This window comes from Rhizobium oryzicola (genome assembly GCF_030504645.1).
Classification (GTDB): Bacteria; Pseudomonadota; Alphaproteobacteria; order Rhizobiales; family Rhizobiaceae; genus Neorhizobium; species Neorhizobium oryzicola.
Genome location: NZ_JAUKWQ010000010.1, coordinates 114,519 through 172,189, shown reverse-complemented (window position 1 = coordinate 172,189; position 57,671 = coordinate 114,519). Strand labels below are relative to the sequence as shown.

52 protein-coding genes (1 of these 52 only partly in view) are annotated in these 57,671 nt (G+C 59.1%); 24 read left to right on the top strand and 28 right to left on the bottom strand.

Annotated elements, in window-relative coordinates:
* Window positions 1-408, top strand: the end of a protein-coding gene (locus tag Q2T52_RS22315; RefSeq protein WP_302079088.1) for an efflux RND transporter permease subunit. Its footprint begins 2,697 nt before the window's first position; only the last 408 of its 3,105 coding nucleotides appear in the window; its start codon lies beyond the left edge, outside the window; its stop codon occupies window positions 406-408.
* Between the two features lie 116 nt (window positions 409-524).
* The gene (locus Q2T52_RS22310; RefSeq protein ID WP_302079087.1) at window positions 525-1,967 is read left to right on the top strand and encodes an efflux transporter outer membrane subunit; all 1,443 of its coding nucleotides are present in this window, start codon (window positions 525-527) and stop codon (window positions 1,965-1,967) included.
* A 176-nt stretch (window positions 1,968-2,143) separates the two neighbouring features.
* Here Q2T52_RS22310 and efp read toward each other — a convergent pair whose 3' ends face one another.
* A complete protein-coding gene (gene efp, locus Q2T52_RS22305; protein ID WP_302079086.1) occupies window positions 2,144-2,713 on the bottom strand; it encodes an elongation factor P in 570 nt (189 codons plus the stop codon).
* A 167-nt stretch (window positions 2,714-2,880) separates the two neighbouring features.
* Here efp and epmA point away from each other — a divergent pair, with 167 nt between their 5' ends.
* The 9 genes from epmA (at window position 2,881) to Q2T52_RS22260 (ending at window position 14,353) form a co-directional block, all read left to right on the top strand.
* On the top strand, window positions 2,881-3,951 hold the full coding sequence (gene epmA, locus Q2T52_RS22300) for an EF-P lysine aminoacylase EpmA (protein ID WP_302079085.1): 1,071 nt from the start codon (window positions 2,881-2,883) through the stop codon (window positions 3,949-3,951).
* Window positions 3,948-5,015 carry a lysine-2,3-aminomutase-like protein gene (locus Q2T52_RS22295; RefSeq protein WP_302079084.1) on the top strand — a complete coding sequence of 356 codons (1,068 nt, stop codon included), beginning with the start codon at window positions 3,948-3,950 and terminating at the stop codon, window positions 5,013-5,015. The genes epmA and Q2T52_RS22295 overlap by 4 nt, the downstream gene beginning before the upstream one ends.
* Before the next feature lie 298 nt (window positions 5,016-5,313).
* On the top strand, window positions 5,314-5,565 hold the full coding sequence (locus Q2T52_RS22290; protein ID WP_302079083.1) for an acyl carrier protein: 252 nt from the start codon (window positions 5,314-5,316) through the stop codon (window positions 5,563-5,565).
* Entirely contained in the window at window positions 5,565-6,749 is a 1,185-nt protein-coding gene (locus Q2T52_RS22285) for an acyl-CoA dehydrogenase family protein (protein WP_302079082.1), read from the top strand. Before Q2T52_RS22290 ends, Q2T52_RS22285 begins: the two co-directional genes overlap by 1 nt.
* Before the next feature lie 4 nt (window positions 6,750-6,753).
* Complete coding sequence (locus Q2T52_RS22280) at window positions 6,754-7,662, top strand: amino acid--[acyl-carrier-protein] ligase (protein WP_302079081.1); 909 nt, start codon at window positions 6,754-6,756, stop codon at window positions 7,660-7,662.
* A 4-nt stretch (window positions 7,663-7,666) separates the two neighbouring features.
* A complete protein-coding gene (locus tag Q2T52_RS22275) occupies window positions 7,667-8,653 on the top strand; it encodes a DUF1839 family protein (RefSeq protein WP_302079080.1) in 987 nt (328 codons plus the stop codon).
* Window positions 8,650-11,121, top strand: coding sequence for a glycosyl hydrolase 2 galactose-binding domain-containing protein (locus tag Q2T52_RS22270; protein WP_436799574.1), 2,472 nt, complete (start codon window positions 8,650-8,652; stop codon window positions 11,119-11,121). The genes Q2T52_RS22275 and Q2T52_RS22270 overlap by 4 nt, the downstream gene beginning before the upstream one ends.
* Window positions 11,122-11,266: 145 nt before the next feature.
* Window positions 11,267-13,789, top strand: a complete 2,523-nt coding sequence (locus Q2T52_RS22265) for an aminotransferase class III-fold pyridoxal phosphate-dependent enzyme (protein ID WP_302079079.1) — start codon at window positions 11,267-11,269, stop codon at window positions 13,787-13,789.
* Window positions 13,790-14,152: 363 nt separating this feature from the next.
* On the top strand, window positions 14,153-14,353 hold the full coding sequence (locus tag Q2T52_RS22260) for a hypothetical protein (protein ID WP_302079078.1): 201 nt from the start codon (window positions 14,153-14,155) through the stop codon (window positions 14,351-14,353).
* Window positions 14,354-14,419: 66 nt separating this feature from the next.
* Here Q2T52_RS22260 and Q2T52_RS22255 read toward each other — a convergent pair whose 3' ends face one another.
* Window positions 14,420-14,656, bottom strand: coding sequence for an Lrp/AsnC ligand binding domain-containing protein (locus Q2T52_RS22255; RefSeq protein WP_215569816.1), 237 nt, complete (start codon window positions 14,654-14,656; stop codon window positions 14,420-14,422).
* A gap of 241 nt (window positions 14,657-14,897) precedes the next feature.
* On the opposite strand from Q2T52_RS22255, the gene Q2T52_RS22250 reads away from it, so the two are divergent.
* From Q2T52_RS22250 to Q2T52_RS22240, 3 genes are all read left to right on the top strand, one after another.
* Window positions 14,898-16,181, top strand: coding sequence for an NAD(P)/FAD-dependent oxidoreductase (locus Q2T52_RS22250; RefSeq protein WP_302079077.1), 1,284 nt, complete (start codon window positions 14,898-14,900; stop codon window positions 16,179-16,181).
* Window positions 16,182-16,206: 25 nt separating this feature from the next.
* Complete coding sequence (locus Q2T52_RS22245; RefSeq protein WP_302079076.1) at window positions 16,207-17,202, top strand: P1 family peptidase; 996 nt, start codon at window positions 16,207-16,209, stop codon at window positions 17,200-17,202.
* Window positions 17,203-17,317: 115 nt separating this feature from the next.
* Window positions 17,318-19,033, top strand: a complete 1,716-nt coding sequence (locus Q2T52_RS22240) for a catalase (protein ID WP_302079075.1) — start codon at window positions 17,318-17,320, stop codon at window positions 19,031-19,033.
* On the opposite strand, the gene arsK is transcribed toward Q2T52_RS22240, so the two are convergent.
* The 13 genes from arsK to Q2T52_RS22175 all read right to left on the bottom strand — a co-directional run bounded on the left by arsK (window position 19,034) and on the right by Q2T52_RS22175 (window position 30,421).
* Window positions 19,034-20,260 carry an arsenite efflux MFS transporter ArsK gene (arsK, locus tag Q2T52_RS22235; RefSeq protein ID WP_302079074.1) on the bottom strand — a complete coding sequence of 409 codons (1,227 nt, stop codon included), beginning with the start codon at window positions 20,258-20,260 and terminating at the stop codon, window positions 19,034-19,036.
* Window positions 20,257-20,994, bottom strand: coding sequence for an arsenical resistance protein ArsH (gene arsH / locus Q2T52_RS22230; RefSeq protein WP_302079073.1), 738 nt, complete (start codon window positions 20,992-20,994; stop codon window positions 20,257-20,259). The genes arsK and arsH overlap by 4 nt, the downstream gene beginning before the upstream one ends.
* A complete protein-coding gene (arsC, locus tag Q2T52_RS22225) occupies window positions 20,969-21,391 on the bottom strand; it encodes an arsenate reductase (glutaredoxin) (RefSeq protein ID WP_302079072.1) in 423 nt (140 codons plus the stop codon). The genes arsH and arsC overlap by 26 nt, the downstream gene beginning before the upstream one ends.
* A gap of 2 nt (window positions 21,392-21,393) precedes the next feature.
* On the bottom strand, window positions 21,394-22,092 hold the full coding sequence (locus Q2T52_RS22220; protein ID WP_302079071.1) for an aquaporin: 699 nt from the start codon (window positions 22,090-22,092) through the stop codon (window positions 21,394-21,396).
* 1 nt (window position 22,093) lies between these two features.
* Window positions 22,094-22,450 carry an ArsR/SmtB family transcription factor gene (locus Q2T52_RS22215; RefSeq protein ID WP_302079070.1) on the bottom strand — a complete coding sequence of 119 codons (357 nt, stop codon included), beginning with the start codon at window positions 22,448-22,450 and terminating at the stop codon, window positions 22,094-22,096.
* A 123-nt stretch (window positions 22,451-22,573) separates the two neighbouring features.
* Entirely contained in the window at window positions 22,574-23,089 is a 516-nt protein-coding gene (locus Q2T52_RS22210) for a ferritin-like domain-containing protein (RefSeq protein WP_302079069.1), read from the bottom strand.
* A gap of 68 nt (window positions 23,090-23,157) precedes the next feature.
* On the bottom strand, window positions 23,158-24,537 hold the full coding sequence (locus Q2T52_RS22205) for an FGGY-family carbohydrate kinase (RefSeq protein WP_302079068.1): 1,380 nt from the start codon (window positions 24,535-24,537) through the stop codon (window positions 23,158-23,160).
* Complete coding sequence (gene rhaM / locus Q2T52_RS22200) at window positions 24,534-24,854, bottom strand: L-rhamnose mutarotase (RefSeq protein ID WP_302079067.1); 321 nt, start codon at window positions 24,852-24,854, stop codon at window positions 24,534-24,536. The genes Q2T52_RS22205 and rhaM overlap by 4 nt, the downstream gene beginning before the upstream one ends.
* Entirely contained in the window at window positions 24,851-25,861 is a 1,011-nt protein-coding gene (locus Q2T52_RS22195; RefSeq protein ID WP_302079066.1) for an ABC transporter permease, read from the bottom strand. The genes rhaM and Q2T52_RS22195 overlap by 4 nt, the downstream gene beginning before the upstream one ends.
* Complete coding sequence (locus tag Q2T52_RS22190) at window positions 25,858-26,847, bottom strand: ABC transporter permease (protein ID WP_302079065.1); 990 nt, start codon at window positions 26,845-26,847, stop codon at window positions 25,858-25,860. Before Q2T52_RS22190 ends, Q2T52_RS22195 begins: the two co-directional genes overlap by 4 nt.
* A gap of 9 nt (window positions 26,848-26,856) precedes the next feature.
* Window positions 26,857-28,389 carry a sugar ABC transporter ATP-binding protein gene (locus Q2T52_RS22185; RefSeq protein ID WP_302079064.1) on the bottom strand — a complete coding sequence of 511 codons (1,533 nt, stop codon included), beginning with the start codon at window positions 28,387-28,389 and terminating at the stop codon, window positions 26,857-26,859.
* 161 nt (window positions 28,390-28,550) lie between these two features.
* Window positions 28,551-29,555, bottom strand: coding sequence for a rhamnose ABC transporter substrate-binding protein (rhaS, locus tag Q2T52_RS22180; protein ID WP_302079063.1), 1,005 nt, complete (start codon window positions 29,553-29,555; stop codon window positions 28,551-28,553).
* Between the two features lie 53 nt (window positions 29,556-29,608).
* Window positions 29,609-30,421, bottom strand: coding sequence for a DeoR/GlpR family DNA-binding transcription regulator (locus tag Q2T52_RS22175; protein WP_302079062.1), 813 nt, complete (start codon window positions 30,419-30,421; stop codon window positions 29,609-29,611).
* A gap of 201 nt (window positions 30,422-30,622) precedes the next feature.
* On the opposite strand from Q2T52_RS22175, the gene Q2T52_RS22170 reads away from it, so the two are divergent.
* The 3 genes from Q2T52_RS22170 to Q2T52_RS22160 all read left to right on the top strand — a co-directional run bounded on the left by Q2T52_RS22170 (window position 30,623) and on the right by Q2T52_RS22160 (window position 35,439).
* Window positions 30,623-32,719, top strand: coding sequence for a bifunctional rhamnulose-1-phosphate aldolase/short-chain dehydrogenase (locus Q2T52_RS22170; RefSeq protein WP_302079061.1), 2,097 nt, complete (start codon window positions 30,623-30,625; stop codon window positions 32,717-32,719).
* Window positions 32,720-33,001: 282 nt separating this feature from the next.
* Window positions 33,002-34,294 (top strand): L-rhamnose catabolism isomerase, encoded by a 1,293-nt coding sequence (gene rhaI, locus Q2T52_RS22165; RefSeq protein WP_302079060.1) that lies wholly within the window; start codon window positions 33,002-33,004, stop codon window positions 34,292-34,294.
* A 149-nt stretch (window positions 34,295-34,443) separates the two neighbouring features.
* A complete protein-coding gene (locus Q2T52_RS22160; RefSeq protein ID WP_302079059.1) occupies window positions 34,444-35,439 on the top strand; it encodes a crotonase/enoyl-CoA hydratase family protein in 996 nt (331 codons plus the stop codon).
* Window positions 35,440-35,523: 84 nt separating this feature from the next.
* Here Q2T52_RS22160 and bfr read toward each other — a convergent pair whose 3' ends face one another.
* From bfr to Q2T52_RS22135, 5 genes are all read right to left on the bottom strand, one after another.
* A complete protein-coding gene (gene bfr, locus Q2T52_RS22155) occupies window positions 35,524-36,009 on the bottom strand; it encodes a bacterioferritin (RefSeq protein WP_302079058.1) in 486 nt (161 codons plus the stop codon).
* Window positions 35,975-36,286, bottom strand: a complete 312-nt coding sequence (locus tag Q2T52_RS22150) for a (2Fe-2S)-binding protein (protein WP_302079101.1) — start codon at window positions 36,284-36,286, stop codon at window positions 35,975-35,977. Before Q2T52_RS22150 ends, bfr begins: the two co-directional genes overlap by 35 nt.
* A gap of 184 nt (window positions 36,287-36,470) precedes the next feature.
* Window positions 36,471-39,848 carry an error-prone DNA polymerase gene (locus Q2T52_RS22145; protein ID WP_302079057.1) on the bottom strand — a complete coding sequence of 1,126 codons (3,378 nt, stop codon included), beginning with the start codon at window positions 39,846-39,848 and terminating at the stop codon, window positions 36,471-36,473.
* The gene (locus Q2T52_RS22140) at window positions 39,845-41,347 is read right to left on the bottom strand and encodes a Y-family DNA polymerase (protein ID WP_302079100.1); all 1,503 of its coding nucleotides are present in this window, start codon (window positions 41,345-41,347) and stop codon (window positions 39,845-39,847) included. Before Q2T52_RS22140 ends, Q2T52_RS22145 begins: the two co-directional genes overlap by 4 nt.
* Window positions 41,331-42,251 carry an ImuA family protein gene (locus Q2T52_RS22135; RefSeq protein WP_302079056.1) on the bottom strand — a complete coding sequence of 307 codons (921 nt, stop codon included), beginning with the start codon at window positions 42,249-42,251 and terminating at the stop codon, window positions 41,331-41,333. Before Q2T52_RS22135 ends, Q2T52_RS22140 begins: the two co-directional genes overlap by 17 nt.
* Window positions 42,252-42,424: 173 nt before the next feature.
* Between Q2T52_RS22135 and Q2T52_RS22130 the strand changes: the two genes are divergently transcribed.
* Entirely contained in the window at window positions 42,425-42,868 is a 444-nt protein-coding gene (locus Q2T52_RS22130) for a metallopeptidase family protein (protein ID WP_302079055.1), read from the top strand.
* A gap of 49 nt (window positions 42,869-42,917) precedes the next feature.
* Here Q2T52_RS22130 and Q2T52_RS22125 read toward each other — a convergent pair whose 3' ends face one another.
* Window positions 42,918-43,124, bottom strand: coding sequence for a DUF1737 domain-containing protein (locus tag Q2T52_RS22125; protein ID WP_302079054.1), 207 nt, complete (start codon window positions 43,122-43,124; stop codon window positions 42,918-42,920).
* Window positions 43,121-44,026, bottom strand: coding sequence for an HpcH/HpaI aldolase/citrate lyase family protein (locus Q2T52_RS22120; protein ID WP_302079053.1), 906 nt, complete (start codon window positions 44,024-44,026; stop codon window positions 43,121-43,123). Before Q2T52_RS22120 ends, Q2T52_RS22125 begins: the two co-directional genes overlap by 4 nt.
* A gap of 112 nt (window positions 44,027-44,138) precedes the next feature.
* Here Q2T52_RS22120 and Q2T52_RS22115 point away from each other — a divergent pair, with 112 nt between their 5' ends.
* The 4 genes from Q2T52_RS22115 (at window position 44,139) to Q2T52_RS22100 (ending at window position 47,335) form a co-directional block, all read left to right on the top strand.
* Window positions 44,139-44,372 carry a hypothetical protein gene (locus Q2T52_RS22115; RefSeq protein WP_302079052.1) on the top strand — a complete coding sequence of 78 codons (234 nt, stop codon included), beginning with the start codon at window positions 44,139-44,141 and terminating at the stop codon, window positions 44,370-44,372.
* 142 nt (window positions 44,373-44,514) lie between these two features.
* Entirely contained in the window at window positions 44,515-45,120 is a 606-nt protein-coding gene (gene leuD, locus Q2T52_RS22110) for a 3-isopropylmalate dehydratase small subunit (RefSeq protein WP_302079051.1), read from the top strand.
* Window positions 45,121-45,260: 140 nt separating this feature from the next.
* The gene (gene leuB / locus Q2T52_RS22105; protein WP_302079050.1) at window positions 45,261-46,370 is read left to right on the top strand and encodes a 3-isopropylmalate dehydrogenase; all 1,110 of its coding nucleotides are present in this window, start codon (window positions 45,261-45,263) and stop codon (window positions 46,368-46,370) included.
* Window positions 46,371-46,411: 41 nt separating this feature from the next.
* A complete protein-coding gene (locus tag Q2T52_RS22100; protein ID WP_302079049.1) occupies window positions 46,412-47,335 on the top strand; it encodes a phosphatase PAP2 family protein in 924 nt (307 codons plus the stop codon).
* A 109-nt stretch (window positions 47,336-47,444) separates the two neighbouring features.
* On the opposite strand, the gene Q2T52_RS22095 is transcribed toward Q2T52_RS22100, so the two are convergent.
* The 4 genes from Q2T52_RS22095 to Q2T52_RS22080 form a co-directional block, all read right to left on the bottom strand.
* Window positions 47,445-49,331, bottom strand: a complete 1,887-nt coding sequence (locus tag Q2T52_RS22095) for an MFS transporter (protein ID WP_302079048.1) — start codon at window positions 49,329-49,331, stop codon at window positions 47,445-47,447.
* 151 nt (window positions 49,332-49,482) lie between these two features.
* Window positions 49,483-51,378 (bottom strand): polysaccharide biosynthesis protein, encoded by a 1,896-nt coding sequence (locus Q2T52_RS22090; protein ID WP_302079047.1) that lies wholly within the window; start codon window positions 51,376-51,378, stop codon window positions 49,483-49,485.
* 57 nt (window positions 51,379-51,435) lie between these two features.
* Window positions 51,436-52,368, bottom strand: a complete 933-nt coding sequence (locus Q2T52_RS22085) for an NAD-dependent epimerase/dehydratase family protein (RefSeq protein ID WP_302079046.1) — start codon at window positions 52,366-52,368, stop codon at window positions 51,436-51,438.
* 30 nt (window positions 52,369-52,398) lie between these two features.
* On the bottom strand, window positions 52,399-53,496 hold the full coding sequence (locus Q2T52_RS22080) for an MraY family glycosyltransferase (RefSeq protein ID WP_302079045.1): 1,098 nt from the start codon (window positions 53,494-53,496) through the stop codon (window positions 52,399-52,401).
* Window positions 53,497-53,816: 320 nt separating this feature from the next.
* Between Q2T52_RS22080 and Q2T52_RS22075 the strand changes: the two genes are divergently transcribed.
* Entirely contained in the window at window positions 53,817-54,851 is a 1,035-nt protein-coding gene (locus Q2T52_RS22075; protein ID WP_302079044.1) for an aspartate-semialdehyde dehydrogenase, read from the top strand.
* Window positions 54,852-55,031: 180 nt separating this feature from the next.
* Window positions 55,032-55,844, top strand: coding sequence for a lytic murein transglycosylase (locus tag Q2T52_RS22070; RefSeq protein WP_302079043.1), 813 nt, complete (start codon window positions 55,032-55,034; stop codon window positions 55,842-55,844).
* A gap of 53 nt (window positions 55,845-55,897) precedes the next feature.
* Here Q2T52_RS22070 and Q2T52_RS22065 read toward each other — a convergent pair whose 3' ends face one another.
* Together Q2T52_RS22065 and pdxY are read right to left on the bottom strand one after the other, a co-directional pair.
* Window positions 55,898-56,563, bottom strand: a complete 666-nt coding sequence (locus tag Q2T52_RS22065) for a carbonic anhydrase (protein ID WP_302079042.1) — start codon at window positions 56,561-56,563, stop codon at window positions 55,898-55,900.
* Window positions 56,564-56,610: 47 nt separating this feature from the next.
* Window positions 56,611-57,483, bottom strand: a complete 873-nt coding sequence (gene pdxY, locus Q2T52_RS22060) for a pyridoxal kinase PdxY (protein WP_302079041.1) — start codon at window positions 57,481-57,483, stop codon at window positions 56,611-56,613.
* Between the last annotated feature and the right edge of the window lie 188 nt (window positions 57,484-57,671).

Genomic DNA, 57,671 nt, shown 5'->3' with positions numbered 1-57,671 from the left:
GTTCCGGTGGGCGTTCTGGGCGCGGTGGCGGCCGCAACGCTTCTTGGCCAGGCAAATGACGTCTACTTCAAGGTCGGCCTGCTGACGACGATTGGTTTGGCGGCCAAGAATGCAATTCTGATCGTCGAATTTGCCAAGGAGCGGCAGGAGGCCGGCCACAATCTGATCGATTCCGCTCTTCAGGCCGCTCGGCTGCGTCTGCGACCCATCATTATGACCTCGCTTGCCTTCATTCTCGGTGTCGTTCCGCTGGCGATTGCCACCGGCGCGGGCTCCGCGGCGCAAAATGCAATCGGCATTGGCGTGCTGGGTGGTATGCTTTCTGCAACACTCCTTGGAATTTTCTTTGTACCATCGTTTTTTGTGGTGGTACGGACGCTTTCCCGAGGTAAAAAACGCTCCGGTTAACCCTTTCGTGAGACTCGTTAATGAAGCGAATCACGAGGTCACCCGAGGCATTGTGTCTTGCGTCGCTCTCGTAGTCGTTTCGGTGAATGAATCATCGTTTAGTACAGGATGTACTCATGGCCTCCATACGCGCAGCAGCGCCTCTTTTCATGCTACTGCTTTCCGGCTGCGTTGTCGGACCGGACCACAAGGCTCCGGAAATCAACCTGCCAATAAAGTACGCAGAAGGTAGCACCAAGAGCAACGGCGACATGTCGCAGGAGGCTTGGTGGACTGCGTTTGGTGATCGTCGCCTGGACAACTACGTCAAACAGGGCCTCAATCAGAACCTCAACATCCTGCAGGCTCTTGAGCGCATCAATCAGGCCGAAGCAAACGTTGTGACGGCGGGCGCAAATGCCTTGCCGAACCTGACCTTGAGCGCGCAGGAACAACGCGCCGGTGCTGAAGGTTTCCGCGGCACGCAGGACACACGGCCGACCACGACCGTGGCAAGCTCTGCAAATATCTCCTGGCTGCTCGATATCTGGGGCCTTTATCGCCGCAATACGGAAGCTGCAAAGGCTAACCTTGATGCAGCATATGCCAATGTCGATACCGCACGCCTGACGCTACTTTCATCTGTCGCATCGGCTTACATCGACGTTCGCTATTATCAGGAGCGTCTGAATGTCGCTCACCAGAACCTCAAGTCGCGTCGCGAGACGCTGGACCTCACCAAGCTGCAGCTGCAGGCTGGTGCGGCCTCGCGCCTCGATGTGGTCCAGGCAGAAGGTCTGGTAAATTCGACACTGGGCGATATCCCTGGTCTTGAAACCAACTTCCGGAGAGCTGCGCACCGTATTGCAACGCTTCTCGGCCTGCCGGCATCTTCACTGGTTGATGAACTTCAGAAGGGTGGTCACCAACCCGTGGCACGCTTCAATCCGAAGGCTGGCATTCCGGCTGATCTGATCCGCAACCGTCCAGATATCCGCGCTGCAGAACGTCAGCTCGCAGCGGCTGTTGCCAGCATCGGTGTGGCAGAAGCCCAGCTTTACCCGAGCATCAGCCTCGGTGGCTCGATCACGCCGACCTATACACGTTTCCTTGGCGGCTCCGACAGCCATCGCCTGTCCTGGTCGTTTGGTCCGCAGCTCAACCTGCCGATCTTTGATGGCGGTCGTCTTCGAGCCAACGTAAGCTCCGCAGAATCTCAGGCACGTGAAGCTTATCTCGCGTGGAAGGCGAAGGTGCTGAGCTCGGTAGAAGAAGTATCGAATGCACTCGCTGCCCTGACGCGTGACGGTCGTACCGTTTCGGCCGAACGTGCAACGCTCAAGTCCTATCAGGAGGCTCTGGAACTGGCGACGGCGAGCTATCGTGACGGCGCATCCTCGCTGCTCGACGTGCTCGATGCCCAGCGTCAGGTTTCCGCCGCACAGGCCAATCTTGCTGCATCTATCCAGCAGCAGGCGCAGGATTATGTCTCCTTGAGCGTCGCCGTTGGTGGTGGTTTTGCCTGGGGCAAGGGCCCGACCGTTCTTGCAGCTGCCGAAAAGGCACCCAAGAAGCCCTGATCTCTGGCTCGCTCGAATTGAATAGATCCCGCGCCAAAAGCGCGGGATTTTTTATGCGCCCAGTCCACTGGCTCATTTAAACGGCAGGCAAAGAAAAACGGCGCAGACAGGATGCCAACGCCGTTTCACATTCATAGCGAAAGGCGCTAAGGCCGGCCCGCCTCTTCACATGCAGATCAGTTCTTGGCGCGCTCGACGTAGGAATTGTCTTCCGTCGCGATAACAACGCGCGTACCGGCGTCGATATGCGGCGGAACCATCGTGCGGATACCATTGGAGAGAATGGCAGGCTTATAGGAAGAAGATGCCGTTTGGCCCTTGACGACCGGTTCGGTCTCGACGATTTCCAAGGTGACATGGCGGGGCAGTTCGACAGCGAGCGCTACGCCTTCATGGATGGACAGGATGCAGGTCATGCCTTCCTGCAGATATGCCTTCTGATCGCCCATGGTGTCGACATCGACGACAACCTGGTCATAAGATTCCGGGTTCATGAAGTGGAAGCCTTCGCCGTCTTCATAAAGGAACTGGAAATTTACATCTTCCACGAAGGCGCGCTCGACCTGCTCGGTCGTCCGCCAGCGTTCCGACACCTTGACGCCATCGACGATGCGGCGCATGTCGACCTGGGTTACGGGCGTGCCCTTGCCGGGATGGAAGTTCTGCGCCGTCAGCACGACATAGAGCTTGCCGTCAACTTCGAGAACATTGCCCTTGCGGACGGACGAGGCGATAATCTTGACCATTGGATTTCCTTATGACTGCCTTGGCTTGTCAGTGCAGAGAATGCGTCGTAGAGGACCAGCCACCCGCCGGACCGGAGACGCTTGAACTGTTTTCCCGGGCGCAACTACCTTAAATCACGCGAAATAGGAAGCCTCCCGAGCTAGAGGCCGATAAGAAAGCCTGAAGGATGCCCTCTGCCAAGCATCAGAATTCCTCCCCGCCCTGGTGGCGACCGGATATTCATGCCGACCGCCGACCGCTGCTTCTGGCGCGCAACCGCATCCAGGCGGCCTTCCGGCTGTTCTTTGCAGACAGAGATTTCGTGGAAGTCGATACCGCCACTCTTCAGGTATCTCCCGGCAACGAGGCGCATTTGCATGCGTTTGCGTCCGAAGCCATTGGCAATGATGGACGCGCCTGTCCGCTCTACCTCCACACCTCGCCCGAATTTGCCTGCAAGAAGTTGTTGGCGGCCGGTGAGCGACGCCTCTTCAACTTTGCCCATGTCTACCGAAACCGGGAACGCGGGCCCCTGCACCACCCCGAATTCATAATGCTGGAATGGTATCGGGTGGCCGAGAATTACGATATTCTCATGCGGGATTGCGCGGCGCTGATCGCGCTTGCCGCAAAAGTCTCGGGCATCCAGCTGTTCAGCTATGCTGGCCTCACCTGCGACCCGTTTGCTGAACCGGAAAGGCTTTCGGTAGCAGATGCCTTCTTGACCTATGCCGGCATAGATCTTCTGGCTTCGGTTGCTCCCGATGGTTCGGTTGATCGGAACCGCCTGGCCGGACAATTGCAGGCAGCCGGCATCCGCTTTGCGGATGACGATACCTGGAACGATATGTTTAGCCGCGTGCTGGTCGAAAAGATCGAGCCGCGTCTCGGCGTCGGCAGGGTCACGATTCTTGATCGATATCCGATCTGCGAGGCGGCACTGGCGCGCCCCGCCGCCGATGATCCCCGCGTTGCGGAACGCTTCGAGGTCTATGCCTGCGGTGTGGAACTAGCCAACGGGTTTGGCGAACTCACGGACGCCGAGGAACAGCGAACACGGTTTCAAGCGGAGATGGACGAGAAGCTGCGCGTCTATCGCGAGACCTATCCGCTGGACGAGGATTTCCTGTCCGCGCTCGCGATCATGCCGGAGGCCAGTGGCATTGCACTTGGCTTCGACCGGCTGGTCATGCTGGCCACAGGTGCGAACCGCATTGATCGCATCATGTGGGCGCCTGTTGCGGAAACAGAGGCATGACTGCACATCGAACGTTGAAGACGCCCGAAGATCTGGCCCAGGCTGGCCTACTGGATGACCGGTGTCTGGAGGATATCAGGCGCGTGGGCGAACACTACGCCGTGGCCATTACACCGGCGATGGCAACACTGATTGACCCGGCAGACCCCGATGATCCCATTGCACAGCAATTCGTGCCGGATACCCGCGAGCTGAATATCCTGCCCCAGGAACTGGCCGACCCTATTGGCGACAAGGCGCACAGCCCCGTCAAAGGCGTGGTGCATCGATATCCGGATCGCGTTCTATTGAAGGCCGTGCATGTGTGTCCCGTCTACTGCCGGTTCTGCTTCCGGCGAGAAGTGGTCGGTCCGGCAGGCGATGGCACGCTGTCACCGGAGGACCTGGCGCAAGCGCTTTCGTATATAAAGAGCGACCCGCGAATCTGGGAAGTGATCTTGACCGGCGGTGATCCGCTCGTCATGTCACCGCGGCGGCTTCGTGAAATCATGCTCGGCCTCAAAGCGATCGAGCATGTGAAGATCGTGCGCCTGCATACGCGCGTGCCCGTGGTCGATCCGGCTGCCGTCAATGCGGAAATGGTCGACGCGCTGCTGGAAAGCGGCAAGACCACTTATGTTGCCGTTCATGCCAACCATCCGCGTGAGCTGACCTCCGAAGCCCGGTCTGCCTGCGAGCGTCTTGTGCAGGCCGGCATAGCGCTGGTCAGTCAGACGGTATTGCTGAAGGGTGTGAACGACGATCCGGACGTCTTGGCGGATCTGATGCGCGCCTTCGTAGAAACCCGCATCAAGCCCTATTACCTGCACCATCCAGATCTCGCACCCGGCACGAGCCATTTCAGGCTGGATATCGCAGAGGGTCAACGCATCGTAGCGGCCTTACGCGGGCGCGTATCCGGCCTCTGCCAACCCGCCTATGTGCTGGACATTCCGGGCGGCTATGGGAAATCAGTTATTTCGGCCAGTGCTGTAGAGGAAACTGCGCCTGGAACCTATGCCGTTAAAGACTTTCGGGAAAATCTACACATCTACCCGCCGACGAGCCGCTCTGAAAACGACTGAGCCGAAGCGAACGCATTTGGCTGCTGTCCCGCAATTATGAATGGCTGGAAATAATTGCATGTTTTTCGGATCTCGATTTGAAACAGCGTGCACGTCATCGCTTGGAGTGGCATTGCAAAATCTCGACTATATTCCTGATTCAAATACATTTTCGTCATCCAATCCGTTGTAGGCAATAAATTCCCTCAAATTCTAAAGAGTCTCGCTAAGATTGCTTCACCGCACCGCTTAGAGCTTCCTTATGCTTTGTTTCATAAGGATGGCCTCATTCACAGGTAATGACGCTGGAGAGGTCGAGATGAACGAGACGATACGCGCAATTCTGCGCAAGCTGGCAAATCTTCCGGTGGCCGTCGAAGATCTGACAGACGATGCAGATCTTTATGCAGCCGGACTTTCTTCCTTCGCATCCGTGCAGGTCATGCTCGGCATTGAGGAAAGTTTCGACATCGAGTTTCCGGACAATCTGCTCAACCGCAAATCCTTCGCGAGCATTCAGGCGATCGAAGCAACGGTGCGTCAGATCGTGAAGGCAAATGAGGCCGCATAATGAGCGTCGTCGCCCTTGCCTCCGAAACCCCGAGCTTGATCGATAGGGCGCAGCGCGTTGCAGCCATTGCCGCGCGCCACGCTGACGAGGTGGACCGGGAGGGACGTTTCCCTTACGAGGCCGTGGCGGCGATGAAGACTGAAGCGCTGCTCGGAATCCAGGTTCCTCCCTCGCACGGAGGGGAAGGTGCTTCGCTTCTGGATATCGCAAACATTTGCGCCACGCTTGGCCAGGCCTGTGCCGCATCCGCGATGGTGTTTGCCATGCACCACATCAAGGCCTCCAGCCTTGTCGAGCATGGCGAGGAAAGCGCCTGGCACAGCGGCTTCATGCGCGACACCGTGAAGCATCAATACCTGCTGGCATCCGCCACAACGGAAGGCGGCATCGGCGGCAATCTGCGCAATTCGATCTGCGCCATCGAAATAGACGGGCCAATCTGCCGCCTGACCAAGGATGCGACCGTCATTTCCTACGCAACGGAAGCGGATGCGATCCTGATTACATCCCGCGCCAACAAGGATGCGGCACCTGGTGACCAGGTTATGACCGCCTTCCTGAGACACCAGTACACGCTCGAAAAGACCAATGACTGGGACACGCTCGGAATGCGTGGCACATGTTCCGAAGGCTTCCTGTTCAAAGGCGAGGCGCCAGCTGAGCAGATCTTCCCCAAGCCTTTTGCTGAAATTGCCGCGCAGAGCATGCTCGCCACCTCGCACCTTCTCTGGAGCGGCGTCTGGTACGGCATTGCAGCGGATGCCGTTGCGCGTGCCCAGAGCTTCGTGCGCGCCGCTGCCCGCAAGGCGCAAGGCCAGGTGCCGCCGGGCGCCAGCCATCTGGCGGAAGCCGTCAACCTTCTCCAACTCGTCAAATCGAACCTGCTGACGGGCCTCAAGACCTACGAGGATGCGCGCGCCAACCCGGATAAGCTGTCTTCCATGGCGTTTGCGATTGCCATGAACAACGTGAAGATCGCCTCGTCTGAGACCATTCTGGAGATCATCCACCGCGCGCTCATGGTCTGCGGCATACTGGGCTACAAGAACGGCACGCCCTATAGCCTGGGCCGCCACCTGCGCGATGCCCATTCCGCGCGGCTGATGATTTCCAACGACCGCATTCTCGGCAATACCGCCACCATGCTTCTGGTTCAGAAGCCCGACCTTAGCTTACTGGGGTGAGACCATGGACATGCAGACCAACTTCCTCGATCGCCTGTTCGAATCCGGTCTTCTGATCGAAACCGGCGTGGACGGCCTTTATGGACGCAGCGGTCAGTTCGAAGATGTTATCGCTGCCTTCGAGCGGCTGATCGACCGCTTTGGCGGCGCCGATGGCGCCGAAGCCATGCGTTTCCCGCCAGGCATGAACCGCGCTTTCTTCGAAACTAGCGGCTATATGAAGAGCTTCCCACAGCTGGCCGGTACGGTTCACTCCTTCTGCGGCGATGAACTGGATCATATGAGCCTGCTGAAATGCATGGAAGTGGGAGAGGACTGGACCAAGGACCAGGAAGCGACCGACATCGTGCTGACGCCGGCCGCCTGCTATCCGCTTTACCCGACGGTCGCTCGTCGCGGCGCGCTGCCGATGAGCGGCAAGCTCTTCGACCTGCAGAGCTATTGCTTCCGCCATGAACCTTCCAAGGACCCGGCACGCCAGCAGCTGTTCCGCATGCGCGAATATGTCTGCATGGGAACGGAGCGTCATGTGACGGACTTCCGCCAGAGCTGGATGGACCGTGGCGTCGAGATGATGAAGCTCGTCGGCCTCGATGTGACCATCGACATCGCCAATGATCCATTCTTCGGCCGTGCCGGCAAGATGCTGGCCAACAACCAGCGCGACCAGAACCTGAAGTTCGAACTGCTGATCCCGATCACGTCGGTCACCAAGCCAACGGCCTGCATGAGCTTCAACTATCACCAGGATGCGTTCGGAACGAAATGGGGCCTGAACCTGGAAGATGGCAGCGTCGCCCATACGGCCTGCGTCGGCTTTGGCCTGGAGCGCATTGCGCTCGCCCTTTTCCATACCCACGGCCTTGATGTGAAGCATTGGCCGGAAGAGGTGCGCAAGGTTCTGTGGGGCTGAAACCATGTCACATGTCTTTGCTGGTCTTCGGCCGGATGGCTATGCGCCGCATGCGCTGCATTCGGAAGAGCGGATCTGGCCGGAAACCAATTGCTATGTCGATCTCTGGATCGAGGTTCTGGCGGCCCATGGCGTCGCGCCGGAAGCCATGCTGGGCTTTACCCTGACGCAGGATTTCGAGGGCGACCAGTTCACCTTCTTCAAAGTGCCTCTGGAAGATCTCGAAGCCCTTTACGGCATCCGCGTCACGGAACTGGCGATTTTCGACCGGGTTGAAGAGCATGTCAGCGTGCAGATCACGCGCGAGCGGCTCTGCCTGGTGGAGATGGACAGCTATTTCATGCCGGATACACGCGGCGTCGCTTACCGCCTTGAACATGGCAAGACGACGGTTGCCATCAATCGACTGGATCTCGCCGCCCGCGAGATGGATTACTTCCATAATGGCGGCTTCTTCCACGTCAGCGGCGAAGATTTCGACGGCTTGTTCCAGCTGAACGCGGCACCGGATGCCTTGCCGTTTCTGCCCTATACGGAGTTTGCCAAGTTTCCGGCAGTAGCTGCCGGGCTGGATCATCAGCGCATGGTGGCTGAGACCCTGCTTCTTCAGCACTTCAAGCGGCGCCCGACGGAAAATCCGGTTCGGGCCTTTGCCGAGGTCTTTGTCGATCAAGCCCGCGTGATCAGCGAGCGCGACTTCGCCTTCTTCCACAAATACGCCTTCAACACGCTTCGCCAGATGGGGGCGAATTTCGAGCTGCTCTCAAGCCACCTGATCTGGCTCGGTCCGGCGGACCGCTTTGCGAAGGCCAGCAGCCATGCTCTGCAGATTGCCGAGACGGCAAAGAGCGCGCAGTTCCAGCTTGCCCGCGCCCTGACGCGCAAGAAGTTCGATGCGCTGACAACGGCACTTGATCCTGCGATTGCCGCATGGGATCAGCTGATACTGGAACTGGCAGCAGATCTGGAAGGCCAGCGCGAGGCAGCGTGACTGAGGGCAATCAAGGCAACGGACAGTGCGGCATTCCCTTGAACAAGGGGTGGCGCCTGACCACGACCGCAGCAGGCGCTGTGACGTCTCCCGCGGACTTCGGTCCGCACGTGGACTGGGTTAATGCGCCGGTTCCCGGTACCGTCGCCGGTGCTCTGGAGGCCGCGGGACGCTTTGACCGCAACAATCCGGTCTCTCTGGAGAATATCGACGCCTGGTATGTGCTGAAGCTGCAAGAAGCAGCTGGGCCTGCCATCCTGAGGTTTGCAGGTCTTGCCACGATTGCCGAAGTCTATCTAAACGGTAAGCCAATCCTCAGCTGCGATAGCATGTTCGAAGCACGTGAGGTACCCGTCGACCTGACAGGCCAGGATGTGCTGTCGATCTGCTTCCGCGCGATCGGTCCAAGACTGAGCGCCAAAGGGCCGCGTGCCCGCTGGCGCCCGGCCATGATGCGCTCGCAGGGCCTGCGCCTCATCCGCACAACGACACTCGGCTTCATGCCCGGCTGGTGCCCCGATATCGTTGCGGTCGGCCCCTGGCGGGAGATTTCGCTGATCCGGCCGGAAGCTCCAAGGATCGGGGATCTATGGCTGCGAAGCAGTCTCTCGGAATCGGGTCAAGGACGGCTGCAGCTTTCCTTCAACGCAGAGGATCCGATCATCGAGGCAATCGTCACCTGTGCCGGCAAAAAGACAAGGTTGAGCCGGCAAGGCGACCGGTTCGAGGCCGAACTGGTCCTTGCCGACATCAAACCCTGGTGGCCCCACACCCATGGCGAACCCATTCTATATCCCGTCAGTCTGAATCTGGATGGCAGGATCATGGAGCTTGGGCAGACCGGTTTCCGCCGGGTCGAAATCGATCGCGGGAAGGACGGCCAGGATTTAGCGTTGATCGTGAATGGCGAGCGTGTCTTTTGCCGAGGTGCAGTCTGGACCAATGCGGATATCGTCAACCTGCCAGGCACTCGCGATGCCTATGAACCGTTTCTGCGCGCCGCCGCCGATGCCGGCATGAACATGATCCGCATTGGTGGAACCATGGCCTATGAGACACCGGCCTTCTTCCGGCTTTGCGATGAGCTGGGCCTGATGGTCTGGCAGGATCTGATGCTGGCGAACTTCGATTATCCGGCATCCGACAACGCGCTGATGATTCACGTGAAAACAGAGTTAACGCAGCTTCTGCAGGCGAATTCGGCTTCGCCTTCGCTCGCTGTTCTTTGTGGCGGCAGCGAGATGCACCAGCAGGGGGCCATGCTGGGCCTGCCGGCAAGCATCTGGAACGGCGAGCTGACACGCGAGATCCTGCCATCTCTCGTCACCGCTCTTGCCCCGGATCTGCCCTTCGTTGCCAATTCCCCCAGCGGCGGTGCCCAGCCCTTTTTCCCCAATGCTGGTGTCAGCCATTACTACGGGGTTGGAGCCTATATGCGGCCGCTGGAAGATGCGCGTCGCGCCAATCTGCGCTTCGCGGCCGAGTGCCTTGCATTCTCCCATGTGCCGGAAGCGGAAACGCTGGAGAAACATCTGCCCGTTCCAGCCGTCCACCATCCAAGCTGGAAAGCGCGGGTGCCACGTGATCTCGGCGCAAGCTGGGATTTTGAAGATGTGCGTGACCATTACCTGAACGAACTCTATGGCCTCGATCCGGCCCGGCTTCGGCGGGAAGACCCGGAACGGTATCTTACCTTCTCGCGCGCGGTGACGGCGGAGGTGATGGAGGCGACCTTTGCCGAATGGCGCAGGCCAGGGTCCACCGCCCGTGGCGGACTCGTCTGGACCCTTCAGGATCTTCTGCCCGGCGCCGGCTGGGGGGTGATCGATTCCACCGGTCGTCCGAAATCCGCGTGGTATGCGCTGAAGCGTGCCTTTCGACCGGTGCAGGTTCTCCTGTCGGATGAAGGCACAAACGGGCTCGACGTGCATGTAATCAACGAGACGTCCGAGAACAGGTCGCTGATGCTGCAGCTATCGTGCCTGCGAGACGGCCATCAGCCCGTGGTATCAGGCAAGCGGGAACTGGAACTGGGTCCCCGCGGTACAGTGAAACTTGCCGCAACCGATCTGTTCGGCGCCTTCTTCGACACCACCTATGCCTATCGTTTCGGCCCGCCCTCGCATGACGTTACCCATGCGCAATTGATCGACCTCTCCAGGCAGGACGTGATTGCGGAAGCATTCCACTTTCCGCAAGGTCGTGCTGCGGCACTGCATGATGGAACGGTTGAGCTTTCGCTGACACGCGTGGCGGACGACAGCTGGGCCGCTGACATCTCCAGCAATAGGCTGATGCAGAACCTCTCAATACATGCAGCAGGTTTTCGGCCACGGGAAAACCACTTCCATCTGGCACCGGGCACGCCGAAGCGTGTGCTGTTGACGGCAGAGGCAGGGCAGGAGGCAAATGCGCTGCCCTCCGGCTACATGACAAGCCTTGGCAGCCGTCGCCCCATCCACTTCTGAACATCAGGGCCGTTGCGTTCGGCAAAGCGTCCCGCTGCTAAGTGATAGTGTTTCCGAAACATTTCCGTATCCATCCCTCTCCGGAGTATGGACGTCGCACTCGTTCGCGCTAATCTTGTGTTGGAACATGTGCCTGGAGATGCCGATGCCTGAGCCCGAGATGACAGAGCATTCCCCCTTGGCTACCCTCGCCGGTCCGGCTGCGGTTCTGGCAGAACACTACGGGCTTTCAGCCGAACTCACACCCGTCGCCTCCCAGGCGGAAAGCTATCTCATTGATGATGGGCATCTGCGCTACAGGCTGGATATAGCGAACGGCGAAGGCGCTGAGCGCTTCCACGTTGAAACAGAACTTCTGCGCAAGCTTGGCCCCAATCCCGATGCACCCGACACGCCAGAGCCCATCCCGACCCAAGGCGGGGATTTCGTCGCGCCCTATGGTGTCGACGCACAGATGCGCCTGCTGGCACTCCCGCCGGGCAAGCCGCTATCTGCCTCGCAGGCTCTCTCTCCGTCGCGTATGCGCAAACTTGGCAAGTTCCTGGCCCGGTTAACAACCAGTTTGACCGAGGCAGGCGCGGATCTTCCCGCATTGACCGTTGACGATGATATACGCCAGGCCGGCCCGCGGGTTGTGAGCCTTCTCAAGAGTGTCATGGATCATGCGGTACGGGACCCGATTGCCAAGGCCATGGTCGCGGCTTTGAAGAAGGTGCAGCTACTGGCCGAGGACTTGCGGGTTCAGCCAATCTATCATCGCCCTTTTGGAGACAACCTGCTCTGGCGTGGCAGCGGCAGAACGCTGGAACCGGCAGCCATCACGGCGCCGGAAGCCATAGGGGATGGGTGGGTCGTCGGCATGTTGGCCGCGGTTTTGGCCGACGTCACCCGCCACGGCAATGGAGATGTCTTTGCCTTGCTACCCTTGGTGACGGCATTTCACGATGAAATGCCATTGCTGGAGCAGGAGTTGAAGGCACTGTGGCCCCTCACCATCGCCTGTGCAGGGCTGACCTGCGCGGATGCCGAACGGCGTCATCTATTGGGTGAGTTGGAAGAAGATCCGCTTGCATTGGTCGAAGCCCGCCGTGTCTTTTCCATCGTCACTGATATGGCGCCGGTCCTGATGGAAGCTGCTATTCTTGACGCGGTCAATTGGCCGGAGGAACCGGCACCGGCCCTGGAGCGGCTTTTGCCGGACCTGCCCACAGCAGACATCCGGTTGACGGATCTTTCCGTCACAAGTCCGCTCTTCTCACAAGGGAACTGGGACAACCCGGAGATTGACTGGCGACTTCTCGCGCGCACCGCCTGGGATACCCGAATGGGCGTCACCCGCTACGGCGAGTATCGTCTGTCTCGAAACATTGCCGCTGCAAAGGGTGAGCCCACGAATTTCGCCCTTCATGTGGATCTCTGCGTTCCGGCCGGAGCGCTGACGGTTGCTCCCTTCGGTGGCATGATCCGCCACACGGACGGTCCGATCATTCTCTCGGGCAAGGAGGCAACGCTTCATATCGAGGGCCTGGAGACGACACACCCGGACGGAACGGCGCTCTTTGCCGGCGATGCGTTGGGCGTCGTGGGCGGCGCCGAAGGGTCGGTGGGCGGGTTGCGGATCCGGCTTTGCCGTGACCCCGATCTGGACCCGCCACTGTTTGCGCCTCCGCGACTTGTAGGTGCCTGGAAACGGCTGAGTCTCTCGCCATCGCCGCTTCTCGGCGTGGATGTGGATGCCCCGCCAGTGCTGACCATGGCAGCGGTCAGGGGGTGGAAGGAATTTTTGTTCGATGCGAACGGCAGTCGCTTTCTAGATTTGACCGGCGCTGCCGGAGTGGTCGGTCATGGTCATCCGGCGCTGGCCGAAGCGGCTTATCATCAATGGATGCTTCTGAACGACCACAATGCCAGTGATGCCGAAACGGAATATGGTATGGCACTGCTTGCCACGATGCCCCACGGACTCGACCGAATCATCGCGCTGACGACGGAGGACGAGGCGCTGGATCTCGCCCGGCAATGGGCGGAAAACGCTGGCGCTGACGAAGGCCCGCTGAGGATTGCCGATGAGCGGTTGAACGGATTCGGTGCGACAGGACATGGCCTTTGGCACTTCGAGACGGATGAACAATCTCCGGATATCGTCGTGACGCCCTCGCCTGTTCCCGGAGAGCCGCTGTCCGCGGTCATCGTGCGAACGACCGCAGGCGGACGTCACCTTGCGAATGACTCCCGATCGAGGGCTCCGAGTTCCGTCACCTGCCGCCTTGGCCTCGCCGTCCTTGGTCTGCTGGAGGATGACGCATTGGTGCAAGTTGCAGGAAGCAGGGCTGCGCGCCTGCAACAAGGGCTGGAGGATATTACCAGCCGATTCCCCGCGCTGCGGCATGTGGAGGGCAAGGGCCTAAACGTTGATCTCGGCGTGACAGGCTGCGATCCCCTTCACCTGGCGAAAGATCTGGCCGAACAGGGCATCCTTGTGCCAGCACCTGCGGCTCCGGATAGGATTTCTCTCCGCATGCCATTGTGCATCGGGCAACAGAGCCTGGAAGAGTTGCTGGCGGGCCTGGAACTCGCCTTTCAGCACGCGACCCATCAGAGCCCTCCGGATGCCACGCTGGAGCTTCAGGCGCAGGACTTGCAGGCTGCCCCCGTCGAACCTACATAGCGCGCCGTTAAGAGATGAGGCGAAACGGCGAATGACTTTTCACGAATTCGCCCCACTCCTGTCATCAAACAGAAAAAAATTTCCAGTAGGGTGATTTTCAAGTTGATCATTCTTACCGACTCGAATATGGTGCATTCATACCGAACGAGCCGGAAAAGGCCCGTTCATTTAGCGCAACACGAACCAAGGAGAGTGACATGTCGACAATCATCCGCCCTGCCGCCCTTCTTTCGGGCATGCGCAGTGTAAAACGCACGGGCCTTATCTCCACCCCGTGCTGTCGAATGTGACGCTTCACCTTTCAGGTATTTGAACAGTCAATTCGTCATCGCTGTCTCGAACAGCCACACTAGGAGTATGACCATGCAGAAGCAGGTTATTGAATTCGGCGGCGAGCCCGTCGGTATCGTCGTGCCGGACAATGATCGGCTGAAGTTTATCGCCGTAAAGTTTCACGTCATCGATCTGGATGAACAACGCTTTTCGTCTGCCGACGAAGTACGTCTGGCCATCCGCAATCACGTCCGCAATCAGACCATCGCGGAACACAGGGCGGTCGCGTAAGTGATCATCCCAATAAACGCATGAAGCCGCCTCTTCCCCAAGGCGGCTTTTTTGTTGCGGGAAATTTCAAAACGCCGTGAAGGTTAGCGTGGTGAGCGAGCGCTCGATGCCGGGAATGGCGGCAATCTTTTCATTGACGAATTTGCCTATCTCCTCGCCTTCCGGCAGATAGATCTTCAGGAGCAGATCCCAGTCTCCACTGGTGGAATAAAGCTCGGACACCAGTTCGGTCTTGTAGATGGCATCGGCCACTTCGTAGGTCTTGCCCGGCGCGCAGCGCAGCTGGACGAAAATCGGCTTCATGGCATTTCCCTGCGTCTTGGCCGTCGTCGCCAACGACCGGATTGATTCATGAGATGACTATTGGCTGAAGCCGTGCCGGGGCGCAACCCGCCGCGTTTGCGCGTTTTGAGAAATGAGATCCGCAGGCGACGTGGCGGCCGCAGCCATTCCGCAACAGAATAAGTTCATGAAAAGAAGTTTGTATCGGTCCCGCGCCGCTAGCGGTAATGTAAGGAAGCCTAACGCTTTCGGATGCCGTACCATGCTTGATGATCCACGCTCTCACGGTCTTTGGGAAAAGACTGCGCCGCCCGCGCCAAAGACAAAGCCTCTGACAGGCGACAGGACAGCGGACGTGGTCATCATCGGTGGCGGCTATACAGGCCTGTCCTCCGCGCTGCATCTCGCGGAAGCCGGACGATCGGTCATTCTTCTGGAGGCCAAGGAGGTCGGCTTTGGCGGCGCTGGCCGTAATGTCGGCCTGATCAATGCCGGCATGTGGGTGATGCCGGATGATCTACCCGGAGAGCTGGGCGAAATCCATGGCGAACGATTGCTGAACCTCCTCGGCAATGGGCCGCAGACGGTGATGGAGATCATCGACCGCCACGGCATCGAATGCGAGTTGACCCGTACCGGCACCTTGCATTGTGCGGTCGGCGATGCCGGCCTGAAGGAGGTCGAAGAACGCGCGCGTCAATGGCAAAAGCGCGGCGCCCCGGTTGAGGTGCTGGATGCGGCAGAGACGGAGCGTCGGATCGGCACCCGCGCCTATCACGGCGCGCTTCTGGACCGGCGTGCGGGAACGCTGCAGCCACTCGCCTATGCGCGCGGTCTGGCGCATGCTGCGACCAGGGCAGGCGCCATCCTTCATACGGCAAGCCCGGTCATTGCGTGGCAACAGCAAAAGGGCCGTCACATCGTCTCCACAGGCGCCGGCAGCGTGACGGCGGACTGGGTGATCGTCGCAACCGATGCCTACACCACGGGCCCCTTCGAACAGGTGAGGCGCGAGCAGGTCTACCTGCCTTATTTCAACCTTGCGACAGTCCCACTCTCGGACAATCTGCGTCGCTCCATTCTGCCGGAGCGCGAGGGTTGCTGGGACACGAAGGAAATTCTCTCCTCCTTTCGCATGGATGCCAAAGGCCGGCTGGTCTTTGGTTCGGTCGGCGCGCTGCGCGGCACCGGAACCGGTATTCACAAGAACTGGGCGCGCCGCGCACTGAAGCGCCTTTTCCCCCAACTGGGTGAGATCGCTTTCGAGGCGGAATGGTATGGCCAGATCGGCATGACCGACAACGCACTCCCACGCTTCCACAAGTTTGCCGAGCGCGTCGTCGGCTTCTCCGGCTATAACGGACGCGGCATTTCGCCGGGAACGGTCTTCGGCAAGGTGCTTGCTGCACATGTGCTGGGCGAGATGCGTGAAGCTGATCTGCCGCTGCCTCTTACCGATCCAAAGGAGCCCCCCTTGCGGGCTCTGAAGGAAGCCTATTACGAAGCGGGTGCGCAAATTGCCCATCTGGCAGGCGAGCGCTTCTGATTCCGATACCTCAAGGACTGATCCCATGGCAGCGCCCCTCAATCTCCTGACCGACATCGAGGGCGTGAGCGTTGGCCACGCGACCGATCTTCAGCTTGGTTCAGGTGTGACGGTGGTGGTGTTCGATGAACCCGCCATTGCGTCCGGCATCGTGCTAGGGGGCGCACCGGGCGGGCGTGATACCGCCCTTCTCGATCCCGCCATGACAGTCGAAAAGGTAGATGCGCTGGTTCTCTCTGGCGGCTCGGCCTTTGGCCTCGATGCTGCAGGGGGCGTGCAGGCGGGTCTTCGGGAAGAGGGTCGAGGATTGCAGGTGGGCACGACACGCGTGCCGATCGTGCCGCAGGCGATCCTGATGGATCTGCTGAATGGCGGCAACAAGGATTGGGGCCTGCATTCGCCCTATCGGGACATGGGCTATGAAGCCTTCAAGGCTGCCGCCAAGGGCGCCTTTGCATTGGGTACGGTCGGCGCCGGCACCGGTGCCACCACGGCCACCTTCAAGGGCGGCTTGGGCTCTGCCAGCGCCGTGACGCCAAAAGGGCACAAGATTGCCGCTCTCGTCGCAGTCAATGCGCTGGGTTCCGCCACTGTCGGAGACGGCCCCCATTTCTGGGCCGCTCCCTTCGAAGGCGGGACTGAATTTGGTGGCATGGGCCTACCCGCCCAATTCACAGCCGACGATCTATCGATGCGATTGAAGGGCGTGAACCTGAAGGCCACGACCATCGGTCTTGTGGTGACCGATGCAATTCTCACCAAGGCACAGGCCCACCGTCTTTCCATCATGGCGCATGACGGTCTGGCCCGCGCCGTCCTACCGGCCCATCTGCCTGCCGATGGTGATACGATCTTCGCCGCCTCCACCGGCAGCCTTGCGCTCGATGAACCGCTCGACTTCATGGAACTCTGCCATCTGGCGACGCTCACCTTTGCGCGTGCCACAGCCCGCGGCATCTATGAGGCAACCGCGCTTCCCGTTGAAGGCGCACAGAAAGCCTGGCGCGACCGCTTCCTCTGACGCCTCCGCTTCATCCTATCGGAACATCCACTCCGTCTGCAGGTTAGGCACCGACGTTCTTCAGCCTGTGACCCTGTGTTGAAGGACGTTGGCCTTTAGCAGGAAAGGGACGGATATGGACAAGAATGACGGCAGCAACATGCGACCCGGCACGGACGACAGAACCCTGACCAATCGGCAGGGGCACCCCATCGCCAACAATCAATCGACACGCACCGTCGGCGCCCGCGGCCCCGCCACGCTCGAGAACTACCAATTCCTGGAAAAGATCACCCACTTCGACCGGGAGCGCATCCCCGAACGCGTGGTGCATGCCCGCGGTTTCGTCTGCTATGGGGAGTTCGAGGCAACGGGCAAGATCGGTGATGAACCGGCATCGAAGTATACCCGCGCAAAGCTGTTCCAGAAGTCGGGCAAGAAGACACCGCTCGCCATTCGCTTCTCGACCGTCATCGGCGGGCGGGATTCCTCGGAAGTCGCGCGCGACCCGCGTGGCTTTGCCGTCAAATTCTATACCGAAGACGGCAACTGGGATCTCGTCGGCAACAATCTCGCCGTCTTCTTCATCCGGGATGCGATCAAGTTTCCGGATGTCATCCACTCGTTGAAGCCAGACCCCGTGACCTTCCGGCAAGAGCCGAACCGCATCTTCGATTTCATGAGCCAGACGCCGGAAAGCATGCATATGCTGACGCATCTGTTTTCCCCGCGCGGCATTCCGGCAAGCTACCGTCACATGGAAGGCTTTGGCGTCAACACCTACAAGATGGTGAATGACCGGGGTGAGACGGTACTGGTGAAGTACCACTTCCACCCGCGTTGCGGTCTGTCGAGCCTCACGGCTGCGGAAGCTGCCAAGGTGCAAGGTCAGGATTTCGGTTCCGCCTCCAAGGATCTGTTCACCGCCATCGAGCGCGGCGAGTACCCGCAATGGGATATGTATGTGCAGATCATGGAGGATCACGACCACCCGGAACTCGACTGGGACCCGCTGGACGACACAAAGATCTGGCCGGAAAGCGATTTTCCGCTGCGCCACATCGGCACCATGACGCTCAACCGCAATGTGGAAGACTTCTTCAACGAGAATGAGCAGATCGCCATGGGCACGGGCGTTCTGGTGGACGGTCTGGATTTCTCCGACGACAAGATGCTGGTGGGCCGGACCTTCTCCTACTCCGATACTCAGCGCTATCGTGTCGGTACCAACTACTTGCAGCTGCCTGTCAATCAGGCCAGGAATGCCAAAGTATCGACCAATCTCACCGGCGGACAAATGAGTTTCCAGCGCGATCTTGCGCCCGGTCAGAACCCGCATGTCAATTACGAGCCCTCCATCCATGATGGTCTCAAGGAAAGCCCGCGCGAGGAACCCAATAATCCGCCGGAAATCCACGGTCGTCTGACGCGGGCCGTGCTGGAGCGGCGCAATGATTATGTGCAGGCGCGCGGCCGCTTCTGCACCATGATGGACTGGGAGCGCGATGACCTGATCTTCAATATGGGCGATCTCCTCTCTCAATGTGAGCGGGACGTCCAGAAGCGCATGGTCTGGCACTTCTTCCTGATCCATGACGATTACGGTCGCCGCGTCGGCGAAAAGCTTGGGCTGACTGCAGAAGACGTCCGCAACCTTGGCCCGCTTCCCAGACAGGTGCTGACGGAGGAAGACGAGCGGCGCATGCAGAACCTGGGCCGCAACAGCGACCGCATTGACCGGACCGTCTGGGGCCAGTGGACAAGCTCGGTAAAGAACCACCGGGCAACGGCGGAGGAGGTGCTGATGGGCAAGCTGCCCGGTCAGTCCATAACCGAGCAGGCCGCAGAATAATCAGCTGCCCCTATCGGCAGGTTGAGCCGCTTGCATGGCGCGGTTTCCGGACCGCGCCAGCGCAATAAAGAAACCGAGGCTGAGCAGTCCAAGCAGGATGAGCGACCAGAGCACTAGATCCGGACCGGCCCGCTCCAGCAAGAAGGCGAGCCCGAAGGGTGAAAGCGCGGAGGCGCCGAGGCGAACCAGCGTCAACTGCCCCTGGCGGGCGCCATAGCCCTCGCTGCCAAAAAGAGACAGGGGCAAGGTGCCAGCCACGATGCTGGACAGGCCGGACCCGAAGCCAAACACTATCGCGAACAGGATGCTGCCGAAGGTCCAGGGATAGCTCAGGACCAGAACCAAAATGGCGAGGGGCGGCAGAACCGCTGTCAGCACGGCAAGATGCAGGACGCTCAGGTTTTTGCCGAAGATCATGTTGGTAAACCGGCTCAGCACCTGGGCCGGGCCGAACAGCGTCGCAACCAGAACGGCCGCCTCTCCGAGACCGAGCCCCCGCAGCACGGGCACAAGGTGAAAAAGCAGCGCTGTGTTGACGAAGGCAATGAGGCCCATTCCCGCCAGCATGAGCCGGAAACTGTGCTTTTGCGCATTGAGGGGTAACAGGCCTGCCACGGACCGAGCCGTGGCATCGGAAGCACTCAGAACGCGTCCTCCACCCCGCCTGTAAAGACTGAGCCAGACATGCAAGGGCAGGCAGATCAGCAGATTGAACGCGGCAAACAGCCAGTAGACCTGATGCCAGGCGAGATGCTCATGCAGAAACGTCGTAAAAGGCCAGAAGATGGTCGAGGCAAAGCCGGCAATCAGCGTGAGATAGGTGATGCTGCGCGCACCCTGACGAGGTCCGATCTCAACCAGCATGGCAAAGGCCGCGCCATATTGCACGAGATTGGCGGAAAGCTCCGTCAGCAGAATGCCCAGAAGGAAGATCACCCTGTTGGGCGCAAGCGCGCAGAGCATGAGTGACAGAGATGCCGCAACGGACCCTAGGGCCATCACGCGGCCCGTGCCGAAGCGATCCATCAGCCGGCCGGCATAGGGCGCCGTCAGCCCGGACATGAAAAGGGCGGCCGAGAGGAAGCCGAAAACCCAATCCACGGACCAGCCGAAATCACGCGCCATGTCGGGCGCCAGAATGCTGAAGCTGTAGTAGAGCGTGCCATAGCCGATGATCTGCGTGATCCCGAGTGCGGCAATGGCTGCAAGTGGCGGACGTTCATTCATATCGATGTGGGCTTCGCACGCTGTTCGAGTTTGTCCGCATCCTCTTTCCGCTCGCTATAGCGATCGGTCAAATAGCCAGACACATCGCGTGTGAGATAGGTGAACTTCACCAGTTCCTCGCAGACATCCACGACCCGGTCATAATAACTCGATGGCTTCATCCGGCCGTGTTCATCAAACTCCTGGTAGGCCTTGGCGACCGACGACTGATTGGGAATGGTGATCATTCGCATCCAGCGACCGAGAATGCGCATCTGGTTGACAGCATTGAAGGATTGCGATCCTCCGGACACCTGGAAGAGGGCAAGCGTCTTGCCCTGCGTCGGACGGATGGCGCCAATGGACAACGGAATCCAGTCGATCTGCGCCTTCATGATACCCGTTATCGCGCCGTGCCGCTCCGGGCTGACCCAGACTTGGCCTTCCGACCATTGCGACAGGTCCCGCAATTCCTGAACCTTGGGATGACTAACGGGCTCGGCATCTGGAAACGGGAGACCTCGCGGATCGAAGAAGCGAACCTCGCAGCCGAAATGCGTCAGCAGACGCCCGGCCTCCTCAGCCAGTAGCCGGCTATAGGAAATTGCCCGGAGAGAACCATACAGCACCAGAATACGAGGCTTATGGGTGGAAAAGGGTGCCCGCAAAGCCTCGGGCTCAAATGGTTTCAGGTGGCGAACATCAACGGCAGGCAGGTCAAAAAGACGGTCAGACAATGCGCTTTCCCTCTGCATCCAATATGGGTTCGCCGTCCTCCTTGAGGAACGGTCCCTTGAAGCTATCCGGAAGGATGTCGAGCGCCACTTCCGACGGTCGCGACAGACGCGTGCCCAGAGGCGTCACAACGAAAGGACGGTTGATCAGGATCGGATGCGCCAGCATGGCATCCAGCAGCTGCTCGTCGGTGAGGTCAGGATCGTCAAGACCGAGTTCCGCATAGGGCGTGCCCTTCTCGCGAATGGCTTGTCGAACAGTGAGGCCTGCATCGGAAATCATCTTCTGCAACACGTCACGCGCCGGCGGCGTCTTCAAATATTCGATGACCGTGGGCTCGATGCCGGCATGACGAATGAGAGCAAGCGTATTGCGCGAGGTGCCGCAGGCCGGATTGTGGTAAATCGTAACATCCATGGTCAGTCAGCTCCTTCGGCTGTGATCAATGAAGAGTGGTCATGCTGTTCGGCAAACAACCAGGCTGCAAACCATCCGGCGATCACGGCGCTGATCAACTGCACCATGATGAAGCCCGGCACATCAGCAAGGCGAATGCCCGAAAACGTGTTGGTGAAGCTGCGCGCGATGGTCACGGCAGGATTGGCAAAGGAGGTTGATGCGGTAAACCAATAGGCAGATGTGATGTAAAGTGCCACCAGTGAAGGCACGGCATCTGCCCTCAAACGCAATCCGCCGAAAATTGTCAGGAGCAGTCCGAATGTCGCGACTGCTTCCGCCAGCCACTGGGCTGGCCCGGTGCGCACCGTCTGCGACATCTGCAGAAGCGACAAATCGAACATGGCGTGGGCCAACATCGTTCCGGCAACACCGCCGACGATCTGCGCCGCGACATATGCCAACGACGTTGAAATGCTGATGTCCTTGCGAAGCGCAAAGGTCATCGTCACTGCCGGGTTGAGATGCGCACCCGAGATCGGACCAAGGATCGATATCAGAACGAACAAGACCGCCCCGGTCGCAATCGCATTGCACAGGAGGGCCAGAGCAGAATCCCCGGTCAATCGGTCCGCCATAATGCCTGAACCGACCACTGCCGCGACCAGCAGTGCTGTTCCCAGAGCCTCGGCGGCCAGGCGGCGCTGCAGATCGACCGCCATCTCACACGCTCTCCGCGGGCGTGGCCGCGCAGCACTCCCTGGCAAAAATCTTCCCCTGCGCGCAGATCTCCGGACGGCCTTGGCAGCAGTCTTCCATCAGGAAGCGGATGAGGGCGGACAGTTGCTCATAGGCTGCGCAGTAGATGATCGAGCGCGATTCCCTCTGGGCGGAGACCAGCCCCGCTCGCTCCAACTCCTTGAGGTGAAAGGACACGTTCGACGGCGACACACCTGCCGCTTCCGCGACGGCACCAGCGGCCATGCCCTGCGGGCCAGCCACAACCAGCATACGGATGATCGCAAGACGCGTCTCCTGCGATAGGGCACTGAAGAGCCCGACAGCCTGCCTCTCATCCATAATTCAACATTCCTATGAAAATTGAAATAACAGATACAATAATGCCCCGTAATGCGCAAGAGCACGACGGGGCATCTTCTCCCGAACATACAGCAATCGAAATGCAGGCTGTCGGAAAGAGTATCAGACCTTGGCGGTCTGGCCGGCTTCCTTGAGCGAAGCAAACTTGATGGTCAGGCTGCGGAGGTTATGGTCGATCCACTGGGCCATGTTCACCTCTTCATCCAGATTGGCCTTCAGACCACTCATGGCCGCCGGGAAGCCGCCAAGTTCCGCGACCGTCAGCAGGGACTTGTAGGCCGCGATCTCGAAATTCTCGAAAGCGAAGTTGGCAAACGAATTCTTGATGATCTCGTCACCGGCAACCGTATGGCCAAGTGCCGCCATGGCGCCGGTCATCGATAGTGCCATGTCCTTCAGCGAGGAATGGCTTTCGGACAGGCTGCCCAGGATCTCATCGAGACGCGCGATCTGGCCTTCGGTTTCGCGGATATGCTGCTCCAGCTTCTGGGCCACTTCCGGGTAGTTCTCGATGCGGGAGACCTGCGGTTTCATGATGGAAAGCGCCTGGTTCTCCATGGCATGGGCATTTTTCAGGCCCGTCACGAAGATATCGCGGGTTTCATTGGCTTCTGCCATGTCAATCCTCTTGGGTTCGTTCCATTGGGGTTGTCATGGCACTAACCGGCGGAAGCCAGCAGAGTTCCTCAGCTCTCCTGAACGGCGGTTTTCCAGGCCGTGCGATAGGCGGCGAGCCCCTCCAGAGCCCAAACCTCTGCGGGCTTGGAAGTGGCGGGTAGAAGCCGGATGCCAGCCAGCAATGCTGCCCCTTGGCTTGTACCGGTGGAACCGGAGAGACCAATGACGGACCGCCCAAGCACGGCCTGCAACACCGCCAGATAGGCGGCATTGGCGGCGAAGGGTCCTTCCACCAGGACGGGACCGTCTGCACCGATCAGATCCAGGCAAGCCTCGGTCATCAGAGCCAGATACAGGATGGCAGCGGCCCAGCGCTTAATTTCCCCTTGCCCGTCCGCGTTCACCCAGCGCCGCTTGCGGCCGGGAAACGGCCCTGACCCTTCCGCCACATTGGGCAGCAACATCAGGCGCGATTGAATGACGTCAGGCAGAGCTTCCCGAACGGCGTCTGCGGGATAGGGTCCAAGCTCCGCGGTCAGCAGTTCGAATTCACGGCCGCCCATGAAGCGGGAGGAGGGCACCGCACGGCCATAGGCATCGACATTGGCTAGCGCATCGCGCGCCGGATCCAGATGCTGGAGATCGCCGCCCACGGCGAAGTTGATGACCCATGTGCCCGTGGAGACAACGGCGAAGGGTGCTTCACGCCCCACCAGATGCGGCAACAGAGAGGCATTGGAATCATGAATGCCGCAATAGACTGGCACCGGCTTTTGAAGCCCAAGCTCCGCCGCCAGTGTCGGTCGCACCGGCCCCAGCGCATCGAAGGCGGAACGCACCGGTGCCATCTTATCGCGAATGCCGAGACGATCTACCAGCGAGGAAAATGCCCCCTGCCCCGGCTGCCAAAGATCCGTATGGCAACCGAGCGACGTCGCTTCGTTTGCCGCAACACCCGTCAGCCGATAGGCCCAGTATTGCGGATAGGTCAGGATCGTTCGGACCTTCGCAAACTCGGCCGGAAAGGCTGTCTTCTGAAAATGGATCTGCGCCCCGAGGTTCAGGCCGCCGGACAGAGCGGGCGAAAACGTTTCTGAAAAGGACGGACGAAGCGTCGCGTATGCAGCCCGGATTTCCTCAGAGTATTCGTATTCATAATCCAGCACCGGCATGGCCAGTCCGCCAGCTTCGTCAAGCAATACGCCCGAAGCGCCATGCGTGGTGATGGATATCGCGTCGAAGCCGGGAGCAGCGCTGAATTGCGCCAGGGTTTCGCAAAAAAAGTGCCACAGCGCGTCGATATCGTAATGGGGATAGGGTTCGCCCGGAACAACCTTGTTCGACCTGCGTCGCACATCCAACTCTTCGCCGGTCGCGCAATCGAGCACCAGCACCTTGGCATTAGTCTTGCCGATATCCAGAACAGCAATGCGGCGGGTTTCAGTCATGGCATGTAGAAGACGGGCACGAGGTCGATGGCGACAGGCGAATTATCCGGGTTCGACTCCATGATATCAGCCATATGCGCCCACCAGCGTTTCATGACCGGATGTTCCGGCAGGCTGGCCATGCCGTGATCCGTAGGACGCGTCAGCACGCCAAACAGGACGTTCGTTTCCGGATCGAGATGTATGGAATAATCGCGGACCCCCGCCTGATGCAGTAGCTCCACCAGTTCCGGCCAGATCTCGTCATGCCGTTTTTTGTATTCAGCCTGCATGCCGGGGTTCAGCTTCATCTTGAAAGCGTGTTTTTCGAGCGTCATGACCTGGATGCCTGTTTGATGCGACGCGCCAGAATGGGGAGCGCAATGGTGATGATAAGAAGAAGGCCAACGAAGATCGACATCACAATGCCTGGCACGTTAAGCAGCCCCAGACCGAAGGTGACGAGACCCATGACGAAGGCGGCGATGACGACACCCGCAATCGTACCTGCGCCACCCAGAATGGAGACGCCGCCGAGCACGACCATGGTCACCACTTCCAGCTCCCAGCCTTGCGCGATGGAAGGCCGCGTCGAGCCAAGTCGTGAGGTGAGGCAGACGCTCGCGATACCGCTCATCAGACCCGTCAGCAGGAAGAGGATGAATTTTACCCGCTCTACCGGCACGCCGGAAAAGCGTGCCGCAAAATCGTTATTGCCGATCACATAGACCTGACGGCCGAAATTCGTGGCATGTAGCAGCACCGCAAACACGGCGGCACAGAGCAGGAAAAGGCCGAACTCGAACGAAAACACCCAGAACAAATAGCCCTGGCCGAAATAGGCAAAACTTTCCGGATAGCCGCCATAGGCCTTATCGCCCAGCACGATGTAGGAAATGCCGCGAAACAGGCTCATCGTGCCGATGGTAACCACAATGGACGGCAGTTTCAGCACGGAGACCAGCGTGCCGTTGAACGCGCCACAGAGAACACCGACGCCGATCCCGATGGCAACCAACCCCGCTGTGCCGACGCCAGCCTGCGCCGCCGCGCCCATGGCCGTCGAGGCCAGCGCGATGATGGCAGCGACCGACAGATCGATTTCGCCGGCGATGATCAGAAGCGCCATGGCAAAGGCGATCATCGCCTTTTCGGTGAAGTTGAAGGTCGCGTCCGACAGATTATACGCATCGAGAAAGTAGGGTGAGGCCAGCGAATTGGCGATGAAGATCAGTACCGCCACGCCGAACAGCAGCACTTCCCAGCTGGCGAGAATGCGGGTGACGGGCGTTCCGAGACGATCTGGAATGACGCGGCGGGTAGCGTTTGCGTTGACGTCGCTCATGCGGTCGCCTCGTGGGTAGCACGGTTGCGCAGGATGATACGGCCCTTCTTGGCTTCCGCGCGGGCATTGAAGACAACGGCGAGAATGATGACCACGCCCGAGATCGCCATCTGGGCGAAAGGTGAAATCCCAATCACCGGCAATGCATTCTTGATGACGCCGAGGAAGAGCGACCCCAGCACAGCACCGGCCACGGAACCGATGCCGCCCGCAATGGAAATGCCGCCAATCACGCAGGCCGCGACACTATCCAGCTCAAAGCCATTGGCGATGTCGACATAGGCCACCGCATAGCGAGAGACCCAGAGATAACTGCAAAGGCCCGCCATCGCCCCCGACAGCACGAAGGCAAAGAAGCGCGTGCGGCCGATATCGATGCCCGCATAGACGGCCGCGACCGGATTGCCGCCGGAAGCATAGGCTGAGCGGCCGAAGGGCGTACGCGTCAACAGAAAGCCCATGCCAAGCACCACCGCAATGGCGACCCACGACAGAATGGGAAGTCCGAGAAAGGGCGTGCGCGGCACATTGAGGAAGGTCGGGGTCATCTGATGCGCGTTCACCCAGGCGCCGCCGGACAAGACAAAGGCCATGCCGCGATAGATGGTCAGCGTGCCGAGCGTCACGACAATCGGCGGTATCTGCAAAATCCAGACAAGGAACCCGTTGATCGATCCCAGAAAGGCTCCAATGCCAAGCGCCATCACGATGAGCAGCACCAGGGGCAGATCGGGAAAGGCTGCGTTCGTCATGGCAACCGCCATGCCGGTGAAGGCGAGATTGGCGGCCACCGACAGATCGATGGATTTCGTCAGGATCACCGTCATCTGCGCGAGCGCCAGAATGATCAGGATCGACGTATCGTTGAAGATATTCACGAGATTGCCGGGTTCGGCAAAGCCCTGCGCTCGCGTGGCAAAGCCCGCGATCATCAACACAATGATGCCGGACAGAAGCAGTTCGCGGCTTTTGAGAAGTTTCGTCATGAAGCGCACTCACGCATTGCCGGTCGCGGCGCGCACCAGCGTCTCCGCCGTCGCCTCCGACCGGTCGTAAAGCCCCGCCATCAGCCCCTCGCGCATCACCATGATCCGATCCGACATGCCGAGCACTTCCGGCAGTTCGGACGAGACCATGATGATCGACAGGCCTTGGGAGGCAAGTTCGGAAATGAAGCCGTGCACCGCGGCCTTGGAGCCGATATCGATGCCCTTTGTCGGTTCATCGAGAATGATGACCTTCGGCTGCGTTGCCAGCCACTTGCCGATGACAACCTTCTGCTGGTTACCGCCGGAGAGCGTGCCGACCGGCACCGACAAAGCGGCGGCGCGCAGATCCAGCCGCTCCGCATATTGCCGCGCCAGCTTCAACTCGTTCGCCGCCTTCAGGAAACCGGACCGAGAGGTTTTTGCCAGCGATGGCAGCGTCATGTTCTGGTAGATCGGCATGGGCAGCGCCAGGCCGTGGCGGCCGCGCTCTTCCGGCACATAGACAATGCCCGCCGCAATCGCATCCTGCGCGGTACGAATCTCGACTGACTGACCTTCGAGGGTCAGGCGACCCGCCGAGGGGCGCGTAATGCCAAACAGCGATTGGCAAAGCTCCGAACGACCGGCACCGATGAGCCCGTAAACACCAAGGATTTCGCCGCGCTTCAGCTCAAACGAGATATCGCGAAACTCCGTCGGGTGGCTGTAGCCTTGAACGGAGAGAACCGCCGGTCCAATCTGCGCTTCCACCTTTGGGAAAACGTCATGCACATCGCGGCCCACCATCAGGCGCACGATTTCGCCTTGCGGCGTTTCCTTCAAGCGGCCATGGCCCACCGCCTTGCCATCGCGGAAGACGGCAAAGTTCTCTGCAATTTCATAGAGTTCATCGAATTTGTGGCTGATGAAGAGGATTGCCTTGCCCTGCCGCTTCAAGCCTTGCACGATGCGGAAGAGGTCATCGATTTCCTTGCGGGACAAGGCTGCCGTCGGCTCATCCATGATGACGATGCGCGCTTCGACCGACAGGGCCCGGGCAATCGCCACCAGATGCCGCTGGGCAATCGACAGGTCTTTGAGCCGGATGGTCGGGTCGATATCGCTTTCCAGCTGCTGCAACAGTTCCCGCGAACGGGCGTTGATGGTGCGCCAGTCGATCGTGCGGAAGCGAGTGCGCGGCGCGTGACCGAGGAAGATGTTTTCCCCCACCGTCAGCTCATCGAACAGCACGGTTTCCTGATGGATTGCTGTAACGCCCGCATCGATGGCAGCTTGAGCGCTGGGGAACTGTACCGGCTGGCCATCCAACAGGATCTCGCCTTCGGTCGGCCGGTAGATGCCGGTCAAAATTTTGACGAGCGTGGATTTGCCCGCGCCGTTTTCACCGATCAGCGCCGTCACCTCACCTGGATAGAGGCTGATGGAGACTTGATCCAGCGCCTTCACGCCCGGAAAAATCTGGCTGATGCCGCGCATTTCCAGAATGGGCGTCTCAGCAGCCAGCGGCGTGGTCATAATCATGGGTGCGACAGCATTCATTGTTGATTATATCCAAAGCCCCTCCCCAACCCCTCCCCACAAGGGGGAGGGGCTAACCTGCCGCGCCCTCACGGCATATCACTGAATGATGCCGCGAGTGTTCTCCCCCCTTGTGGGGGAGATGGCCGGCAGGCCAGAGAGGGAATTTCACAACGTGAGGATCAGAAGATCTTCGAGAACTGATCAATATTCTTCGCATTGTAGACGAATGGATCGGCCATTGCGGCTTCACCATTCTCGCCGATCTTGATGGAGCCCATGCGGCCCGCCTTGATCTCGCTGCCCGGCTTGCCGGTCGCATCACCCTTGACGAGGTGATAGGCGATCTGCGTTGCGGAATAGCCGAGATCGATCGGGTTCCAGATGGCGAATTCCTTCGTCGCACCCGACTTGATGGCGCCCGCCATTTCGGACGGAAGACCAAGACCGGTGACATAGACCTGACCGATCTTGCCGGCATCCTTCACGGCCTGCGAGGCAGCAAGAACGCCAACCGTCGTCGGCGCAACGATAACCTTCACATTCGGCTGCGACTTCAGGAGGCCCTGCGCTTCGCGGTAGCTCTTGTCGGCGAGGTCGTCACCATAGACCGTCGTGGCGAGGTTGAGGCCCGGGAAATCCTTCAGCTGCTTCTTCATTTCCGCGATCCATGTATTCTGGTTCGTGGACGTGGTGGTAGCCGAGAGGATCGCGAAATCGCCCTTACCGTCAGGCAGATGGTTCTTCGCAAGCGTCAGACACATCTTGCCGATTAGCTCGTTGGAAGACGGGTTGAGGTGCATGATGCGGCCAGCAGGTGCCACGCCCGAATCCCAGGAGATGACCTTGATGCCGCGCTGGGCAGCCTTCTTAAGCGCCGGAACGACAGCATCCGGATCGTTGGCGGAGATGGCGATGGCATCGACGCCTTGCGCGATCAGCGAGTTGATGACTTCGATCTGGCCTTCCGCCGTCGTGGTGGTCGGGCCGGTATAGATGATTTTCACGCCGCCAAGTTCCTTGGCAGCTTCTTCCGCGCCCTTGTTGGCGGCTTCAAAGAAGCCGTTGCCGAGCGACTTGACGACCAGCGCGATTTTGACATCCGCTGCAGATGCCATGCTGGCCATGGAAACCGATGCGGCCAGCGCCATGGCTGCTGCACCGAAATGACGTCTTGTCAGTTTCATGTTTCACTCCTCCCAAAGTAAATGAACGTTCTCCCCTTCCTCGGCCACGCCTCTCACGCGACGGAGGAAGCATCCTCCTTGACGGGTGAGGCCATCGGCTTCACCGTCAAAACCTTCACGCCCGCCCCTTCCAGCATGGCGACAGCCTCTTCCGAGACGCCATCATCGGTGATGATGGTCGAGACATTCTCAAGCGGACACAGGATCATGCTGGAGCGGCGATTGAACTTGCTCGAATCGACCATCACGATCAGCTCGTCCGCCTGGCGCATCAGGCGTTGCTCGCTCTGGATGACCAGCGCATCTGGCTCCATGACGCCATGCGCCGAAATCCCTTGAGCCCCGATGAACATGCGCCGTGCATAGAAATTTCGGATCGCATCATTTTCGAACGGCGACAGGATCAGGCTCTGGTCGCGATAGATCGCGCCACCTGGCACGGAAACCGTGCACTTCGAATGCTTGACCAGATGTTCGGCAATAGCGAAGGAATTCGTCATCACCTGCAGGCGGCGCGCCGACATGAAATGCACCATCTGGAAAGTGGTCGTGCCGCCGTTGATGATGATCGAATCGCCTTCCTCGCAAAGCTCCACGGCGGCGCGCGCAATTGCGCGTTTCTTGTCGATATTGACCGATTCGGATACTCGGAACGGACGCGCTGCCAGATTGCCCTGTTGCGGTGGATGCACGGCCTCTGCCCCGCCCCGCACACGCCGAAGCTTTCCCTGCACATGCAAAGCCGCAATATCGCGCCGGATCGTCGCCTCGGAAGCCTCGGTCAGCTCGGCAATATCCTGCACGGTCACCACAGGCTTTTCCTGAATGGCGCTCAAGATAATGCGATGGCGTTCGCGTTCGTGCATAGGGTCCTCCTGCTTCGATTTATTCTTAACAACTTGATCATGTCAATCATAAACGATCAAAAAAGATTATATTGCAGCGCACAATGCGTGGTCATGATCGTTTATGATTGACAAAGGGCGCAACCATGCGCGATATCCTCAACCCAAGGAGATGCTTCGCGGCAAACCGCGCAGCGCACGAACACTTGGGAGGACTGTTCCATGTCGGGCAAAACCCGCCTTCTCGAAAATCGTTGGGACGATGCTTACGCCGCCAAGCTCGATGAGCCCGGCAAGCTGCTTTATCGCTCCAACCTGTTGGGCGCGGATAAGCGCATCACCAATTACGGTGGCGGCAATACATCCGCCAAGGTCATGGAAACCGATCCGCTGACCGGCCAGAAGGTGCAGGTCCTCTGGGTCAAGGGCTCTGGCGGTGATGTCGGCACCATCAAGCTAGATGGCTTCGCGACCCTCTATCAGGAAAAGCTGGAGGCCCTGAAGGGCATCTATCAGGGCGTTCACGACGAAGACCGCATGGTGGGCTTCCTGCCGCATTGCACGTTCAACCTGAACCCGCGTGCTGCTTCCATCGATACGCCGCTCCATGGTTTCGTGCCGTTCACACATGTCGACCATATGCATCCGGACGCCATCATTGCCATCGCCGCCTCGAAGAATTCGAAAGAGTTGACGCAGAAGATTTTTGGCGCCGACATCGGCTGGCTGCCCTGGCGCCGCCCCGGCTTCCAGCTGGGTCTCGATCTCGAAGCCTTCGTGAAGACCAACCCGAATGCCAAGGGCGTGGTGCTGGAAAGCCACGGCCTGTTTACCTGGGCCAATGACGCCAAGGAATGCTATGAGCTGACGCTGGAAATCATTAACAAGGCCATCGAGTGGTTCGCGGCGCAGACGGAAGGCAAGGTCATCTTCGGCGGTGCCGTGACGACAAGCCTGCCTGCCAATCAGCGCCGCGCGATTGCTGCGAAACTGATGCCGGAAATTCGCGGCCGCATCGGCAAGGCCGAGCGCAAGCTGGGTGACTTCGACGATCAGGATGCCGTGCTGGAATTCGTCAATTCCAATAACCTGAAGCCGCTGGGCGCGCTTGGCACCTCCTGCCCCGACCACTTCCTGCGCACAAAAATCCGCCCGCTGATCCTCAATTTCGATCCGGCCAAGCCGGATGTCGATACCGTGATCGCCGGTCTGGACAAGGCGCTGGAAGATTATCGCGCCGATTACACGCGTTATTATGAAGCCTGCAAGCACGATAATTCGCCCAGGATCCGCGATCCCAATCCGGTCATCTTCCTGGTTCCGGGCGTCGGCATGCTCTCCTTTGCCAAGGATAAGGCGACGGCGCGCATTGCCGGTGAATTCTACGTCAACGCCATCAACGTCATGCGCGGCGCGTCCACCGTGTCCGAGTATCAGGGCCTTCCCGAGCAGGAGGCTTTCGATATCGAATACTGGCTGCTGGAAGAGGCAAAGCTGCAGCGCATGCCAAAGCCAAAGAGCCTGGCAGGCCGCGTGGCCTTCGTGACCGGCGGCGCGGGCGGCATTGGTCGCGCAACGGCGGAACGCCTGATGGCGGAAGGCGCCTGCGTGGTGCTGGCCGATATCGATGCGGAAGCGCTGGGAACGGCAAAAGCCGATTTCGCCAAGCGTTACAGCCATGATGCGGTCCGCTCCGTGCAGCTGGATGTGACGAAGGAAGATGCGGTGGCTGCCGCCTTCTCAGAGGCTTGCGTGGAATTCGGCGGCGTCGATATTCTGGTTTCCAATGCCGGTATTGCGTCGTCCGCTCCGGTCGAAGAAACCACGCTTGCCATGTGGGACAAGAACATCAGCATTCTCACCACTGGCTATTTTCTGGTGTCGCGCGAGGCCTTCCGTCTGTTCCGTCGCCAGAACCTCGGCGGCAATGTGGTCTTCGTCGCCTCCAAGAACGGCCTTGCTTCTTCTCCGAATGCATCCGCCTATTGCACGGCCAAGGCTGCGGAAATCCATCTGGCCCGTTGCCTTGCGCTGGAAGGCGCAGAGGCCGGCATCCGCGTCAATACCGTCAACCCGGACGCGGTGCTTCGCGGCTCAAAGATCTGGAACGGCGAATGGCGCGAACAACGTGCGGCGTCTTCCAAGATCGAGGTGACCGATCTGGAAGAGCATTACCGCAAGCGCTCCATGCTGAAGCTGAACGTCTTCCCGGAAGATATCGCGGAAGCCATCTACTTCCTTGCATCCGATCTTTCAGCCAAGTCGACCGGCAACATCATCAATGTGGATGCCGGTAACGCCCAGAGCTTTACGCGGTAAGTAACGTCGCTGTTTGGTGACTTGAGGCTCACCCCCCTCTGCCTTGCCAGGCATCTCCCCCTTAAAGCGGGGGAGATCAGCAGAGCGGCCTCCGCTCGTTCCATCGCTCTTGTCGAGCACAAGGACGAGCAGAGGCATGGCAGAGGAGGAAAGGGAGTTAACCACGAGTCGATCTCCCCCCTTGAGGGGGAGATGTCCGGCAGGACAGAGGGGGGTGTCGTAAATTGCGCAGGCCGCAATAGCCCACCCACCGATAACGAATGATCGATTTGGGAGGAATGAATGACAGATCTGAAGATTGCAGGCGATGTGATCGCCGCTGAAAACGAGAAGCGCACGTCCGCTCACCATTCGGATTATGCCGCGCTGGGCGAAAAGCTGGCCCGCAACAACATCGACATCAACGCCATCACGCAGAAGGTCGCGGACTTCTTCGTGGCCGTCCCCTCCTGGGGCGTCGGCACCGGCGGCACGCGCTTTGCCCGTTTTCCAGGGCTCGGCGAACCGCGCCATATCTTCGACAAACTGGAAGATTGCAGCGTCATCCATCAACTGACGCAGGCCACCCCGACCGTTTCCCTGCATATTCCTTGGGACAAGGCGGACCCGAAAGAGCTGAAGGCCAAGGGTGATGCGCTCGGCCTCGGCTTCGACGCGATGAACTCCAACACGTTTTCCGATTCGGCCGATCAGGCGCATTCGTACAAGTTTGGCTCGCTCAGCCATGTGGATGCGGCGACCCGCGCCCAGGCCGTAGAGCACAATCTGGAATGCATCGAGATCGGCAAGGCCATTGGCTCGAAGGCATTGACAGTCTGGATCGGCGATGGCTCCAACTTCCCCGGCCAATCGAACTTCACTCGCCAGTTCGAGCGCTATCTCGACTCCATGCGCACCATCTACAAGGCGCTGCCGGATGATTGGCGGCTGTTTTCCGAACACAAGATGTATGAGCCAGCCTTCTATTCGACGGTCGTGCAGGACTGGGGTACGAACTATCTGATCGCGCAGACGCTCGGCGAAAAAGCCTTCTGCCTTGTTGACCTAGGACACCATGCGCCGAACACGAATATCGAGATGATCGTTGCGCGCCTTATTCAGTTCGGCAAGCTCGGCGGCTTCCACTTCAACGACTCGAAGTATGGCGATGACGATCTGGACGCCGGTTCCGTCGAGCCCTATCGCCTGTTCCTTGTGTTCAACGAACTTGTCGATGCCGAGCACCGCGGCGTGAAAGGCTTCCACCCGGTGCATATGATCGACCAGAGCCATAACGTAACGGACCCGATCGAAAGCCTGATTTCATCCGCCAACGAAATCCGCCGCGCATATGCGCAGGCACTGCTGGTGGATCGGGGGGCTCTGGAAGGCTTCCAGAACGACAATGACGCGCTGATGGCGACGGAGACATTAAAGCGCGCCTATCGCACCGATGTGGAGGCCATTCTGGCGGAAGCCCGCCGTCGTGCTGGCGGCGCGATCGATCCCGTCGCAACCTATCGCGCCAGCGGCTATCGCGCCCATGTCGCGGCACAACGTCCGGCCGTAAAAAGTGGCTCCGGCGGCATTGTTTGATTGCAAAAATGCATCAAAAGTTGTAAACCACATCGAAATTCCTAAATTAACTATATGCGTTAAGCAAACTTAAGGATCGGTTAACAAGGCCCCTTCGCGGGGCCTTTTTGTCTGATACAGTGTCGGCTCTAAGCACGGGGACGGACGCTATGATGGACATTTCCGACCAGGATCGAAGCAGCTACGCCGCAATTGACAGGCATGGTTTTGAAGTTTCCGCCCAGAGCGACGATCGTCCCGACGAGGATCTCTCGATGTCAGGGCGACGCATTCTGGCATCGCCGTTGCCGATAGAACTCAGCTTTGCCACCAAGACCTATCGGGATCTGGATGTTCGACTGGACCCGGCGCAGAAGGCCCTGTGGTACTTCATGAAGCCCACGGAAGCGCCAAGCTACACGCCTTCGCTGCTCAGCGATCTGCGTGACATGTCGAACCAGCTCAAGCTGTTCATGAGCCGTGCGGCACCCGAACGTCCGGTCCAATATCTTGTGATCGGATCCAAATTGCCGAACATCTTCAATCTTGGCGGCGACCTCGGCTATTTCGCCAAACATATTCGCGCCCGGGACCGGGAAGGCTTGAGGCAGTATGCGCGCGCCTGCGTCGATCTCGTCTACTCGTCCTATATGAGCTTCGACCTGCCGATAGTGTTAATCTCTGTCGTCCAGGGCGATGCGCTGGGCGGCGGATTCGAAGCGGCCATGGCCTCCGACATCATCATCGCCGAACGATCTGCGAAGTTCGGCCTGCCGGAAATTCTCTTCAATCTCTTTCCGGGCATGGGTGCCTATAGCTTCCTCTCGCGCCGGCTGGACCCGGTTCGTGCCAGCCAGATGATCATGAGCGGCCGCATCTACTCGGCCGATGAACTGCATGCGATGGGTCTGGTGGATCTGGTGGTCGAGGACGGCACCGGCCAACAGGCCGCGAAGGAGTACATCAATCGAAACAATCGCAAGCATTCCATCTACCGGACACTGCGTGACGTGCGCCGGCGGGTCAACCCGCTAGCCTATGAAGAACTCATCGATGTCGTAGATCTATGGGTCGATGCCGCGATGGAACTGGAAGAATCGGATCTGCGCAAGATCGACCGTCTTCGCATTGCTCAGGCCAAGCGCATCGGTGCGGCGGTCGACTGATCAAGATAAAAGGGCGCAAATCTGAAAAGATTGCGCCCTGCCTTTAGTATCACTGGATGCAGGCGGCTTGATCCGCCGCGGAAATTATTCCGCTTCGTTGGCAGAATCGGCGTTCAGCTGGCCGTACTTTTCCTCGCCCAGCTTGTTCAGAAGCTCGAGTTGCGTCTCCAGGAAGTCGATATGGCCTTCCTCATCGATCAGCAGTTCCTCGAAAAGCTTCATGGAAACGTAATCGCCCGCTTCGTGACAGATGTCGCGAGACGCCTTGTAGGATGTGCGGGCATCGTACTCGCCGGCCAAGTCAGCGTCCAGAACCTCACGAATGTTCTGGCCGATACGCAGCGGTGCGAGAGTCTGGAGGTTGGGGTGACCTTCGAGGAAGATAATCCGCGCCACCAGCTTGTCGGCGTGCTGCATTTCCTCGATGGATTCCGCACGTTCCTTTTTGGCGAGCTTGGTATAGCCCCAATCTTCGAGCAACCGGTAATGCAGCCAGTATTGGTTAACCGCGCCCAGCTCGAGGAATAGTGCCTCGTTAAGCCGCTCGATGACTCTTTTGTCGCCTTTCAATGTCCGCTCTCCTGTTGTCTTCATGGAACTTCTTCAAGCGGGACATGTAATCGACAATCTCGGCTTCGGTCGAGTGACGCGCTGCATGATATTCTTCGGTTGTGCGGATGATGATATCGACCACATTGGGGAAACATCCGCAGCAACGTCCGCGCTTCTGCATGGCATGATAAACTTTGGCGGGAACGATCAGCTGCCAACAGTCCTCATCAAGGAGACTGTTGATCACATCCTTGATTTCCCGATCGGTGATGTAATTGCAACTGCAGACAAGCATCGTCCATAAGCCATCAAACATGACATTCGATATCCTGTTTTTATAAAGAGGATGCGCAATGTCAAGAAAAATGATCGTCTGCCTGCTATCAGGGCAGCTTAGAAGCCGCTTGGCGCGCTCAAAAGGACGTGACGTCTCTTCTTCAAAATTCATGTTCAATGCCTGAGAAAGAAGCGCCGCCTTTTCAATGAAAATTGCGCCCTCTCGGCAGAACCCGGGCATTGTCATCGAACAGACCAGGCGAAGGCGCAGGTGCTGATCTTTCTGCCGCTGCCTTCCTGCGCACCAATTGCTCGCGATGATCCAGCGTGGCTCGCAGCACCTCATCGGCGCGCTCGCAGACACCAAAACGGCGTTTCTCCGCCTGCAGAAGCCCCAGCATGGGAGTCAAATCCTCGATATGGTCGGCGATGACGTGGATCACGTCGCTTTCCCGCTGCAACAGCCCGCGGATACGCACCAACCGTGCTGCCATCACCACGGCACGATAATTCGCAAAGATCTTCGGACGCACGATAACATTCGCAACACCCGTCTCATCCTCCAGTGTCATGAAGATCACCTTGGCGGTGCCGGGCCGCTGGCGGATTAGCACAAGGCCTGCCACTTCCACCCGACGGTTTTTCTCGGCCGTCCTCAAGGCAGCCGTCGTCACCATCGCCCGCCCCTGCAGCTCCGCCCGCAGGAAAGAGACGGGATGCGCCTTCAGCGACAGAGTGAGGCTGCGATAATCCTCGATCACCTGTTCGCCAGGCGGCATCTCCGGCAGATCCATTGCCGGTTCGTCCTGCAGGTCTTCGTGACCGGTGCGCTCGAAGAGCGGCAGGCTTTCGCTAGCACTTTTGGCATCCAAAGCCTTCACCGCCCACAACGCCTGGCGCCGGTCGAGCCCCATGGAACGAAAGGCATCCGCATCCGCCAGCTTCTCGATCGTCGCGCGGTTGAGGCCAGAACGCAGCCACAGATCCCGGATCGAGCGATACCCCTTACCCCGCGCCGCCACCAGCTTCTGCCGGATCTCCGCTTCAGCAAGCCCTTTGACCAGCCGGAAACCAAGCCGTACCGATTTCTGCGCCTGAATGACTTTGGACATGCTCCGGTGCTGCGGCGCCATCGAACGGCCATCAAACCCATTGCCCTTCTCCAACACGGCATCCCAATCGGAAAAATTGACATCGACCGGCAGCACCTCGATCCCATGCTCGCGCGCATCCCGCACCAATTGGGCGGGCGCATAGAAACCCATGGGCTGGGAATTCAGGATGGCCGCCAGAAACACATCGGGGTAGAGCGCCTTGAACCAGCAGGAGACATAAACCAGCAAAGCGAATGAAGCGGCATGGCTTTCCGGAAAGCCGTATTCGCCAAAGCCTTCGATCTGGCTGAAACAGCGCTCGGCAAACTCCCTTTCGTAACCGCGTTCGACCATGTTCCCGACCATCCTGTCGCGGAACGTATGCACCTTCCCCGTACGTTTGAAGGTTGCCATGGCCCGGCGCAGCTTGTCCGCTTCGCTGGGAGAAAACTTCGCCGCCACGATTGCAATCTGCATGGCCTGTTCCTGGAACAGAGGCACACCCAGCGTCCGCTCCAGCACATCCTTCAGCTCATGCTTGGGATAGGTGACCTCCTTGCCATAGAGCCGCTTCTCCTCGCGGCGCTTGAGGTAAGGATGCACCATATTGCCCTGGATGGGGCCGGGGCGAACGATCGCGACCTCAATGACCAGATCATAGAATTCCCGTGGGCGAAGGCGCGGCAGCATGCTCATCTGTGCCCGGCTTTCGATCTGGAATACACCGATCGTATCGGCACGGCAGATCATGTCGTAGACATCAGACCTCTGTTCCCCGATAATCCCGGCCAGATCCTTTTGCAGCCCGTAATGATCGTCCAGAAGCCTGAAGGCCTTCGCAAGGCAGGTCAGCATGCCAAGCGCCAGAACATCGACCTTCAAAAGGTTGAGTGTATCGAGATCATCCTTGTTCCACTCGATCATGTAGCGCCCGGGCATGGCGGTCGGCATGATCGGCACAACCTCGTCCAGCCTGTCACGCGTCATCACGAAGCCTCCGACATGCTGGGTGAGATGGCGCGGGAAGTTCATCAATTCGCGCGCATAACCAAGCACCTGCCGAGTAGTCGGATCGCGCATGTCGAGGCCGGCGTTCCGGGCATCGCGGTCGGAGATCCCCTCCGTGGACCAGCCCCAAACGGTACTTGAGAGAGCCGACTGCACATCCTCCGAAAGACCGAAGGCCTTTGCCACCTCCCGGCCGGAAGAACGGGTGCGGTAGCTGGTGACGGCTGCCGCCAGACCCGCATGCTCCTTGCCATAGGTGCTGTAGATGAACTGGATGACCTCCTCGCGGCGCGCATGTTCGAAATCGACATCGATATCCGGCGGCTCATCCCGCTCAGAAGACAGAAAGCGGGCGAAGAGAAGCTTATGTTTGGCCGGATTGACATCAGTGATACCAAGACAATAGCAGACGGTGGAATTGGCGGCTGAGCCTCGTCCCTGGCAGAGGATGTTTTGCGAACGCGCAAACTCCATGATCCTGTGAACAGTCAGAAAATAGGGAGCATATTGCTTGTCCCGGATCAGCTGCAGCTCCTCGCGGATCTGACGCTCGACGTCTTCTGAGATTTTACCGCCAAATCGTTTCAGCGCTCCCTCATAGGTCAGGCGCTCCAGAGTATCTGAGGGCGTTTCTCCCTTGTGTTTCTCTTCCGGATAATTGTGCTCCAACTCGTCCAGCGAGAACTTCAACTGCGAGAAAAAACGCAGGCTATTGGAGATCGCTTGCGGATATTGGCGAAATACGGGCTCCAGCTTTTCAGAGGTTTTCAGATAACGCTCGCCATTGGCGGCAAAGCGAAAGCCGGCCTCCTGCGCGGTGACATGCTCGCGAATGGCGGTGACCACATCGGCGAGCGGTCGCCGCTTGCGATCATGATAAAGTGGTTGATTGGTGGCAATCAAAGGAATGCTGGTCGCCTGGGCCCATTGGGCAAAGCTTGCAAAGGCAAAGGCATCGCGCCCGTCATATTCCGGGGCAAGCCCCAGATAGAACCGAGCACCGAAGCGAGACTTCAGACGCGACAGAAGATCCGGAAAGCTCTCACGCGCCTGCCCATTTGCCAGAAGGTTGCGGCCCGGCAGCAGGGCCAGCATCATCTGATCTCCCCATTCCAGGAGATCGTCGCGATAGAGAAGGCAATTGCCCTTTTCAGTGCGCAGATTGCCCTGACTCAACAACCGGCAGAGATGCCCCCAGCCCTGCCTGTCGATAGGAAAGGCCAGCATATCCGGCGTGTCATCGGCAAAGACGAGCCGCGCACCCGGTTGTACCCTAAGGTTCGTCTTTGCCTTCATGTCGCGCAATTTTGCATGCGCCCGCACCACGCCTGCAACAGTGTTGCGGTCGGCAATGCCAAGACCGTGAAGGCCAAGCTTCGACGCTTCCTCAACCATTTCCTCTGGATGGGAAGCACCCTCCAGAAAGGAGAAATTGGTTCGCGCGCCGATCTCGCAAAAGGGTGGGTCTTCCGGCTTCATGCGAAAATACCGTGCATGTACCAGCGCGGATTGGGCGTCTGGTCATAAAGGCCCTCGCGATAGACCCAGAAACGTTCGCCGGTCTCACACTCCAGCCGAAAGTAGTCGCGGGTTCGATCCACCTTTTTCGGTTTGCCCTCCTCATCCTCGACCGCATCCAGCCACCATTCGGTCGCAATACGCTCCGGCCCCTCGGCGCGGCTGACTTTATGATTGAGGCGGCGCCAGCGAAAACGGACAGGGGGGCCATCCGGCACTTCCGCCGCATAGGCTTCCAACGGCTCGGGATGGGTGAAGAGGCGCAAAGGCCGCTCGACCGTGCGATGAAGGGGCGCGGCCTCCTGCATCGGCTTCCTGACCATCAGATGCTCGATCGCCGCAACCGGAACGACCGCTCGCTCCGGGATATGGCTTTCGCGCAGTTGATAGGTTTGCAGACAATCAGCGCCCAGCCGGGCGGAGACCTGATCAACGAACTCCGCCAATGACTGCTGTCGGCGATCATTGTCTTCGAAGTCACCTTGCCGGGCATCGAAAGGCTCATGCCGCAACACGTTGAGGCGCAGGATCTCGAAACCAAAGCCGGCATCCAGATCGTCATGCACCGCCTGCAGCCGCTCGGCAAAGAGACGGGCGATCCGCTCCTTGTCGCGCAAGGGCGTGGACGCCCCTGCCTTCAGGCGAAAGACCTGCCCATCCACCCGGAACAGAACGAGCTCGAAGAGCCGTCCGCCGGCACCTCGCGCCTCCAGGCTGGGCGCAAGCCCATCGGCCAGTTGGCGTGCAAGAGACAGAATGTGATCCTGCGCCTGAATGGGTTCGGCAAGGCGCCGTTCGGCAGACAGGGGCGCCACGGGAAGCCGCGGCGAAATTGCCTCTTCATCCCGTCCCAGTGCCTGGTCAAGGCGTAAAAGCAGCACTGCGCCGAAGCGGCGCACCAGTGGCGCCCGCGGGGCGTCCAAGAGATCGCCGATCTGTTTCAACCCCACCTTGGCGAGGGCCTGGATGGTCGAGGCTTCGATCCGCAAGGCCGACAGCGGCAGAGGTGCCAAGACGTCTTCGGCTTCATGCGCCTCCACGATCGGCTTGCCGCCAAAGCGGGCCAGCGCCGAGGAGAGCCCCGGCGATGGTGAAATGGCCGCATGCGCCTCCAGCCCCATGGCCAAAAGCCGGGCGGACATTTCATCCAGCAAGGGCTGCTCGCCGCCGAATAGGTGGCTGCTGCCAGTAATATCCAGGAACAGGCCGTCAGACCCTTCAAGCGCCACCAGAGGGGTGTAACGATCACACCAGTCTGCCAATGCCTCCAGAAAACGCCGATCAGCCGCCTGATCCTCCTCGATGACGAGAAGCGACGGACAAATGGCCCGCGCCTCTGTCAGGCCCTGCCCGCATTTCAGGCCGATCCTTGCGGCATTCTCGTCGACGGCGGTCAGACGCACGGCATTATCGCGCCTGCCGGCGCAGACGAGCGGTGTCTCATCACGATGCCCGGTCAAACGCCAGGACAGCCCCCAGCAGCGGCGCAATATCCTGTCTGTCGCCAGCTTTGGAAAGTGAACGGCCAGAATGCGCTGGCCTGTCCTCCCGAAGGAGAGGCTGTTCTGCGGATGAAAGGTCTCGGAATTGGCGGTCATGAGGGTTCCACTCCAGCAGGAATGAGAGAGGCGCCGGGTTTCGGCTCTTCTCCAGGGTGAGACGGAAGACGGAATGGCCGATGCTACCGCCTAGCATCGATCCGTCGGGAAGAAGGCGCGCGCGCGCCGGAAAAGGCTCCAGCAGGAAGCGGAAGAGGGCGCTGCTTGCCTCCTCCTCTCCGGCATGGCGCAACAGCAGAAGCGGCCGCCCCGCCGCCTTTGCCCGCAAATGCAACCGTCTGCTTTCGGTCAGGCCAAACGCTTTGGGGTTTCCCCGGATCTCCAAAATCGTCGTGCCAAAAATGCCGCTGGCCAGCGCCGCTTCCGCAAGCCACAGCGCGTCTTCCAGCCGGTCTGGCCTGGCGACAAGGAAACGCGCGATGTCCAGGCCAAACTGCCGAAGCCCCAGAGGGTAGGGCGATCCTGCTTCCATTGCCGACATCCTGTCTGCAATCCACAGAAACGGTGCCGGGCCCGTTGCGCCTCTCTCCTGCATCAACCCGCTCAAGGCCAGGGCAAAACCGCTGGACGCTCCGGCATCCCTAAAACCCTGGCTACGAATCTCGGTAATTCCCTCGAGGGGAAGGCCGCCCTCCAGAGCCTCGTCCAACGCCTCTACGCCGAGAGAAAGACGGTGCGCACGCTCCTCTGCAGGATATGCGTCTTGGCGTGCCGCAGCCATGGACGGAACGGCCTTGCCTTCCAATTTTGCAATCGTTTCGCGCAGGGCAAAAACCGTCTCCTGCGCCAGGACAGCTCGTGCCATGACGTCAGCTCCATGCTCATATGTTCACTTTATGTTCTTATGGATTCCAGAGGCCGAGAGAAGAGTCAACCATCACAGGAAGAAGATTCCTGCCCCTGTGGATCAGGAGGCTTGAATCCGCTCTCGAAAAAAAATCCCGAAAACCTTATATGGGCAGTTAAAAAGGAGCATACATGGCCCGTGTCGACCAGACTGATGATTGGCGGGACCGCCACGCCCCGACCATCAGCGCCTTCGAATCGCTGGCAATCGAGGCCTACGGCACCCTGCCGGAAGAATTCCGCGCGCTCACAGGAAACCTGATCATCGAGATCGAGGATTTTCCCGATGACGAAGTGTTCGAGGATATGGCGCTTGAGACGCCTTTCGACCTTCTGGGTCTTTTCGAAGGCCGCGGCATTTCAGAGCGTTTCACCGTGGAAACCGGTGAGTTGCCGAACCGTATCCGCCTCTATCGCCGCCCGATCCTGGATTACTGGGCGGAAAACGAGGAAACCCTGGGTGACATCATCACCCATGTGCTGATCCACGAGATCGGCCACCACTTCGGCCTCTCCGACGATGACATGGAACGCATTGAGGAAAGTGCCGAGGAAGCGGCGGACCGGACAGGCTAAAGTTATAGCCACCCCGGCCACGGGCCGGGGCACTGTGTTTTTCGAAAGCTTACTGCTCACCGAGCTTCATGCTGGGATCATAATCCTTGCCGTGCACGGTCTTCACCACGGCCTGGCCGCAATAAAGCTTGTTCTCGGCCACGTTGAACGTGTGGGTCGGCGAACCGTGCAGTTCCCAGCCCTTGTTGAGGGCATCCGTCACGCGGTGGCAAAAGCTGGAATCATCCGGGCCAGTGAGGAAGCGGTAGACTTTCATGGATTTGTCTTTCTCTGCTGAATGAAGTGAACCTGTGCGAGAAGCCGTGTCGCCTGCTCCAGATGCAGGCGCTCGACCATCCGACCCTCGATATTGATGACGTTGAGCTCCGCCGCCTGCGGTTCATTGAAGGCAGATACGATCGCCTCAGCGTCCGCGATCTCCTGATCGGAAGGACCGAATGTCTGGTTGGCGGGCTCGATCTGCGCCGGGTGGATCAGCATCTTCCCGTCAAACCCCATTTCACGACCCTGCTGGCATTCCAGCATAAAGGTATCAGTGTCGCGAAAATCGTTGAAGACGCTGTCGATCACATCAAGGCCGTAGGCTCTCGCCGCCAGCACCACCTGCATCATCCAGGGCACGAGGTAGACCCGGCCGGGTCTTGGCGGAACGCGCGTTTCCTTGCGCAGGTCGTTGAGGCCCAGCACGAGACAATCCAGCCGATCGGCTGCCTGATGACGGGAGGCTGCAATCGAAGTCGCATTCATCACGCCCTCTGCCGTTTCCATCATGGCCCAGAGACGAACGGACGGTGGCGCTCCCTTTTGATCCAATGCAGCCTGCGCATCCTGAAGATCCCGCGCACGGCTCACCTTGGGCAAGAGCAGCGCATCAGGCTTGAGGCTCACCACCAGATCAAGATCTTCAAGGCCAAATTCGGAAGACAGCGCATTGATGCGGATAATGGCCTCGCAGTCCCTCAGAGGCGTCTCACGAAAGAACTGGCGCAGATTGTCGCGGGCTTGCCCCTTTTTCTCCGGTGCCACGGAATCTTCCAGATCGAAGATTACAGCATCGCAGTCGAGGGAATGAACTTTTTCCAGCGCACGGCGGTTAATGGCCGGAACGCTTAAGGCAGACCGCCTGACGCGGATCGGAGAAGGCATCGCGATAGACATCGCGGCTTTGTGACAAGCTTTGTGATGAGACGCAATAGCGCAGAGAGCCGAAAGCTCTTGCAAGACTCACTGGAAAGCCCCACATTTCCTGAGAGAAGAAAGGTTTTAAACCATGCAGAATATTCGTGCCCTGTTCATCGCCATGGCCGGCATCGCTGCGATTTGCGCTCTTGTCGTCCTGACAGCCTCCGTCACCATTGCCTTTGCAGGCATGCTGGCTGTCTTTACGGTTGTCAAAGCGCTCACACCGCGTCACAAGCCTGCTCCCGTGCGGGCCAAGTCCAAGGCTGGCGAGCGGGACATGCGCGTCTGGAACGACGGCCGCGGCACGATCATCGACATGTGATGTGAGCGCAAAGTCGCGAAACACATGATTTTTCGGCGCCGGTGCCTAAGCCGGCGTACCGTTTGACCGGAAATTGCCCTTCAAATCTCCCAGATTTTAGTCTATTCCAGCCCCGCGTATAAGAAACGCTTAAGGGCAGATCATGGAAAAATTCGTCAAGCTTACCGGCGTTGCTGCGCCGCTTCCCGTTGTCAACATCGACACGGACATGATCATTCCGAAGGATTACCTGAAGACGATCAAGCGCACCGGTCTTGGAAAGGGCCTCTTTGCAGAGGCACGTTATTTCGAAGATGGTTCCGTCAATCCTGATTTCGTGCTGAACAAGCCGCAGTACCAGAGCGCCAAAATCCTGGTCGCCGGTGACAATTTCGGCTGCGGCTCCTCGCGCGAGCATGCGCCGTGGGCGCTTCTGGATTTCGGCATTCGCTGCGTCATCTCCACCTCCTTCGCGGACATCTTTTACAATAACTGCTTCAAGAACGGCATCCTGCCGATCGTCGTGCCGCAGGAAGACCTCGATAAGCTGATGGACGATGCCTCGCGCGGCTCCAATGCCGTGCTGACAATCGATCTCGAAGCTCAGGAGATTTCGGGCCCGGATGGCGGCAAGATCCATTTCGACATCGACCCTGCCCGCAAGCACATCATGCTGGAAGGTCTGGACGATATCGCCACCACGCTGAAGAGCGATGGCGCCATTGCCAGCTTCGAAAGCAAGGTACAGGCAGAACGTCCCTGGCTTTAAAAATGCGAAAGAGGCCGGTTTCCCCCGGCCTCTTTCGCATTTCATCTGCGGCCTCGTCCCGCGGCGGGTTCGGACGAGGCTGACTTGCGTGGCATCGCGCGCGCATTCATGAACCCGCTTGACGCTTAGGATCCCATTTCATGTCTCATTCGCTTTTCCTTCTCCCGGGCGACGGCATCGGCCCGGAGGCCATGGCGGAAGTCCGCAAGATCATCAACTACATGAACAGCGCCTTGAATACCGGCTTCGTCACGGATGAAGGCCTGGTCGGCGGCTGTGCCTATGATGCGCATGGCGCGGCAATCTCCGAAGAAGACATGGCAAAGGCAAAGGCCGCTGATGCCGTGCTGTTCGGCGCCGTGGGTGGCCCGAAGTGGGATGCGGTTCCTTACGAAGTTCGCCCGGAAGCCGGCCTTCTGCGCCTGCGCAAGGATCTGGAGCTGTTTGCCAACCTGCGTCCGGCCATCTGCTATCCAGCGCTCGCCAGTGCCTCTTCGCTGAAGCCGGAACTGGTCGAAGGCCTTGATATCCTCATCATTCGCGAACTGACGGGTGGCGTCTATTTCGGTGAGCCCAAGACGATCACGGATCTCGGCAATGGCCAGAAGCGCGCCATCGACACGCAGGTCTATGACACCTACGAAATCGAGCGCATCTCATCCGTCGCATTTGAAATGGCCCGTACGCGCAAGAATGCCGTTTGCTCCATGGAAAAGCGCAACGTCATGAAGTCGGGTGTGCTCTGGAACCAGGTGGTAACAGAAACGCACAAGGCAAAGTTCTCGGACGTGAAGCTGGAGCACATGCTGGCCGATGCAGGCGGCATGCAGTTGGTGCGCGCGCCGAAGCAGTTCGACGTGATCGTCACCGACAACCTGTTCGGCGACATGCTCTCAGACGTAGCGGCCATGCTGACCGGTTCTCTCGGCATGCTGCCGTCTGCATCGCTTGGCGCACCGGATCCGAAGACCGGCAAGCGCAAGGCGCTTTACGAGCCGGTCCATGGTTCGGCGCCTGACATTGCCGGCCAGGGCATTGCCAACCCGATTGCCATGATCGCATCCTTTGCCATGTGCCTGCGCTACTCCTTCAACATGGTTGCGGAAGCGGATCGCCTTGAAAAGGCCATCGCCAATGTCCTCGACAAGGGCATCCGCACCGGCGACATCATGAGCGAAGGCGCAACCAAGGTCGGCACGTCGGAAATGGGCGACGCCATTCTGGAAGAGTTCAAGGCGCTATCTGCCTAGAGCCTGTCAGGGTTAAATATGAGTTCTAATCATGCCCCGCCTTGTGCGGGGCATTTTTGTATGATTCTCTGCAAAAGGCCTATCATCGTTGTCATAATTCTTTGATACTCTTTCCCAACTCCCAGGGGGAAAAGGCCATGTGGAACAAACTGAAGCATCGTTATTTGCGTCACCGCTCGCAGTGTCCGGTTAAGCTTCACGGTTCCTTCCTTGCAATAGCATTCAACTTAGTGGTGATTGCGTTTTTCATTATCGATGTTCCGGTTGCGAACTATGTCGCAGGATCAATGCGCACGTTCGGCCCAATCGCAGCCATGATCACTGATTTTGGTAAGTCTGGCTGGATCCTCATAGCAGCGGCCCTGATCTTCATCGAAGCCCAGGCGCTCTGTCGCGTGACCTCCTGCCTCAAGTCGCGATTCCGGGCGATGATCGTCGGCCAGACAGCCGCCTATCTTTTCTTCACGGTGGCAGCGTCCGGCCTTCTCGCCAACCTGATCAAGCGGATCATCGGACGGGCACGCCCCCTGCATCTGAATGAACTGGGTTTCATGGATTTTTCGCCGCTGCGCGGCAGCGCAGAGTTTGAAAGCTTCCCGTCGGGGCACTCCACCACCGTTGGCGCCTTGATGATGGCCATGGCCCTTCTAGCGCCTGCCTACCGCACACTGTTTCTTATCTTGGCCATCTGGCTCGGCCTCACGCGCGTGCTAGTCGGCGCCCACTATACAAGCGATGTGATTGCGGGCCTCGCCTTCGGCGGCTGGTTCTCGGTCATGACCGCCATCCTTTTTGCACGCTGCGGCATCCTCTTCCGCGAAAACGGAGATCGCTTTCCGGTTCTGCGTCGTAGCCTGCCAATCGCTCCGGTCATAACGGCATCTGCAAAAGAAAAGCTCAGCGCCGACCCCAAGCGAAAGCCGCTCGCTTCGTCCCTGAGCTTCCGTTCAAAGGTCGAGGCTTGAGCAGAGCCCATATTCGGCTGCCCCCTAAGCACACGACAACCCGGCATGTTTCCATGCCGGGTTTGTTTTTGGATCGAGAGTTATTTTCAAAGATCGAACGGAACGTGTCTCACTCCGCGTGAATGTCGCGGTCCTTCGTTTCCGGCAGGAAGATCAGGCCGATGATCAGCGTGATTCCTGCAAAGACGATCGGATACCAGAGGCCGTAATAGATATCGCCTTTGGCGGCGCTCATCGCAAAGGCCGTTGCCGGAAGGAGTCCGCCGAACCAGCCGTTACCAATGTGATACGGCAGCGACATGCCCGTGTAGCGGATGCGCGTAGGGAAGAGCTCGACCAGAAGGGCTGCAATCGGGCCGTAAACCATAGTCACGTAGATCACGAGAACCGTCAGGATCGCAATCAGGCTCACCCAGTTTACCCGGGCCGGATCAGCCGTCATGGTGAAGGCACCGGAGTTCGGGATGGTGTAGACCGCCATATCGGTTACACCCTTGGCTTCGTCAGCCGTGAGCAGCTTCTGTGATACCAGGTCCGCACTCGATACAGTGGCCTTGGTGCCGCTGGAGCGGATCGCTGCGGCATCCAGCTTCAGTTCGGGATTGGCGGCAACGAAGGCATCAAGCTTGGCATCCGGAACCTTGGAGGCTGCCCGCGCCAGGGGATACCCATTGGCCTGAAGGGCAATATTGATCTGCTTTTCGAACTTCGGGCCAAGAGCCTTGGCCTGATCGCCGGCAGCAACAGCATCGTAGCTGGCAACGGTGGCGTCACCGATCTTGACGGCAGCAGGACTACCGGCAGGACCTGCCACGACATCATAGGGAACGGAGTTGCGGGTCAGATACGACGTTGCGATATCGCAGGAGGTGGTGAACTTTGCCGTGCCCGTCGGGTTGAACTGGAATTTGCAATCCGATGGATCAGCGGTGACGGTAGCACGAACAGTGGCCTGAGCTTCTGCGAGTGCCGGATTACCGGCCCAGGTCATCGCCTTGAACAGGGGGAAGTAGGTGAGCATGGCAAGGAACAGGCCCGCCATGATGATAGGCTTGCGACCGATCTTGTCGGAAAGCCAGCCGAAGAACACGAAGAAGCCGGTGCCTATGGCAAGCGAAGCCGCAACCATGATGTTGGCAGACTGGCCGTCGATCTTCAGAATGTTCTGCAGGAAGAACAGGGCATAGAATTGGCCCGAATACCAGACAACAGCCTGGCCGACGACGGCACCGAGAAGTGCGAGAATGGCGATTTTGGCATTCTTCCACTGGCCGAAAGCTTCCGTGAGCGGCGCCTTGGAGCCCTTGCCCTCTTCCTTCATCTTCTTGAACGCAGGCGATTCGTTCATCTTCATGCGGATCCAGACGGATACGCCAAGAAGCACGACCGAGACCAGGAAAGGCACACGCCAGCCCCAGGCAGCGAAAGCTTCCTTGCCCAACGCGAACTGAACCAGAAGGATGACCAGCAGCGACAGGAACAGCCCAAGCGTCGCTGTGGTCTGGATCCAAGAGGTAAACAGGCCGCGCTTTCCGTGTGGCGCGTGTTCGGCCACATAAGTTGCGGCACCGCCATACTCCCCGCCAAGCGCCAGACCCTGCAGCATGCGCAGTACGATCAGGATGATCGGGGCGGCAATGCCAATGCTGGAAGCGCCAGGCAGAATACCAACCAGAAAGGTCGAAAGACCCATGATCAGGATCGTCACCAGGAAGGTGTATTTTCTGCCGACAAGGTCACCCAGCCGCCCGAAAACCAGCGCGCCGAACGGACGGACGAGAAAGCCCGCGGCAAAGGCCAGCAGTGCGAAGATATTGCGGGTGGTTTCAGGATATTGGCTGAAGAAGGTGGCGCCGATGTAAACTGCCAGCGACCCGTACAGATAGAAATCATACCATTCGAAAACGGTGCCAAGCGATGAGGCGAAAATAACCTTCCGCTCTTCGCCGGTCATCGCGCCGGATTTGTAACCGGACGTCGCTGCGACGTTTGCCATTGTCTGTCCTCCACAGAGTTGAGCAACGCCCCGTCCTATTTCCCCTCCTACTCTGGAAACTGGATGGAGCGCATTGGAGCAGACTGACAGAATTCCCTTGTGTGGGAGAGAGATGCTTTCGGCTTATGACTTTAGTCTAACGCCGTTAGCATTAAGCTTTACATTCCGGGGAATTGGGGTCCATCCCGATGAAATCGAAGAGAAGCTTTCGCGCTTCTGCCTCATCCTGCTGCCCGACAGCGAGCCTCAGCTGCGCCAGAGCCTCGTTGACATCGTGATGGGCAATCGCAGTTGCATCCGCCCGCAGGATTTTCGGGTGTTGCGTCTTCAGGGCATTCGCCATGTCGTAGAAGAGTTCCTCGAACAGCTTCTCGCCAGGGCGGCTTCCGGTAATCTTGATCTCGATGCCGCCATGCGGATTTTCCGCACTGCGCACCGTGAAACCGGCAAGCCGGATCATGTTCTCAGCCAGATCACCAATCCGGACCGGTTCGCCCATCTCCAGAAGAAAAATGTCTCCACCGGTGGAAAGCGCACTGGCCTGTACGATCAATTCCGCCGCTTCCTGAATGGACATGAAGTAGCGGCGCATATCCGGGTTGGTTACGGTAACAGGTCCGCCATGGGCGATCTGTTCCTTGAAGAGCGGCACGACTGAACCGTTGGAGCCCAACACATTGCCAAAGCGGACGGCGCAGAAATGCTTCTTCTTGCCAAGCGAGTTGGATTCCAATGCCTTCTGGCGAACAATAAGCTCCGCCCAGCGCTTGGTCGCGCCCATCACATTGGTGGGACGAACCGCCTTGTCCGAAGAGATCAGCACGAAATCGGTCACATCGGATTCGAACGCGATCTTCGCCACCGTTTCCGTTCCGAAGATATTGTTCTCGATCCCTTCCAGCGCATTGCCTTCCACCAGCGGCACATGCTTGTGGGCGGCCGCATGATAAAGCACCGTCACGCCATAACGGGTGATCGCGTCCCGCACCCGCATCTCGTTGGTGATGGAGCCCAGAACCGGCACGATCTCCAAGCCGCGGATGACGGATAATTCGCGCTCGATCTTGTAAAGGGCGAACTCGTTCGCCTCGAACAGGACAAGGCGCTTCGGCTTCCATTGTACAATCAGGCGACAGAGCTCCGAGCCGATCGACCCTCCCGCGCCTGTCACCATGATGAAGCGATCTTCCAGGATGCTCCCGATCAACTTCGGGTCCGGCGGCACGAAGGACCGGCCGAGAAGTTCGTCGATTTCGATTTCGCGGATCTGGTTCGCGAGGTAACGGCCATCCACCAGGTCGGTAATGTCGGGAACGGTGCGGATCTTTACACCAAGCCCGCTGATATTGCCGATAACGGACTTGCGACGGTCGGACGAGATCGAGGATAGCGAGAGAATGATTTCCTTGACGCCATACTGATCGATCAGGCGCGGCAGGATCGCCGGATTATAGACCCGGTAACCTCCGACATCGCGGCCGTGATGATCCGGATTTTCATCCAGCAGACCCACGACATAGCGATTGCCGGTGCCCCGAAGCGCCGTCGCCAGCTGGACGGAGGAGGAACTGGCGCCGTAGATCAGCACCGGCTGCTCGTCCCGGCGCATGCCGGTGCCGCTGCTTAAGACCAGCTTCGCCGCAAAGCGGCTGCCACCGATCAGGGACACGCCGATCGCGAAATAGAAGAACGGCACCGATCGCGGCACGATTCCGCGGCCAGCCATTTCCACGAGAAAGACCAGAAGCACCCAGAGCATGGTGGCTATCGCCATGGCCCGCAGGATGGTCCAGATGGCTGTATCCGGCAGATAACGAATGACAGCGCGATAAAGCCCAAGGCGAATGAAGACAGGAATGGCAACCATGGGGGCCATGACGCCCAGAAAGACGCGCTCGACAGTGACAGCCGGCATCCAAACGGCATACCGCAGGGCATAGCTTGCCCAAAGCGCAGCAATCAACGCCACCACATCAAAGCCGATCAGAATGATCCGCTTCCAGAAGCGGGGCATGGATTCGATCAGGTCACGCAGCAGGTTGATCATCGATTTCCAGTATGCATCGCAGGACGCGTTGATGTGGCTTTTGATCTTTTCATTCTGTCAGGGCTCAGACCTTGCACCCTCTACAGTTCGCCGAAGGCCTTCCGGAAATGCAATGGGCGGACTCCAGCCAAGAAGATCGCGTGTTTTGCCTATATCGACCTGTAGATTACCAAGCAAGCGCTCGGCATAGGAAGACTTGCCCAGAACAGAGGCCACCGCTCGTAAAAGCGCTGGAGGTATGGGCAGCTGAATGCCGCGAGCGTCCCGAAGCCGGCTCAGGTGCTGGAACAGTTCACGCGTGGAAGGATCATATCCGTCGCTGACCAGAAAAACTTCTCCCGCTGCGCGCGGATGATCGACAACGGCGCAAAGAAGATCGCAGAGATTGCCAACATAGACGAGCGAGCGGCTGTTGTTGCAGGCACCGAAAGGCGAAGGAATACCGCGTGCCGCCCAGCGCATCAGAGCGGCGAAATTCGCACCGACACCCGGCCCATGGACCAGCGGCGGCCGGACGATGACCACCTCCATACCGGTCTGCTTTGACAGCGCCAGAAGCGCCGCTTCAGCCTCCGCCTTCGAGACGCCATAGGGGTCTTCGGGTGCAGGCAGGTCATCTGCGTGGAAAGCCTGCCCTGCTTCGGTGCGCTCACCATTGACCTTCACAGAACTCACGAAGACAAAGCGCTTCACGCCGCTGGATACCGCCTGCCTCGCCAGCGACAGGGTCGTCTCAATATTCATGGCGCGGAAAGCTGACAGCGGATCATTCTCCGTCTCCTGCATGACGTGAACGCGGGCCGCGAGATGGATGATGCAGGTGACACCTTGCAACGCCGCTGACCAATCGGTCCCCGCAGACATCTCACCGATCGCCAGATGGCCTTGGCGCGGATGCCGGCTGATGGCGCGATACGCCAAGCCACGCTCACGCAGGAGAGCGCAAAGATGACGTCCGACAAAGCCGGTTGCACCGGTTACAAGGATCATTCAGGTTTTCCCCCGGCGGCAAACCCGCGACTACCGCAAGAGCCGACGATAAGCCTGCCAATGCGCATTTTCTGTGTCCGGAAGCCCGGCTCCCGCCCATAGAACCGCCGCCGAAATGACACCATAGACACAGATTACGATAGCCCAGGCCCAGACACTATCCGGCATGACGGCGGCAAGTGGAAAGAGAATGAAGAGATTAAGACAGGCAATCGAGGTCGAAACGGGCCTTGCCCCGCCGAAGCGTCGCGAAAGCCTCTGATAGGCATGCGAACGATGGGCTTCGGACAGGCGCTGTTTGCGCAGAAACCGGACCATCAGGGTGATCGTCGCATCACAGGCGAAGATGGAAGCAAGCAGCAGCCATTGCGGCAATGTCATCCAATCCGTCTGCATGGACATGAAAGCCGCCATGACGATGGTGAAGCCCAGGAAGGTACTTCCCGCATCCCCCATGAAGATGCGCGCGGGCGGCCAGTTGAAGGCCAGAAAAGCGAGGGTAGAGGCGGTAACGGCCGCCATCATCCACCAGATCCAAGTCTGCGATGCCTCGGCATCCCTTAACACGGAGATTACCAGAGCGGATAGCAACATAAAGACGGCTTGCTGCCCAGCAATCCCGTCGATACCGTCCATGAAGTTAAACAGGTTGACCCACCAGAGCCCACCGAGCAGAAGTAAGACGGCAGCAACAATTCCAAACAGCCCGCCGTCCGGTACGAGAATGGTTGTTGCATCCGCAAGAATAATGGCACCCGCAACCACGGCTGCCTGAACGATAAGGCGCACCTTCGCAGAGAGCGGACGCCAATCGTCGATCAAGCCAACAACAGCGATCAAAATTCCAAGCGCGAGCACGGCGCAACCATCAAGCTCAAGCCCTGGAAGAACCAGCCCGGCAAGTGTTGCGCCAATCACGATGCCAGTCCCGCCGCCGGTCGGGGTGGGGCGTGTATGCGAAGAACGCGCTACGGGGTCCTGAACAAGACCGAGTTCACGCGACTTTCTGATCAGGAGCGAGATGCAAAACGCACTCACACCGGCGGCGGCAATAAGGATGATCAGGTTGACGAGCATTGGACCCGCAGATGGTTGAAAGGGCTTGGCAAGCGGTAGCGGTCGCACCATCCCTTGTCCAGCCGATCACGCACTGAAAAGACAAGAGCTTGACTTGGCCACGAAATCTTCTAATGACTTCGCGCGAAGGGAAGCAACAATGGTTCGCAGCGACACATCCATCGCCGCCTCACATGCTCTGGCAGGTTACGCCGGAATGAGCGCCCCTTTGTCCGTATCTTCCAAAACGATGGCCAAAACGACGACGAAAACCGTCTGACGTCTCTGGCCCACCGCTCTCTCCCCGGTACGGCCGGGGATCAGGAACCTGAGGCACATTGTGCCGGTTCCGCCCTCCAGTCCCGAGGAGAGAAGAGAAAGAGAGCAGTATTATGGGTTTCAAGATTGCAGTCGTGGGCGCTACCGGCAATGTCGGCCGGGAGATGCTGAATATCCTGTCTGAACGCGGCTTCCCGGCTTCTGAAGTCGTCGCACTGGCATCGGCACGCAGCCAGGGCACGGAAGTCTCCTTCGGCGATAAGACGCTGAAGGTCTCCAACCTCGAAAACTACGATTTCTCCGACACCGACATCTGCCTGATGTCCGCTGGCGGCACGATTTCGCAGAAGTGGTCCCCGAAGATCGGCGCCCAGGGCTGCGTCGTCATCGATAACTCGTCCGCTTGGCGCTACGATTCGGAAGTGCCATTGATCGTGCCGGAAGTGAACCCGGATGCGGTCGCGGGCTTTACCAAGAAGAACATCATTGCAAACCCGAATTGCTCGACCGCGCAGCTCGTCGTGGCGCTGAAGCCGCTGCATGACTTCGCCAAGATCAAGCGCGTCGTGGTCTCCACCTATCAGTCCGTTTCCGGCGCCGGCAAGGAAGGCATGGACGAGCTCTTCACCCAGACGCGCGCTGTCTTCGTGGCCGACCCGGTCGAGTCGAAGAAGTTCACCAAGCGCATCGCCTTCAACGTAATCCCGCACATCGACGTGTTCATGGAAGACGGCTACACCAAGGAAGAGTGGAAGGTTCTGGCGGAAACCAAGAAGATGCTGGACCCGAAGATCAAGGTCACCTGCACTGCCGTGCGCGTGCCCGTCTTCATCGGCCACTCGGAATCGGTCAACATCGAGTTTGAGAACGAGATCACCGCCGACCAGGCCCGTGACATCCTGCGCGAAGCGCCCGGTTGCCTCGTGGTCGACAAGCAGGAAAACGGCGGCTACGTCACGCCGGTCGAATGCGCCGGCGAAGATGCGACCTATATCTCCCGTATTCGCGAAGACGCGACGGTAGAAAACGGCCTCAACATGTGGGTGGTTTCGGACAACCTGCGCAAGGGTGCTGCCCTCAACGCCGTTCAGATTGCCGAGCTTCTGGTCAATCGCGGTCTGATCAAGCCGCGCAAGCAGGCGGCCTGATACCATTTGGTAAGCATAATGAATTAAAGCCTCGCCTGATAGGCGGGGTTTTCCGTTCTTGAAGACCAGTCACGAACAGTTCATGTTCGCGACAATTGTGCTCTTTCGGGACACTCGCCATAAGAGACCGGTTTTCGGCTGTGCAGAGGAGCACAGCCGGTCAGAGGATGGGACGCAAGGATGATCAGAAAGTTACTCGCAGGCTCGGCGGCTGCCGTGATGCTGTTCAACGTGAGCGTGGCGGAAGCTGCATCCTGCGGCAATGATGGTTCGGGCTTTCCCCGCTGGCTGGAGGACTTCAAGCGCGAGGCGCCGTCCAAGGGTATCCCGGCCGCTGTCGTGGATCGCGCTTTGTCGGGTGCCATCTACAATCGTCCGACCATCCGTGCCGATCGTGGCCAGAAGAGCTTCAAACTCTCCTTCGACGAATTCATGAAGAAGCGCGGCGGCCAGGCGATCATCTCGCGCGGCAAGAGCGTCAAGTCCGCCAATGCTGCTCTGTTTGCCAGTATCGAGCGCCGCTTTGGCGTTCCGGCCGGTCCTCTGATTGCCATCTGGGGCATGGAAACTGGTTTCGGCAGCTATATGGGCGACCAGCCGACGCTGTCCGCTGTTGCAACGCTTGCCTATGACTGCCGTCGTTCGGCCTACTTTACCGAGCAGCTTTATGCAGCCTTGCAGCTCGTGGCACGCGGCGACCTGAGCCCTTCGGCCAAGGGTGCTGCCCATGGCGAGATCGGCCAGACGCAGTTCCTGCCGCTCAACGTCATCCGCTACGGTGCCGATGGCGATGGCGATGGTCACATCAACCTCGTCAATTCCCGCGCGGACGCGCTGGCCTCCACCGCCAACTTCCTCGTCGGCCATGGCTGGAAGCCAGGTCAAGGCTATCAGCAGGGCCAGCCAAACTTCGTGGCGATCCAGGGCTGGAATGCGGCAACCGTGTACCAGCAGGCCATCGCCTATATCGGCGCACAGATCGACGGCCGCTGAGATCAATTTCAGGACTGTTTGAGAGCGCGTCTTCCGATCAGGAGGCGCGCTTTTTATGCGGATGTAGGGACAGGCAATTCGACGGTCGGACGAATGAAATCGCCGGTCTTGCTGTCCATGATCCAAAGCTCGCCGGTGGAAATATCGAACCAGGCGCCATGCACGCGCATGCGGCCCTTTTCCTCCAGGATACGCACGCAAGGGAACGTCCGAAGGTTGGCGATCGAGTTGCGGATGGACACGCGCTCAAGAGCCGTCTGGCGCTCGGACTGGGTCATCACGTCCGTGCTTGGGATCTGCTCCGCGGTCGGGCGCAGAAGGCCCATCCATTTGCCAATGAAGTCTCCGGGTGACAGCGGCTCGTCCATGGGATCGAGTGCCGCCTGGATGCCGCCGCAGCGGCCGTGGCCCATGACAACGATGTCACGAACTTTCAGAACCTGAACCGCATATTCGAGCGCAGCCGACGTCGCGTGATACTGGCCATCCGGCTCGTAGGGCGGCACGAGATTGGCAACATTGCGAATGACGAAGAGCTCGCCCGGCCCTGCATCGAAGATAGTTTCTGGGGCAGCACGGGAGTCGCAACAGGCAACGACCAGCGTGTGCGGCTTCTGCCCGGTTTCGGCAAGCGTGCGATAACGCTGGCTCTCCCCGCTATAGCGGCCGCTCATGAAACTATCGTAGCCGGTGAGAAGTGATCGCGGGAAGTCTGTCATAGGCAGTGCTTACTCCCACAGGGGACCAATATCAACCTTGATCGCCATCAGCGACGAACGCGCTGCAGCGGATGAATGAGGTGGCGCATCTGCACCATGGCCATGGGGGTCACCAGGCTTGAGGCATCCATGGCCAGCTTCATTTCGTCATCGCCGCGCTTGGCGCTGCGAGCGAGAACTTCGTAAACGCTTGCCGTCGCCAATTGCAATGCCTTCTCCTCATCCAGCCCCGAGAGCAGGCGCGCCAGGAAAAGAGCGGCCAGAAGATCGCCGGAACCGTTCGGCGCCTTCTCGATCAGCCGGTGCTCGGCCAGAAGCGCATGCTTGCCGGTGAGATAAAGATTACCTGTACCGCCTGCCATCATCGAGATGGCTGATGTTACCAGCATGCGCGGCGGTCCAAGCGCGATGGCAGCCTCCATGATGGCTGTGTTGCTGTCCAGGGCGGCCCCGGCCATCCAAGCCAGCTCATGCCGATTGGGGGTGGCAAGCGATGCCAGCGGGATCAGGTGATCACGGATCGCCTCCGCCGTTGCCTGAGGCACATAAAGACCGCCCGTATCGCCCATCACGGGATCGCAGACATAGAGCAGGCTATCATTCTTTTCCTTCATCGCCTGGATAAGCCGGGCTACTGCAAGCGGCTGTGAGGAGTGCCCGAAATAACCTGTCAGGACCGCGCCGACCTCAGCGAGCCACGGCGCGGCCAACAAGTCATCAATGACGCGCCCGAATTCATCTTCCGGGAAAACCATCCGGGTGGAACGCCCGTGGCCGGGGTGCCACGGCAGTACGACCGTCGGCAAGGCCCAGACGGAAAAGCCGGATGTCTCCAGCGCGAAGACGGCGGCGCGATTTCCCACCGATCCGCGCACCACGTGACTGGAAATGACGAGAACGGTTTTTTGGGAATCTGACATGTTTTTGGACCAAACTGCAAAATACTAATCGATTTTAGCGCGGAGCCGTCAAGAATTCGCACAGAAACCATGCTTATCTTGGTCGTAACAGGCCTGCAAAGCGATTACGACGCTGATGTTGGTTCCAAAGCCGGACATGGTGAGGATCCTCGTGAAGGATACGAACCATATAAATATATCGGGAGGTA

Coding starts and splice junctions, on each gene's coding strand:
- Q2T52_RS22210 (WP_302079069.1), bottom strand. CDS start 23,089: ATGGCAGAAGCCAATGAAACCCGCGATATCTTCGTGACGGGCCTGAAA.
- Q2T52_RS22290 (WP_302079083.1), top strand. CDS start 5,314: ATGAACGAGACGATACGCGCAATTCTGCGCAAGCTGGCAAATCTTCCG.
- Q2T52_RS22075 (WP_302079044.1), top strand. CDS start 53,817: ATGGGTTTCAAGATTGCAGTCGTGGGCGCTACCGGCAATGTCGGCCGG.
- pdxY (WP_302079041.1), bottom strand. CDS start 57,483: ATGTCAGATTCCCAAAAAACCGTTCTCGTCATTTCCAGTCACGTGGTG.
- Q2T52_RS22220 (WP_302079071.1), bottom strand. CDS start 22,092: ATGGCGGTCGATCTGCAGCGCCGCCTGGCCGCCGAGGCTCTGGGAACA.
- Q2T52_RS22265 (WP_302079079.1), top strand. CDS start 11,267: ATGCCTGAGCCCGAGATGACAGAGCATTCCCCCTTGGCTACCCTCGCC.
- Q2T52_RS22170 (WP_302079061.1), top strand. CDS start 30,623: ATGTCGGGCAAAACCCGCCTTCTCGAAAATCGTTGGGACGATGCTTAC.
- Q2T52_RS22070 (WP_302079043.1), top strand. CDS start 55,032: ATGATCAGAAAGTTACTCGCAGGCTCGGCGGCTGCCGTGATGCTGTTC.
- arsH (WP_302079073.1), bottom strand. CDS start 20,994: ATGCAGAGGGAAAGCGCATTGTCTGACCGTCTTTTTGACCTGCCTGCC.
- Q2T52_RS22275 (WP_302079080.1), top strand. CDS start 7,667: ATGTCACATGTCTTTGCTGGTCTTCGGCCGGATGGCTATGCGCCGCAT.
- rhaM (WP_302079067.1), bottom strand. CDS start 24,854: ATGACGCTCGAAAAACACGCTTTCAAGATGAAGCTGAACCCCGGCATG.
- Q2T52_RS22245 (WP_302079076.1), top strand. CDS start 16,207: ATGGCAGCGCCCCTCAATCTCCTGACCGACATCGAGGGCGTGAGCGTT.
- Q2T52_RS22215 (WP_302079070.1), bottom strand. CDS start 22,450: ATGGATGAGAGGCAGGCTGTCGGGCTCTTCAGTGCCCTATCGCAGGAG.
- Q2T52_RS22120 (WP_302079053.1), bottom strand. CDS start 44,026: ATGTCTATCGCGATGCCTTCTCCGATCCGCGTCAGGCGGTCTGCCTTA.
- Q2T52_RS22135 (WP_302079056.1), bottom strand. CDS start 42,251: ATGGCACGAGCTGTCCTGGCGCAGGAGACGGTTTTTGCCCTGCGCGAA.
- Q2T52_RS22085 (WP_302079046.1), bottom strand. CDS start 52,368: ATGATCCTTGTAACCGGTGCAACCGGCTTTGTCGGACGTCATCTTTGC.
- leuB (WP_302079050.1), top strand. CDS start 45,261: ATGTCTCATTCGCTTTTCCTTCTCCCGGGCGACGGCATCGGCCCGGAG.
- Q2T52_RS22145 (WP_302079057.1), bottom strand. CDS start 39,848: ATGAAGCCGGAAGACCCACCCTTTTGCGAGATCGGCGCGCGAACCAAT.
- Q2T52_RS22160 (WP_302079059.1), top strand. CDS start 34,444: ATGATGGACATTTCCGACCAGGATCGAAGCAGCTACGCCGCAATTGAC.
- epmA (WP_302079085.1), top strand. CDS start 2,881: ATGCCCTCTGCCAAGCATCAGAATTCCTCCCCGCCCTGGTGGCGACCG.
- leuD (WP_302079051.1), top strand. CDS start 44,515: ATGGAAAAATTCGTCAAGCTTACCGGCGTTGCTGCGCCGCTTCCCGTT.
- Q2T52_RS22260 (WP_302079078.1), top strand. CDS start 14,153: ATGCAGAAGCAGGTTATTGAATTCGGCGGCGAGCCCGTCGGTATCGTC.
- rhaS (WP_302079063.1), bottom strand. CDS start 29,555: ATGAAACTGACAAGACGTCATTTCGGTGCAGCAGCCATGGCGCTGGCC.
- arsC (WP_302079072.1), bottom strand. CDS start 21,391: ATGGATGTTACGATTTACCACAATCCGGCCTGCGGCACCTCGCGCAAT.
- Q2T52_RS22095 (WP_302079048.1), bottom strand. CDS start 49,331: ATGGCAAACGTCGCAGCGACGTCCGGTTACAAATCCGGCGCGATGACC.
- Q2T52_RS22250 (WP_302079077.1), top strand. CDS start 14,898: ATGCTTGATGATCCACGCTCTCACGGTCTTTGGGAAAAGACTGCGCCG.
- Q2T52_RS22280 (WP_302079081.1), top strand. CDS start 6,754: ATGGACATGCAGACCAACTTCCTCGATCGCCTGTTCGAATCCGGTCTT.
- Q2T52_RS22195 (WP_302079066.1), bottom strand. CDS start 25,861: ATGAGCGACGTCAACGCAAACGCTACCCGCCGCGTCATTCCAGATCGT.
- Q2T52_RS22190 (WP_302079065.1), bottom strand. CDS start 26,847: ATGACGAAACTTCTCAAAAGCCGCGAACTGCTTCTGTCCGGCATCATT.
- Q2T52_RS22295 (WP_302079084.1), top strand. CDS start 3,948: ATGACTGCACATCGAACGTTGAAGACGCCCGAAGATCTGGCCCAGGCT.
- Q2T52_RS22310 (WP_302079087.1), top strand. CDS start 525: ATGGCCTCCATACGCGCAGCAGCGCCTCTTTTCATGCTACTGCTTTCC.
- Q2T52_RS22090 (WP_302079047.1), bottom strand. CDS start 51,378: ATGATCAACCTGCTGCGTGACCTGATCGAATCCATGCCCCGCTTCTGG.
- Q2T52_RS22125 (WP_302079054.1), bottom strand. CDS start 43,124: ATGAAAGTCTACCGCTTCCTCACTGGCCCGGATGATTCCAGCTTTTGC.
- Q2T52_RS22285 (WP_302079082.1), top strand. CDS start 5,565: ATGAGCGTCGTCGCCCTTGCCTCCGAAACCCCGAGCTTGATCGATAGG.
- Q2T52_RS22240 (WP_302079075.1), top strand. CDS start 17,318: ATGGACAAGAATGACGGCAGCAACATGCGACCCGGCACGGACGACAGA.
- Q2T52_RS22185 (WP_302079064.1), bottom strand. CDS start 28,389: ATGAATGCTGTCGCACCCATGATTATGACCACGCCGCTGGCTGCTGAG.
- Q2T52_RS22115 (WP_302079052.1), top strand. CDS start 44,139: ATGCAGAATATTCGTGCCCTGTTCATCGCCATGGCCGGCATCGCTGCG.
- Q2T52_RS22065 (WP_302079042.1), bottom strand. CDS start 56,563: ATGACAGACTTCCCGCGATCACTTCTCACCGGCTACGATAGTTTCATG.
- Q2T52_RS22130 (WP_302079055.1), top strand. CDS start 42,425: ATGGCCCGTGTCGACCAGACTGATGATTGGCGGGACCGCCACGCCCCG.
- Q2T52_RS22080 (WP_302079045.1), bottom strand. CDS start 53,496: ATGGTGCGACCGCTACCGCTTGCCAAGCCCTTTCAACCATCTGCGGGT.
- efp (WP_302079086.1), bottom strand. CDS start 2,713: ATGGTCAAGATTATCGCCTCGTCCGTCCGCAAGGGCAATGTTCTCGAA.
- Q2T52_RS22205 (WP_302079068.1), bottom strand. CDS start 24,537: ATGACTGAAACCCGCCGCATTGCTGTTCTGGATATCGGCAAGACTAAT.
- rhaI (WP_302079060.1), top strand. CDS start 33,002: ATGACAGATCTGAAGATTGCAGGCGATGTGATCGCCGCTGAAAACGAG.
- Q2T52_RS22150 (WP_302079101.1), bottom strand. CDS start 36,286: ATGCTTGTCTGCAGTTGCAATTACATCACCGATCGGGAAATCAAGGAT.
- arsK (WP_302079074.1), bottom strand. CDS start 20,260: ATGAATGAACGTCCGCCACTTGCAGCCATTGCCGCACTCGGGATCACG.
- Q2T52_RS22255 (WP_215569816.1), bottom strand. CDS start 14,656: ATGAAGCCGATTTTCGTCCAGCTGCGCTGCGCGCCGGGCAAGACCTAC.
- Q2T52_RS22175 (WP_302079062.1), bottom strand. CDS start 30,421: ATGCACGAACGCGAACGCCATCGCATTATCTTGAGCGCCATTCAGGAA.